Consider the following 57,671-nt stretch of genomic DNA (forward strand, 5'->3'; position numbering starts at 1 on the left):
GCATCATCCTTTTGCCCGGAGCGACCTCGCTCTTCTCGAGGACATCGCCCGGCGCATCGGCATCGCGCTGGAGAACGCACGCCACTACCAGCGCCAACGCCAAGTCGCCGAGACCATGCAGCGCTACCTGTTGCCCCAACTTCCGCAGCTGTCGGGATTGGAGATGACAGCTCGATATCTGCCTGCTCCGGACGTCTCACACGTCGGCGGTGACTGGTACGACGCGTTCCCTCTGCCCTGCGGCGACACGGCCCTGGTCATCGGTGATGTCGTCGGTCACGACTTGGAAGCAGCGGCCGGCATGGCTCAGCTTCGCAATATGCTCCGAGCCTATACCTGGGCCCAGGAGCAAGCCCCTCATCACACGATCGAGCGCCTGGACCAAGCCCTTGATCACATCAGTGATGTCTCCATGGCCACCCTCATTCTGGCCCATCTGCATGTCAACGAGGTCGGACAGTGGGAACTGCTGTGGGCGAGCGCCGGCCATCCCCCGCCCCTGCTCATTCATCATGACGGCATAACCCACTACCTCGAAGAGGGAAGCGGGGTCCTTCTCGGTACGGGCGTGAGGCGGCCGCGTGCCGATGCGCGCATTGTCCTGCCGCCCGGATCGACGCTCTTGTTCTACACGGACGGCCTGATCGAAGCCCGAGGACAGTCACTGGAAACAGGCTTGAGGCGCATGAGCCGGCACGCGGCGTCCCTTGCGCACCGCTCCCTGGATTCCTTCGTTGATCACCTGCTGGAGCGCGCACGGCCGGGTACCAATGACGACGATGCCGCATTGCTCGCCGTCCGCATCCCAGCGGAAGCGAGCGACAGGTGAAGCCGGTGGCCTTCAGCGGGTTGGCCGGGAACGTTCGCCGGGTCCGTGACGCCTGACAAGCATGAATGAGACATAGTGTCATATGCGAAAGCTCGCTCGCCTTGTGAAGTCAGTTTCCTCGCTGTCGGTTTGTGAAATGAACTTGGTGCGCTTTCGTTAATCCGATGCCGGGTGCGAGGGTTTCGCGCGAAATGATCAAGAAGATCCCCGGTTTCCTTGCTGTCCTGATGGCGTTCTCGCTCCTTATCCGCGACTACCTCCAGCAGCCGCACTGGCTCTACCTCGACGTCTTCGCCAACGGGATGACCAAGGTCGGCGCCGCCGCCGAATCCCGCCGAGGCAGCCGCCCGGCCGAACAGGGCCCCGTCGCCGCCGAGGCCACCGCCTACCTGGCCACGATCACCGCGGACCAGCCGGGCACCGAGGTGTTCACCGATCCGGAACCGTGGGCCCGCCCCGCGTGCGCCACGACCGTCTTCGACGCCGCCCCGGTCCTGGCCCACCCCGCAGACCTCACCGAGGGAACCCACCACCTGCGCGTCACCGGAGCCGGCGGACCCGTCGCCCTGGGCACACCCGGACAGGACTGGATCGGCACCGCCACCGGAGCGCCCTCACAGTTCTTCCGCCGCTGCCTGGCCTCCTGGATGGGAGCTGAGGAAGGCGAATGGGACTGGCTCACCTTCCCCCAGACCGACCGGGTCCAACGCATGAGCAGCCTCCTTGCCGCGGGCTGATATCCAACCCCCGCTCACGAAGGCGGAACCGGTGCCCCGGCGTAGGCTGGGGCGCGTGGTCCACACCGAGGACTTCGTGCGGCGCGCGACCCGTGCCGTCCACACCGCCGCCGACTCCATGGGCCTCACCCCATCCCAGGAACCCGAGCTGATCCGGGCGGGGGAGCGGGCCGTGTTCCGCCTCGACGGCGGCAGGGTGATCGCCCGCGTCGAGCGCTCCGCCGGCCGGACCCCGGAGGCCGCCCGCGAGGTGCGCGCCGCACGCTGGCTCGCCGACCAGGGGATACCGGTGAGCCGCCCCCTCCCGGGTGAGCAGCCCGTCCCGGCCGAGGACACCGTCGTCACCCTCTGGGAAGCGGTGGACGGGGAGTGGACCGTCCCTCGGGAACTGGCCGTGCTCCTGCGCTCCCTGCACCGGCTCGCCCCGCCACCCGGCCTGGAACTGCCCGACCTCGACCCCTTCGACCGGATCCGCGAGCGCATCGACACCGCGCCCCGGCTCACCGCTCCCCAGCGCGACCAACTGCACCGGGTCCACCGCGACCTGGCCCAGCGCCTTCCCACGGTGAGCCCGGTCCTGGGACGACACGTCATCCACGGCGACGCCAACATCGGCAACGTGCTGGCCACCGACCACGGGGTCGTGCTCTTCGACCTGGACGGCATCTGCTGGGGCCCGCCCGAATGGGACCTGGTTCTGACCGCCCTGTACCGGGACCTGGGCTGGCACACCGACGCAGAGTACGCCGACTTCTGCGACGCCTACGGCTTCGACGTCACGGCATGGGAGGGCTACCCGCTCCACAAGGCGGTCCGTGAATTGCGCATGACCACCTGGCTCGCGCAGAAGGGCGGCGAGAGTCCCGGGATCGACGCCGAGATCGACCGGCGCGTCGCCGACCTGGATGATCCCGGGCGCCCCCGGTCCTGGCACCCCTACTGACCGGTGACCACCACGGTGCGCGCATGTCGCAGGAACCGCGCCGCCCCGGGCTGGTCCCGATGGGGGAGTACCTGCTTCGCGAAGTCGTCCAGGTACCCGGCGCACCGCGCCGACGAGGTCGCCCGGACCAGGGGGACCGCCGGCTCACCGATGTGGCTGGCCTCCTCCACCTCGCCCTGGCCGAGGACGGCCGCGGCCAGCACCAGGCGGGTGAACACCCGGCTGCGCGCGTACTCGTCGCCGATAGAGGCGGCCAGACTCTGCTCGGCCAGGCGGCATGTGCGGGCTGGCGGCGGCGCGGGCACGTGGGGCGCCCGGCGACTGAGTGTGGCCGCCTGGCGGGTCTGTCATTTCGGTCAGGCTCGGGCCGTCAAGTTCTTGGCCGCCCCTGGTCAGTTCCCAGAAGGTCCGTGAACGAAAAATTATCCTGGTTTCTCCGATTGAGCCACGAAGGGGAGACCTTGACTTCCAGGATGCGAAATCTCGTTCGCCATGTAGCAATGGTGTTTGCGTTGATGGTGAGCACTGTGGTTATTTCTGTGGCCCCCGCTTCCGCGCACACGCTCGACCAAGCAGTCCGAGCGGGCGATGGTTGCGGCTGGTCCAGTGGCTCGTACACCCTTCAGCACTCGAATGGCATCATGCTCAGAAACAGCACGACCCGCTTGGGAACCGCCTATCTCCTGTGGAGCTCTACTTACCAGCAGAACTGTGCGATTGCGCTGAAAACACACTCTTCGGTGCATGGCGTGGAGACGTGGACAGAGATCTATCTGTACACCGGACCAGAGGGCCATGGGGGGTACTACCGAGACGGGGGAGGATATGCGCACTATGCCGCCGCCAGTGGTGACACTCGCGGGGAATGTGTCACCTACCAGGGCTTCATTCGGTCAACCAGTGGCCAAGATGCGCTCAGTGGGATTGTTGACGCAGGGTGGTGTGGCTGATTCCGCCCTGAACGGCGAGGGGCTCGATACCACCAGGCGCTGGAATGGCGGGCATGCCTGAGCTGGGAAGGTGCCTGGCCTCAGCGTCATGGCCTGGGAGTTTTGACTGTGGCCGAAGGCCGTTGCCGACCTTCTCCTGCTGACTGGAAACTGGTGGCCTTACGCCGGAGGGTGAGGCGACAGGAAGTCCTCCATGTGGCCCGGTTCGGCGGACCGACAGAGGACACCGAGCCGAAGTCAGCTTTATAAAGACCCTTCCAACGCGCCACTTGGCGCAAAGGTTCTCTTCAAGGAGACTCATGAGCGCGATCAAGAAGACACTGGCGAATCTCGCAGCGGCGGGAATGTTGCTGGGTGGGGGACTGGCACTAGCCTCTCCAGCCGGGGCTGCATCGGTAAGTAGTGCACCGTCAAATTCACCGGGGCAGGTCGAAGCCCAGGAACTTGCCGGAGAGTATCCAAGCAGGTTCTGGTGCGAAGCCGCCGGTGAACTGGGAATGGGGATCTGGTGGCGCTGGTACCAGTGCTATAACCCTTTTCCTGGTCATTGGGAGTTGCACGTGGAGCGCTACTGACGCGCTTTCCCTGAGGATGAAGGCCCCGACCGGCTGTCGCTGGTCGGGGCCCTCTGGCGTTTTGTGGGCACAGCTCCGCTACTGCTGCGAACCCGTCAGATAGAAGAGTACCACCCGTAAGGGGTCTGGTGCATTCACTCCTTACGGTGCTTGTAGTGGACGCGGCGGGCGGCTTCGGCGGTGTACACCTCGGACAGCCAGAACTTCCGGGGTCGCCCGGTGCCGGGGATCGGGTGGAGCTGTCCGCGGCGCACCCACGTGTCGATCGTGTCCGGGGAGACGGCAAGCTTCTCGGCGGCCTCCTTCGCGGTGACCTTGATGTCGCCGGTCATGGCGTCCACTCCTGCCGGTAGTCGGGGTGGTCGGCGTAGGCGGCGGCCAGGTGGTGAAGTGCGTGCAGGCGTGCTGCGTGCCAGCCTTCTGCGCACTCGTTGAGGACCCCCGCCGAATCGCTCGATCGACTCGTCTTCGGTGAGCGCCATGGAGAGAAGGGCCCGCTTCGCCGCGATCTCCCACAGGACCCGGGCGGGGTCATGGCGGGCAGCGTGGTCGGCGCACGCGCGGCCTTCCGGGACGGGGCCCATCACGGCGAAGATGAAGTTGCCCTGGATTAGTGCGCGGCGGCCGTACAGCTCCGCGACGGGGAAGGATTCCCAGTCGCCACGACTGCCGGTGTCAATGACTGCCTGCGGCGCGGCTTCGTCTTCGTTGAGGCGTGCCGTCAGGAACTCGGTGATGGTCATGCGCTGGCTCCTTCGGTGATGGTGTGCCACTGGGCGGCGTGCCACTGGTGGCGGGTGGGGGCGGTCGCGTCGTCGCACGGGCAGGTGGGGGCATCGCACCGGCACGCGATGTTGGAGCACGTGACGACGCCTCGGTCGGTGAGTTCCCGCATCGGCTTCGCCCCGCAGTGTGGGCACCGGGCGGTGAGGCGGCGCGCCTCGCCGGAGTCGCCGAGCGCCCACCGTGCACGGGCGCGGAGCCGCTAGGCCTCGGCGAGGACGTGGGTCATCAGGTCGTCGACGGTGCCGATCTTCGGGAGGAGCTTGATGATCGTGCCGATCAGCCCGTTCGTGGTGGCCGCCCCGCGCATCTGCGGGGCGACCCGTTCCCGGACGGCGTCCTCCAGGTCGGCGATGTCGAGGTCGATGTCGCGGCGGGTCTGCATGACGGTGATGTCGCCCGGCGCCGGACTGGCGCCGAGGGGCTTGAGGCCGCGGGCGAGCTGGGTGAGGGGGTCGTGGCGCTCGGCGGCGTGGAGGCGGCCGGCGTCGGCGACCTGCTCGACAGTGGGACTCCACCCAGTGGGCTGGTGGATCGGGTGGGTGGTGTCGGCCATGTCGGCGAGGAGCGACCGGAGGTCGGAGAGGGCGGCGTATGCCTGGTTGGTGCGGTCGTTCATCGTTCCCCCGAGGTGGTGCGGAGCCGGGCAACCGTGGGTGTCTCGCCCACGGTTGCCCGGCGGTCTACGGTCGTCTCCGGCGATTTGGCGGGCGGCCCGGGACGGCCACGTCGCGGCGGTGGCCTGAGCCTTGAGCTTCCGGGCCTTGCGGGTGCCGTGTATGTAGCCGGTGTCGAACGCCTGGCTGTTCAGGTCCTCGATCACGGGCATGAGCTGGGTGATGATCTGGGCCGGGTCGATGGGGCTGTCCTGCTGGACGGCGTCGTGCACAGCTGCGGCGATGTGGTCGCGGACCTGACCGGGACCGGTGTACTCGCGGCCCAGGCCGAAGCGCAGGTGCGTACCTGCGAAGTACTCACCCGTACCTTCACCGACCGCGCGGACCAGCAGGTGGGCGGGGTGTCCTGGGCCGACCTGTCCGTGGTGACCACGCCTGCTGCCCCCGGTCGCTCCCACCAGGTGCGGGAGCGGCGGCTGCGGGCACGGGTGCTGTTCGCTGCGACCCTGACCCGTCCCGGCGGCATCGTCGCGGTCGTCACCGGCCTCGACCGCACACCGCAAGGGGCGTTGGTGGACCCCGCGCCCGGGGTGGTGCTCGCCGCGACCTGCGCGGGGCTGGTCTACCTGCAGCATGTGGTCGCGCTGACCGTGCCCATCTGCGAGGACGGACTCGGCGGGACGCCCCCCGTCCGGGATCACGGCGTCGACCTCGCAGGGGGCGTGGAGGAGGTGGATGTGGCGCTGCCGGCCTCGGCGGCCCAGGCGGCGGCCACGATCACCTCGCCCGCCCACCTGAACGTGTCGGTGTTCCGGCTGCCCCGACGGTGCCGCACAGCCACCGCGGAAGCGCGCGGGGAGGTGGACGCATGAACCACAACCGTGACGACGCCTCCGCCCGGGACCGCCTCCGAGAGGCAAGCGGGGTGGTCGACGGGCAAGACCCGCACGAGATGCCCGCCCTGGGGGACGGTGGTCGGGGTACGGGCTGGTCGGTGTGGGCCACCGGCCAGCAGCAGGCCCGCCAACAGCGGGGCCAGAGGTACTCGCGCCTGTCGGTGGAACACCCCGGCAAGATACTTCCGGCCATCGCCCGCCACGCCATCACCGCCTACACCCGCCCCGGCCAGGTCGTGCTGGACCCGATGTGCGGGATCGGCACCACCCTGGTCGAAGCCGCCCACCTGGGCAGGGACGCGGTCGGTATCGAGCTGGAGCCCAAGTGGGCCTCCATCGCTCGGCTGAACCTGGAGACCGCCACCATCCAGGGGGCCTGCGGGGAAGGTCAGGTACACACCGGCGAGGGGGCCGAGGTCGCTACCCGTCTGGCCTCCACACCGCTGGCGGGCCGCGTCTCGCTGGTGGTGACCTCGCCCCCGTACGGGTCCATGACCCACGGACAGGTCCGCTCACGCCGCGACGGCGCCCAGGCGGTGGAAAAGCACGCACACCGCTACTCGCGCGACCGGGACCGGCGTGCGGCCAACCTCGCCTACCAGCGCCCCGAGAAGCTGATGGACTCCTTCACCAGGATGATGGCCGCCTGCCGCCTTCTGCTTGCCCCGGGCGGGGTGGTCGTGGTGACCACGCGCCCCTACCGCACCCGGGGCAGGCTCGTGGACTTTCCCGGGCAGGTGGCCGAGGCGGGCCGGCGGGCGGGGCTGGTGCAGGTGGACCGGTGCGCGGCTTTGTTGTGCGCGGTCCGCGACGGCGAGGTGGTCTCGCGGACCTCGTTCTTCCAGCTCATCGAGACCCGCCGGCTGCGCAAGGGCGGCTGGCCGGTGCACGTGATCCAGCACGAGGACGCCCTGGTGTTCACCAACCCCGCCCCAGGCCACCAGGTGACCGCGATCGAGGAAGGCCGTGCCGCATGAGGTGGATGGATGAAGACCACGAGCACGACCACGGTAGCGAGTCCACCGACCTGCCGGACCAATCGGTGCGGGAGTACTTCTCCGACGCGGCGAGCCCGGACCTGCGGGCCCAGATCATCGCTGACATGAGGGCGCTGGCCACCTTCCTCGAACAGCACCCCGAGTTGCCGATCAGCCCGCACACGAGTGTGGACGTGTCCTACTTCCCACGTACCGGCCAGGACGAGGCCGCGTTCGGTGAGGTGGCCGAGGCCGGCGCCAGGTTGGATCGGATGCCCGTGTGGGAGGGCGAGCACTATGTGGTCGAACACGCGCACGGTGCGGGCCGGTACCGGGTCGTGGCCATCCCCGGGCGCATCAGGGCCCGGTACCGGACGTGGCTGACCTATACGGGGCACGTGCGCGCCGATTAGGGCAGATGCCCGCTGGGGGTGGGGGCGGGTTCTGGCCGGTGTGGGGCGCTGTGGTGCCCCACACCGGCCCCAACCGGCGGGGCAGGCCCTCGGGCCCCAGGGCGGGGTTCACGGGCGGACAGGGGCTGTTGGCGGCCCTGAACAGGGAAAACGGCATTACGCCTAAAACGGGTGACGGGAAGCGGGAGCGTGAATCCGATGGTGAACATGTCGAATCCGCTTGACCACCTCTACGAGGTCGAGCGTGGATGTGTGGTGTCCCGCCAAACGCGGGGCCGCGCACCGCATTCGCGCAGGTCAGAGGTGGTGGGGAGGTGGGTTTGGTGGGGGTGAAACCCTCGGTCCGTCTGGACGAGGTGGGCTCGTTGCCGGTGGTGCTGGACGTGCTCACGGCCGGGCGGATGCTCGGTATGGGTCGCACCAGCGCTTACCGGCTGCTGCGCCAGGGCTCCTTCCCGGTGCCCGCTCATCGGGTGGGAACGGCGTGGGTGGTGCCCACCGCCGGAGTCCTGGCCCACCTCGGTCTGCCGGTGTCTTCCACCTCGGGCGGGTGCTCGGGGTGTGGTGCGCGTGGTGATCACAGGAAACAGGAGGGGGAGTCGTAGATGGCTTCTCATCAGGGACGGGTGTTCAAACGCTGCGGGTGCCGGGACGAGAACTCGGGTCGGGCTTTGGGGGCGTGTTGTCCGAAGTTGCGGCGTCCGGGAGGGGCGTTCAACCCCCGCCACGGCGACTGGGGGTACCAGCTCGAACTCCCACGTACCAGCGAGGGCAAACGCCGCCAGGCCCGCCGCACCGGCCTGGAAACTCAGGAACAGGCATGGGAGGCGCTGGACCACCTCAAGGCCCTTCTCGATCTGGCTGGGGGTGAAGGGGATGTGGAGGTGCAGATCGCGGATCTGATCCAGGATGCGTTGCGCGCACGCCGTTCGTTGCCGCCGGTGGAAGAGGTGCGCAAGCGTGTGGGAACCGGGGCAGACGTGCGCTCTGAGCCACCCACCACGGCCGTGTGGCTGAACGAGTGGCTGGCCGGGAAACCGGACCTGGCCCAGGGCACCCGGGCCTCCTACTCCGGGCACATCCGCAAATACCTCATCCCGCACCTGGGCAAGATCCGTCTGGACCGGCTCAAGTCCAGCCAGGTCGAGGCGATGTTCGACTCCGTCGAAATCACCAACGAGCACATTATGGAGTGCAAGGAGTCCGAGGACCCGAAGGTGCGAGCGTCAGTGCGGGGTCAGCGGGTGGTGAGTCTGTCGACCAAGCACCGCATCCGGGCCACGCTTCGCAGTGCGCTCTCGGAGGCGGTGCGCAGCCCGGAGGTGGCGGTGTCGGTGAACGTCGCCTCGCACGCACGGTTGCCCTCGTGTCCGAGGAAAAAGCCTTTGGTGTGGACTCCGGGGCGGGTGGCCCAGTGGGGCAAGGACGGGACGATCCCGGGGGAGGTGATGGTGTGGACTCCGGAACAGACCCGTACCTTCCTGGAGCACGCGCGCAGGTATGTGTGGTTGCACCCGTTGTTCCACTTGATCGCTCTCAAGGGCCTACGGCGGGGCGAAGCCGTCGGGCTGCCCTGGGCGAACACGCGCCTGACCGACGCTGAGGCTGATATCCGTACCCAGGTGGTGCAGTTGTCCTGGGAAACGTTCACTTCCACTCCGAAGAGTGAGGCGGGTCAGCGCACCATCACCCTGGACGCCGACACCGTGAAGGTGTTGCGGGGGTGGAAGAAGTTTCAGAACCAGGCCCGCCTGAAAGCCGGGGCCGAGTGGGCGGATTCGGGGTTGGTGTTCACCCGACAAGACGGCTCAGGGTGGCACCCCTCGCATGTGAGTGACTGGTTTGCCCGCATCGCACGGGCAGCCGGACTCCCACCGATCACGTTGCACGGGCTCCGCCACGGGGCCGCCTCGATGGCGCTCGCCGCCGGCACGGACGTGAAGGTGGTCTCGGCCGAGCTGGGCCACTCCACCACCCACTTCACCCAGGACACCTACCAGAGCGTGTTCCCGGACGTGGCCAAAGCCGCGGCCGAGGCGACCGCCGCTCTGCTGCGCGGAGCGGCAGCGCCGGCTGGGTCGGGTGGTGTGGTGCCGGTGCGGTAGCCGGTACCGGGGAGCACACCAGGAGCACCACGAGGCGCTCTGCCCCAGGTGAGGATACGGGTTCAACCGTTCTGGCCTGGGGTTTCCTCGTGGCTGGGGCGGGGTGACCATCGGATCAAAGGTCCCCTGGGTAAGGCTTCCTTCGTGTGGTCGGTTTCATGGATCTGAGTCTCAGAAGTGACACGCTTGTCGTTGTTCCTGCGGGAGATCGGCCATGGCCACTTCGCAACGGACGTCCCACAGGCGTGCAGTGCCGTCGTTGCTGCCGGTGGCGAGGGTGGTGCCGTCGTGGTTGAAGGCCACCGAGAGCACCCAGCCGTAGTGGTTAAGGGTTTCGGTGAAAGTGGGTTGGTCGGTGGTGATGTCCCACAGGCGTGCGGTGCTGTTGTAGCCGCCGTTGTATTTGCCGATGCCGGTGGCGAGGGTGGTGCCGTCGTGGTTGAAGGCCACCGATGCCACCCAGCCGTCGTGGGGGAGGGTTTCGGTGAGGGTGGGTTGGTCGGTGGTGATGTCCCACAGGCGTGCGGTGCTGTCGTTGCTGCCGGTGGCGAGGGTGGTGCCGTCGTGGTTGAAGGCCACCGATGCCACCCGGCCGTCGTGGGGGAGGGTTTCGGTGAGGGTGGGTTGGTCGGTGGTGATGTCCCACAGGCGTGCGGTGCCGTCGTCGCTGCCGGTGGCGAGGGTGGTGCCGTCGTGGTTGAAGGCCACCGATGCCACCCGGCCGTCGTGGAAGAGGGTTTCGGTGAGGGTGGGTTGGTCGGTGGTGATGTCCCACAGGCGTGCGGTGCCGGTGCCGGTGGCGAGGGTGGTGCCGTCGTGGTTGAAGGCCACCGATGCCACCCGGCCGTCGTGGGGGAGGGTTTCGGTGAGGGTGGGTCGGCCGGCGGTGATGTCCCACAGCCGTACGGTGCCGTCCTCGCTGCTGGCGGCGAGCGCGGTGCCGTCGGGGCTCAACGCCACAGCGTGCACAGGCACACCGATCGGTAGCACGACGTGACCATCGAGATGGAGCACCGGGGTCGTTCCCATGAGTAGCACCACCGCTGCGAGGATGCCCGCACTATGCCACCATCGGCGAACGCGAGAACGAGTTCGCCGGTGAACGTTGATCCAGTGGGGGACGACCCGTTGGACCGGGGGCGGGCGGCGCTTTGACGGCCATTGTTCGGCAAGGTGCGTGCGCAGCAGTTCATGGCGAAGCTGGTAAGCAGGGCCTACTTGGCGAAGGACTCCTTTTCCGTGTGCTGTGCGCAGGAAGCGCATCAGGCGCCAGGGAAGCCTTCCCCGACAGGCGAGCCACAGCCGAGCGGATGTGTACGACAGCCATGCTGAGCCAGAGCACAAAACGATCACCGCCGTGATCGCGAGCCCGACCACACCACTCCTCGCCCAATCTTCAAGCGTAAGATCGACGATCCTCCGCTCGTCAAGGGTAAGAGCGATGAACCCTAACGCGATGAGTGCCCCGCTCGACAACGCCGCGATGAGGAGTGCCGCTCGATCACTTCGGAGCACAAATGCCGGTGAAATCGCCTTGTGCTCCTCGACGGGCGCTGCCAACCATCGAACGAGGCCAATGGGTATGCCGATCATGATAGCTAAGAACGCATAAGGACTCATATTCCAGTTCGTGTAATTGAGATCTCCGATTATTACCCCAGGCACGAACCACAATGTCGATAACACCAGGCCTAGCATCATTCCAGATGCCAGGCTAGGTAGGAGGCGGCGGATGCTTGGTGTGATGCTTTTCGGGGTGCCCGCACGAAAACCCAGCAAGTTAATGACCAATATCGCCTGAAAAATCAGGAGAGCAGCAAGAATATTATCCATCCATGTATCACTGTCGAAATATCTCACCGCAGCGATTTGCGTGGCGATCCAGACGGCGTTATCTTCCACGGAACTTTGGCCAGTTGCCCATGCCCTGAGGATCACGAAGGTGCCGAGAATGCAGAGAAGTTCGATCAGGAATCGGATAACCGAAATCGTTTCGCTGAGCACACCGAACCGGCTGCGGTGTCGGCTCGGCCGCTCGGATGCTTCGAGGGAACTTATGGTACGCAAGCCCCCCAAGGTCCCTGCAGCGGCCCCAAGGATGGCCCCGACGGCAGTAAACACCGCAAGGACTTCAATTTCGATTGGATAAGGAGTATAAGGATCCAACAGAAAATAGAAAGCGGCTAGAATCGAGCCACACATCGTTGACACAAGAATGATGGTCAAGACGAGTACCCAACGCGGCACAGAACGAGCCAGGCGCCACCATTCGAAGTTGGGTCCGCGGTCTTGCTCCTGTAAGTGGTACGAAAGGAAGGAAAGCCAATGTTGCGCCTTATTATGCTCGCCGGCTGTGAGTACCGTGGGAAGGTATTTCTGGAGGAGATGGCTTGTTATCTTCGGCTTCGTTGTGAAGTTGGTGAGTTCTCCAGGGGTGCTGCTTGGTGACCGGTAGATTGAACGAGCCAAGTTGATCATCAACGGGGTCGACAAGGCGTGGGCGAGTGGCCCGGAGGGCTCTCTGCGCATCTGCTCGATGACTGCACTCCAACGGCGCGTGTTTGCTACCTCCGGCTCGGTCAGGTAGGCAACGGTGTCTTCGACGCGGATGGGTTCGATGTCGATGACGGCCGCGTGCGCCAGGGCGCCACGGTCATGGACGGCCTGTTCGAATTCGGCGCTGCGGCAGGTCAACACCATCCGCAGCCCGAGGTCCGCGGCACGATCGAGATCGGCAAGCGCCTTGCCCAATACAGAACGGGGCATCTCATCCAAACCATCCAGCACCGGGACAATGCGACGCTTCAGGAGTAGAGCGGTTACCTGGTCTGGGTTGAAGGTGCCGTTCGGTCCGAAGTCGGGGTAGTCCTCGGATACTCGACGGGCGCACCAGTCCTCGATTCGCTGGGCTGGATCCCACCCTGCCACCGACAACAGGACTGGTACTAAATCCTCATCCGTGTCCTGGTCGAGTACGGCCAAGGTGAACAAGATCGCCAGAGTGCTCTTGCCCGCGCCTGGCGGCCCTAGCACGACCAGTTGCCGACGCGATATGTCCTGGAACGCCGAGGCAAGAGCGTCCGCCGGGCTGAGGTCATTGCCTGCCTGGACCAGTTCCCCTCGCATGAGGTCGGTATCTGGCTGTTCAGTATTCGAATACGCCCTCTCGACTGCGCTCAAGGTCGGTCGCCATCGCAGTCGAAGGGGTCGTGGTCGGTGCAAGCCACGATGGGACGCCTCGTTCAACCACTGCGCTCGGACCTGGGTGCGCAAGCGGTTCAGTGCCGATTGCGAAGGGGCTGCCCCGCGTACCCTTTTCCACAGGAGCCACGCGGTAATGAGTAGGACGGCGGCCCCGATCGCTATCACCCCCACGGTGACCGCTAGGCGCTTCCCGGGAACGGTGTTCCACACGACTAATGCCAGGATGCTGGTGGTCGCAAAGGTGATCAGAGCACTTGTGGCAGGCCAAAAGAGACCGGGGCGATGGGGAGCGTAGAGGTGGATATCACCGTGAATGCTCCCGGTCTGTATGACCGGCCCCGAGATACTTCCTGATGCCTCGTTTCGCACGTTTGGATGAGAAGAGGCTCGTTTGCTTGGCTCAGGCATCTACTGTTCCTCTATATCGGCTGTGCTCAAAAGCTGCGATCGCGCCGAAGTGACTATGAGCGAAATAGGGCCGGTGTAACCACGGCGAAAACGAAAAGTACAGCCCATTTCGGCGGAGGCCGCCGCTGCGGTGGAGCTGATGATCGTTGCCGTTTTGGAGGTGTTCGGGCTTTCGCTGGTGGTGGGTCCTTCGCCGAACCAGAGCGCGCCGCCCAGTACGGCCAGAGCCATGTAGGTTGCCGCCCAGACTCGCTCGGCCTTGTTCATGTGACCGATTGTGGCGGTCAAACTTCGGTTCGGTAAGCGGTTTCGGAGGGATCGGCCACATCCGGCCTGTGGTGTCGTGCGGCAGGGCTCGGGCGGCCGCGCGTCGACGCGGCTGTGATGTGTTGGTAGGCGGACACGGGGCACCGCCCCCAGGGTCACGGGACGGCAAAGTGCTCCGGGAGGTGGATCCCCACCTGCACTCACCTTGTACTGGGGAGTACACCAGGAGCACACAGCACCCCCAAACACGACGAGGACCCCTCGCGGAGTCCTCGAACACCCCGTATGACCTGGGGTTTTGTGGCGCACCCGGCAGGATTCGAACCTGCGGCCATCGGATTAGAAGTCCGGTGCTCTATCCACTGAGCTACGGGTGCTCGATTCAATTGTCGCCCGCCAGGGCAGGTCGAGACCACGTTGTGACCCGTGGTTCCGGTGGGATGCTGCGCGCCGGGGCGGGGGTTGGGACGGCCGGTGGACCTACGGTCGGGCTGGGCCCGTGTCGTGGTGCCGCCAGCGTCCTGGGCAGACATTCTAGGGTATACGTGCGATGTCGCCCACACCTGGTCAAAGTCTGACCAACTACGGTGATTCGTAGTTGCTTCTCGTTACCACGCGGGTTCCACCAAATCGGTTGCTATGGGCCTCGTGCACCACGTTACCGGTGATTAACTCCGGGTGCGGTGCTGCGCTGCTGGCGTTTCGCGAAGTCCTGCGGGGTGTGCGCCACCCGTGCGGGGGCTGTGGCGGTTCAGAAGATCCACCACTGTCCCAGCAGGATCGACAGAGCTGCCCAGCCGACGAGCACCGGAGTCTCCCTCGCCGTCGACTGTAAGGTGCCCTGGGTGTATGGGCGAATACATTGCGTGGCAAACACATGTTTGCCTCGGTTTGGTCTCCCTTGGGGTTGCCGCTGACGCGGCTAACGTGGTCGGGTGCGATCTCTTGGACTGACGGCGGGGTTCCTGCTCGACACGGTGGTGCCCGACCCGCGGCGCGGGCATCCGGTCGCCCTGTACGGGCGTGCGGCGGGACGGTGGGAGAGGGCGGTCTACCGGGACTCGGTCGCCTCCGGCGCGCTGTTCGCGGCCGGAGCGGTGGCCCCTGTCGTGGGCGCGGGGCTCCTCCTGGAGGGAGCGCCGGCGACGGCGGCCGCGACCTGGGCCTCCCTGGGCGGGAGCATGCTGGGGCGCGAGGCCGGGCGGATCGCCGACGCCCTGGAGGACGGAGACCTGGAGCGCGCGCGTGCGCTGCTCCCGAACCTGTGCGGACGGGACCCCTCGGGTCTCGACGCGGCCGGGATCGCGCGGGCGGTCGTGGAGTCGGTCGCGGAGAACACCTCCGACGCCGTCGTGGGGCCCCTGGTGTGGGGCGCGCTGGGAGGGGTGGCCGGGGTCGCCGGCTTCCGCGCCGTGAACACCCTCGACGCCATGGTCGGCCACCGGAGCCCGCGCTACGAGCGGTTCGGCGCGGCCTCGGCCCGCCTGGACGACGTCGCCGGCTGGGGGCCCGCCAGGCTGACCGCGGTGCTGGCCGCGCTGGCGGCGCCCGTGGTCGGGGGCAGCGTGCGGGAGGCGTGGCGCGTGTGGCGGCGGGACGGCGACCGGCACCCGAGCCCCAACGCGGGGCAGTGCGAGGCCGCGTTCGCCGGGGCGCTGGGGAGGACGCTGGGCGGGGCCAACGTCTACGCCGGACGCGAGGACCGGCGGCCCACGATGGGGGACGGTCCCCCGCCGGGGGTCGGCGACATCCGGAGGGCGGTCCGGCTGGCGAGGGCGGTCGGCCTGGGCGCGCTCGCCGTGGCGGCCGCGACGGCGGCCGCCACGGACCGCGCCGGTCGGGGCGGCGGCGCTCAGGCGAGGTTGCGGGCGTAGTTCACCTGCTGGTGGATCTGGCCCACCACCGCAGGATGGGTCACCAGGATCGACGTCGTGTAGTGCTTGTCGTGCCCCTGCACGCTCACCTGGACGTGGCCGGTGGTCTTCTGCTCCTTGACGAGCAGGAAGAGGAGGCCCAGCAGGCAGGTCCACCAGAACACGAGGATCGCCACGATGACCGCCCAGGTGGGGGTGCTCCTCTCGGTGCGGCTCATGTCGTTCACCGTCCACACCGTCCCCCGGATGGGGAAGCGCCCGATCGGTGTGATCACGGTGTTCTGGGAGAACGCGATCTCGCCGACGGTGCCGAGCGGGACCTCGGCCCCGGGCGGGGGCTGCTGCCCCATGGGCTGGTAGCCGCCGGTGGGGGCGCCGTACGGCTCGATCGCCCCGCCGTGGTGCTGTTCGGGGGGAAGGCCCCAGCCTGGGGTCTGGCCGTCGGGCTGGTGCCAGGGCTCGCCCGGGCCGGGGTCGGGGTACTGGTTCATGCCGCGATTGTGTCAAAGCCTCCGGGGGGCGGGAACAGGGTCGGCGGATCCGGCGCGCCCCCGTTCCCCGCCCCGTGCGCCGGGGCCGGGCGGGAGCGGGGACTCCCGGCGGCCGGTGGCCGGTTGTGGCCACACCTCGGCGCCCGTTCCGCCCGGCGGGGCGGATCCCCCTCGGGGTTTGCCCTGCGTGTGTCGCCGGTCACTCCAAACCCCGGGCGGGCGCTCCCCGCCGCCCCGCCCGGACCCCAAACATGAAACTCTTTCGCGATTTCCTTACCCGTGCGTAGCATGCGCTGATCCATCGCCCGCACCCCCAGGTGGTGACAGCTCTTGTTCCCCTCACTCCGCCGACGGCTACGCACCGGCGCCTCGGGCCTCGCGCTGGCGGTGACGGCCGCCACCGCGGCCGCCCTCCCCGCGTCCCCCGCCCTGGCCGAACCCGAACCCCCCGCCGACTACTGCGCTCCGCAGGGATGCCGCGACATCCTTCCCCCCGGCCAGAACGGCAGCGCCACGCTGGTCGAGATCCTCGGCCACCAGGTCTTCGGGACGCGGCCCGAGCACTCCTCCAGCCAGCTCGACATGTACGACAACCTCGTCCACCACTACGACGGGCTCACGGAGGAGGGGCTGGACGACTTCTTCGTCGACGCCTCCTTCGGGGTCGACCCCGGCGACGTGGACCGGCGGTACCGGCCGCGCGAGGACGTCACCATCACCCGGGACAAGAGCCACGGGATCCCCCACATCGAGGGCGCCACCCGCGAGGGCACCATGTACGGCGCGGGGTACGCCGCGGCCGAGGACCGACTTTTCCTCATGGACGTGCTGCGCAGGGTCGGCCGGGGCGAGCTGACCTCCTTCGCCGGCGGGGCCGAGGGCAACCGCGGCCTCGAACAGGACCTGTGGCGCACCGCCCCCTACACCGAGGAGGACAAGCAGGCCCAGATCGACCGGGTCGCCGCCGAGGGCGAGCGGGGGGCGCAGGCGCTCGCCGACGTCGACGCCTACCTCGAAGGGGTCAACTCCTACATCGAGGAGGCCGACAGCGGCCGCTACTTCCCCGGCGAGTACGTCCTGACCGGGCACAAGGACGCGATCACCAACCGCGGGGAGATCGAGCCCTTCACCCCCACCGACGTGGTCGGCATCGCCGCCATGGTCGGCGGGATCTTCGGCGGCGGTGGCGGCGGCGAGGTCCAGGCGGCCGTCGTCCTCGCCAACTTCCAGGACCGTTACGGGGCGGAGGAGGGCGCCGAGCTCTGGCGGGCCTGGCGGATGGAGAACGACCCCGAGGCCGTGGTCAGCGTGGAGGGGGAGTTCCCGTACACCGGCACCCCCGACTCCCCGGTCGGCGAGGTCGCGCCCGACCCGGGCTCCGTCGAGCCCTACGACATCGTCCACGACGAGCACGGCTCGGCGGCGAGCGGCGAGACCGCGGAGGCGCCCGCGCCGCTCGCGGACGCGGTCGGCGGGCCCGAGGACGGGGCCGACGCCCCCACCGTCGAGGACCTGCCCCGGGAACAGCGGGACGAGCTGGAGCAGATGGTCGAGGACGGCGACCTGTCGGCCGCGGAGGGCGTGTTCGACGAGGGGGTGCTCCCCGGGGGCTTCATGGACCCGCGCGGCATGTCCAACGCGCTGCTCGTCTCGGGCGAGCACACCGAGAGCGGCAACCCGGTGGCCGTGATGGGCCCCCAGACCGGCTACTTCTCACCGCAGCTGCTCATGCTCCAGGAGCTCCAGGGGCCGGGCATCAGCGCGCGCGGAGCGTCGTTCGCGGGCGTGAGCTTCTACGTCCAGATGGGCCGAGGCGTCGACTACGCCTGGAGCGCCACCTCGGCGGGCCAGGACATCACCGACACGTTCGCGGTCGAGCTCTGCGAGACGGACGGCTCCGCGCCGAGCACCGCCTCGCGCGCCTACGTGGACACCTCGGGGGAGTGCACCGCGTTCGAGGAGCTGAGCGTCACCAACGAGTGGTCGCCGACCGTCGCCGACGGCACCCCGGCGGGCGGGTACACGCTGACGTCGCTGCGCTCCGAGTACGGGCTCGTGCAGTCGTTCGCGACCGTGGACGGAGCCCCGGTGGCGTTCACGTCCCTGCGCTCCACGTACATGCGCGAGGTCGACTCCATCATCGGGTTCCAGCGGTTCAACGACCCGGGGGAGGTCACCTCGGCCGAGACCTTCACGGAGGCCGCGGGCGACATCGGCTACGCCTTCAACTGGCACTACGTCGACGACGAGGACATCGCGTTCATCAACTCGGGCGCGAACCCGGTGCGCGTCGAGGGCACCAACCCCAACCTGCCCATCGACGCCTACTCGGCCGCCGGCTGGTCGGGCTGGGACCCGGCCACGAACAGCGCCGACTACCACCCCCAGGAGGACCACCCGCAGGCCGTCGACCCGGACTACATCGTCAACTGGAACAACAAGCCCGCGCAGGGCTACACCTCCGGCTGGTCGACCGGGTCGGTCCACCGCGGTGACCTGCTCGACGGCAGGGTGGCGGCGCTGGTCGGCGGCGGGCACGAGTTCACCACCGCCTCCCTCACCGGCGTCATGATGGAGGCCGGGGTGGCCGACCTGCGCGCGCAGGAGGTCCTCCCGCTGATGCTGGAGGTCATCGACTCGGCCCCGGTGGAGGACCCGGAGCTGGCCGCCGCCGTGGAGGAGCTGCGGCTGTGGAACGAGGCGGGCTCGCTGCGCCGCGAGCCCCACCGCGACGCGGGCTACTACTCGTACGCCGACTCCATCCGCACGCTCGACGCGTGGTGGCCCCTGCTGGTCCGGGCGCAGTTCGAGCCGGAGCTGGGCGAGGACCTGTACACGCAGCTGACCGTGGCCGCCCAGACCGACGAGTCCCCCTCGGGCGCCACCGGCGGAGGAACCCCGGGAAGCGTCAACCAGGGGCAGCCGCACAAGGGCTCCTCGTTCCAGTACGGCTGGTGGTCGTACGTCGACAAGGACCTGCGGTCCGTCCTCGGACAGGAGGTCGAGGGGTCGCTGGGCGGCGCCTACTGCGGCGGCGGCGACCTGGAGGCCTGCCGGACGGTCCTGCTGGACACCCTCGCCGAGGCGGCGGCCACCCCGGCGGGAGAGGTCTATCCGGGCGACGACCACTGCCCGGCGGGCGACCAGCTCTGCGCCGACACGGTGATCCACCAGGCGGTGGGCGGTATCGGCATGTGGCCGATCGCCTGGCAGAACCGGCCGACGTACCAGCTCGTCTACCAGTTCTCCGGCGGACGGTAGGACGGGCGGGGCGGACGCGGCCCGCGGTGACCCTGAGCGGGTGTCACCGGGGGCCGCGTTCGCGTGTCCGGGACGGGACCGCTGCCACGGATACCCGGGCTGGATCGCGTGCTTCGCCGGGCTTGTGTGGGTAGCGTAAGGAATACCCGGAACGAAGGGGGAGGGTCTCAGGAATGGATGCCTGGTTGATCTGGCTCGTCCTCGCCGTCGGCCTGGGAATCGTCGAGATCCTCACCCTGACCTTCGCCCTGGGGCTGCTGGCGGTCGCGGCTCTGGTCGCGGCCCTGCTCGGCGCAGTCGGACTCCCGGTGGCCGCGCAGATCATCGGGTTCACGGCGACCGCGGCGGCGGGCCTCTACCTCGTGCGCCCGATCATGCGGCGCCAGCTGAACAGGGGCCCCGACGCCCGGTCGGGCGCGGAGGCCCTCGTCGGGCGCTCCGGCGTCGTCCTCCAGGAGGTCGACGGCGACAGCGGCAGGATCAAGCTCTCCGGAGAGGAGTGGTCGGCACGGTGCATTGACGAGGACCTGGTGATCCCGGTCGGCGCACGCGTCGACGTCGTGGAGATCGACGGAGCCACAGCCGTGGTCTATCCGCGCGAGGCCCTGCCAGGGGGCGCACCCGAGCACACGTCCTGAACCACAGCCACGACCCCGAGGTCAGGTGCTGACATGATCGATCCGGCCATCCCCCTCATCATCCTCGCGGTCCTGTTCGTCGCGATCGCCCTGACCGCGATCCGCATCGTCCCTCAGGCGAGGGCGTACAACATCGAACGCTTCGGCCGCTACATCCGCACGCTCGGCCCCGGCCTGAACTTCATCATCCCGGGCGTCGACCGCGTCAACTCCAAGTTCGACCTGCGCGAGCACGTGTTCAGCTCGCGCCCCCAACCGGTGATCACGCAGGACAACCTGGTGGTCAACATCGACACCGTCCTGTACTACCAGATCACCGCGCCCAAGGCGGCGGCGTACGAGGTCGCCAACTACATCCAGGCCATCGACCAGCTCACGGTCACCACCCTGCGCAACGTCATCGGCTCCATGGACCTCGAGCAGACGCTCACCTCCCGCGAGGAGATCAACACCCGCCTGCGCGGGGTCCTGGACGACACCACCGGCAAGTGGGGCATCCGCGTCAACAGGGTCGAGATCAAGGCGATCGACCCGCCTCCCACCATCAAGGAGGCGATGGAGAAGCAGATGCGCGCCGACCGCGACAAGCGGGCGGCCATCCTGCACGCCGAGGGCGAGCGGCAGTCCCGCATCCTCAAGGCGGAGGGGGCGCGGCAGCAGGCCATCCTGGAGGCGCAGGGCGAACAGCAGGCCGCCATACTGCGGGCCGACGGCGAGGCCAAGGCGATCGAGCGCGTGTTCCAGGCGGTGCACGCCAACGACGCCGACGCCAAGCTGCTCGCCTACAAGTACCTGGAGACCCTGCCGAGCCTGGCGCAGGGCGAGGGGAACACGTTCTGGGTCATACCCGGCGAGTTCACCGAGGCGGTCAAGAACGTCAGCCACGCCTTCGCCGGCGACGCGGCCGACCGCAGGCCGTCCACGGAGAAGGGCGACGGCGGCGAGGACGCCGGGCCCGCCCGGATCGGGGCTCCCGACCCGGCCCGGTCCTCGTCCGCCCAGGCCGCCATGGACGCGGCGGAGGCCGCCGAACGGGCCGTGGCGGACGCCCGCGACGACGTGCGCCGGGCCGGTGCGGGCCTGGCGGGGTCGCCGCCGGAGCCGCGCGGGGAGGACTGACCCCGGGTCCGCCCGGCCCCGGCCGAGGACCCGTACGGGGCGCGCCGCCCGGCGGCGCGCCCCCGCCCCCTGCGGCGGGCGCGTCACCCCCCCGGGGCGCCCCGGGCACGGGGACCGCGCCCCGCCCCTACTCCTCGGTGACCTCGCCGAGGTAGAAGTCGGTGAAGAGCACGCCGAGGGGCTCGTTGCCGGGCCCGGGGCGGGTGACGACGCCGACCTGGCGGCGGTCCGCCGCCTCCTCCCCGTCGTCGGGCAGAGGGGTGTCGTCGACGGTGGTCAGCACGTTCTCGTCGTTGACCCACATGGACAGCTCCATGCGCTCCCCCTCCCCGTCCTCCGCGTCCTCGCCGTAGTACTGGCAGGAGAGCGTCACCGTGTTGGTCGGCACCGTGTCGGCCTCGAAGGCGTAGGGATCGCCCGGGTCGTAGTCGGCGTCCCGCACCTCCTCGTCGAAGAGGGGGTAGGGCTCGAACCCGGAGACCTCGGTGGTCTCGGCGAGGGTGCGGTCGCCGTCCTCCTCGTTCATGCGGCGGATCTCCGCGCGCCTGCCGTCGTAGCGCAGCAGGGCCTCGTAGTGGGTGCGGTACTCCTCGCCGTCGTTGTCCCAGCACCGCACCCCGAACACGGCCTGCTCGGGGCCCTCGACGACGTAGGCGGTGGAGCTGACCACGACCCTGTCGGGGAGCACGCTCTCGGTGGTGATCGCCGCCTTCGTGCCGCGGCTGACGTAGGTGCTGGTCCCGGGGTCGTGCTGGAGGAGGTAGCCGCGCTCCTCCTGCCAGTAGCCGTCCTCCGTACCGGGGTCGTAGACCGAGCCCCAGCCCGGGTCGGTGGTGAAGTCGATCTCGTAGAGGGAGACGGTGGGCGGGACCTCCTCCGAGCCGTTCAGCAGGACGGCCCCGCCGACGGCGGCGACGAGGACGACCCCGGCCGCGGCGGCGCCGATCGCGACCGCCCTGCGGCGCCTGCCCGGGTTCGGGCCGGCGCCGGACACCGCCGGGCCCCCGGGGCCTCCCGGGCCGCTGAAGTACGCGTGCTGCGCGCCGGGGCCCCGTTCATGCGAAGCGGGGGAAGGACTTCCCGGGCCCGGCGGCGGGTAGCGGCCGGGAAGGTTCTGCCCCCGGCCCGGGGGCTGGTTCGGGTACACGGCCCGGTGTCCCGGGGCCGGCTGGGGGCCGGACGGCGGGTACCCGTGCCCGTCGGGAGTCTGCCGGGCCGGCGGGGTCCGGTCCTGGGGCGCCTGCTGGGCGGGCGGCGCCGGCCGAACCGGCGGCTGCTGCGCGTGGGGGTCCCGGAAGGGGCGGGCGCCGGCGGTCCCCGGCTGCAGGGGGTCCCCGGCCCCGGAGGGCTGCCCGCCCGGGGGTGTGGCGGGGACCTGGGGGACGGTCCGGCCCTCGGACGGTCCGCCGTGCGCGCGCCCGGCGCCGGTCTCCTGCGGCGGCGCTCCGACCACGGGCACACCGCTGGGCGGGGCCCAGGAGTCCGTGATGGTGCGGCTGACCTCCGCCTCCTCCGGTTCCGCCTGCCCGGTCAGGCGCGCCAGGATCTGCTGGGACGACGGCCGGTGGGCGGGGTTCTTGTCCAGGGTCGCCCGGACCAGGTTCAGCAGGGCCGGGTCGAGGCCGTCGAGGCGGGGCGGCGCGGAGGAGATGTTGTGGAGGACGGCGGGCACGGTGGCCGCGTCGAAGGGGGCCCTCCCCGTGCCGGAGAAGGCGACGAGGCAGCCCCAGGCGAAGACGTCGGCCGCCGCGGTGGCCTGTTCCCCCAGGAGGAGCTCGGGGGCCGTGTAGGAGGGGGTGCCCATGAGCTGGCTGGAGCGGGTGACCCCGCCGCCCGCGTCGTCCAGGGCGCGGGCGATGCCGAAGTCGATGACCTTGGGTCCCACGGGGGAGAGCAGGACGTTGGCGGGTTTGAGGTCGCGGTGGACGACCCCCGACCCGTGGATGGCGGTGAGGGCCGCGGCCACGCCCAGGGCGAGCCCCTCGAGGGTGCCGCCGCTCATGGGGCCGCCCGAGCGGATCGCCTCGTCCAGGTTCGGCCCCGGCACGTACTCGGTGACGATGTAGAGGGGGTCGCCCTCCAGCCGGGCGCCGAGGACACCGGCGGTGGAGAAGCGGGCGACGCGGCGGGCGGACTCGACCTCGCGGGCGAAGCGGAGGCGGAAGGACTCGTCGTCGGCCAGGTCGGGATGGATGAGCTTGACGGCCACGGACCGGCCGGAGGGGTCCTCGGCGAGGTACACGGTGCCCATGCCGCCGCGCCCCAGGCGGCTCACGACGCGGTGGCCGTCCAGTTCGCGCGGGTCCCCCGCACGCAGGGGTTTGCCGCTCTCGTGTCCGTTCGACGTCACAGTAGGGGGTCCCTCGTGGTGGCTCGTGTGCTGCGCGCCTGACAGCGTACCGATGCCGACACGCCGACGCGTTCTGGACTGGTTCGGCGCTCGGCCGGGCCGGACGCCGAACGCGGTGGTGGGGAGGGCCGGGGGCCGGCCGGGGCGGGTCTGGTGCGGGTGGCGGCGGTCCTCGGACAGTACGCCGACGGCCCGGGGCGTGCCGGGGTTCCGTGCGGGGCCGGACCGGCGGACGGTGTCCTCGGGTGCGGGGACGCGGCGCCGTCGCCACATGGGGGGATGCGGAACTTCCCGAAACAGTTCCACGGGGCCGCTGATTTCGCTAGGATTAGAACACATGTTCGACACTCGTCCGCGACTTCCCCACGGGTGGGTGTCCCGGCGGCATGCGTTGGGGCTCAGGAGGCGGATGATGCTGAGGGGAAGTGTCGTGGGACGGTACTACGGGGCGGAGGTCACCGTCGTCGAGGACGACGGGCGCCCGGCCCGGTTCACGTGGAACGGCAGGGTGTACGGCGTGCGCAGGATCCTCGACCACTGGGTCACGCTGCGCATGGACTGGACGCCGGTGAGCGGGTCCCAGGTGCCCGAGCGCAGGCACTGGAGGGTGGAGGCGGGGACGTCCCGGTCCCAGGGCGTGTACGAACTGCGCCACGACACGGCCAGCGGGACCTGGCTGCTCTCCCGCGTGTGGGGCTAGGGCCCCTCGCGCGGACGCTCCCGGCCGGCCCGGCGCCCGCGCCGACCCGGCCGGGCGGCCCCGCGGCCGTCCGCCCGGGCGCGGTCCGCGCGGCGGGAGGCGGCCCCGCGCCCGCGTGCCCCGGACTACAGGTCGCCGGAGCGGACCAGGTCGGAGGGCAGGAGGCTGTACACGGCCAGATCCGTCCGGCCCTCGTGCAGCGGCATCGCGCTCCGCTCGACGCCCTCGAAGGTGAATCCGGCCTCCTCCGCGACCCGACGGGAACCGGTGTTCCCGGTGCCCGCCTTGATCTCCACGCGGAGGAAGCCCTGGTCGACCGCCCAGCGGGAGACGGCCACGGCCGCCTCGGTCGCGTACCCCCGGCCGCGGCCCCAGGGGGACACCCAGTATCCGACCTCGGTGTTCATGGCGGGCCACAGGGTGCGGACCAGGCCGATCGCGCCCACCAGGCGGCCCGACCCCTTCTCCACGACGGCCCACTGCTGGCCCTCGCCGCCGGTGCGCATCCCCGGGGCGACCTCGCGGCACCACAGCTCGGCGTCCTCGCGGGTGTAGGGCCGCCCGGGGCCGGGGATCGGGATCCACCGCTGGAGCTCGGGGTCGGTGCAGCTCATGTGCACGTCGTCGATGTCGGCCTCGACGAACGCGCGCAGGCGCAGGCGTTCGGTCTCCAGGATCACGGACGGCAGGATCGGGTGCTGCTGGACGGTGGACATGCCGCTGTTCCCCTTCGACATCGGTGTGGAGTGCGCTCACGATACGCGCCCGCGAGGAGCACCCGGGACCGGTGCGTGCCGGTCACGCACGCGCGCCGGGTGCGGGCTCCCCCGCCCGGGCCGGTGGTGCGCGGAACAGTCCTCGGCCCCGCCCGCCCGGGCGGGGCGCCCCTCGAGAAAGGCGTTGCCGAATGACCGCGACAGACCCCTGCCCCGAGCTCCTGCGCTACCTCCGGGAAGCGCGGGAGGCCGTCCTGTGGAAGCTGGACGGACTCTCGGAGTACGACGTCCGACGACCGGTGACACCGACCGGGACCAACCTGTTGGGCCTGGTCAAGCATCTGGTCGCCGTCGAGTCGGACTACCTGGGGGCGGTGTTCGGCCGCCCCTTCGGGGAGCCGGTGCCCTGGGCCGACCCCGACGCGGAGCCCAACACGGACATGTGGGCCACCCCCGACGAGTCGCGCGAGTACATCGTGGGCCTGTACAGGAGGGTGTGGGCCCACGGGGACGCCACGGTCGCCGAGCTGGGGGCGGACGCGGTCGGCCACGTGCCCTGGTGGCCGCGGCACCGGGCCGAGGTGACGGTGCGGCTGGTCCTGGTGCACCTGATCGCGGAGACCGACCGGCACGCGGGGCACGCCGACATCCTCCGCGAGCTCATCGACGGCGCCGCCGGGCTGGCGGCCGGGGGCGACAACCTGCCCGCCGTGGACCGCGCCTGGTGGGAGGGGTACCGGGACCGCCTGGAGCGCGCCGCGCACGAGGCGGTCGCCGCGGACGGCCCGCCCCGGCGGTGAGGCCGCGGCGCGGTCCACCGGAACGCTTCGGAAGGACCGCGCCGCCCGGCCGGCGCCCGCCCACGGCCGAGGACCCGCCGCCGGGCCCTCCTCCGCCGCGCCCGGCGGGTGCGAGGGTGGCGTTGGCGTTGGCGTTGGCGTTGGCGTTGGCGTCGGCGTGGGTGGGGCGGGGCGTCGAGGGCCTTCCGGCCCGGTGGCGGATGTCGCGACCCGCCCCGTCGCCGGAGGCCCTCTCCGCCCGTGTCGGCCGGGGCGGGCGCCACCGGTCCCCGTCGTCGGTGCGCCTAGGCGGGGCCGCCGATAACGCGGTCGCGGATCGCGGTGTCGAAGACCTCGGCGAACGCGTTGCCCGGGCACTCGGTGTCCAGCCAGTCCCGGTGCCGCGAGATCGCGTCGCCCGGCGTGACGGCGCCCGTGCCGGGGTTCACGTACGCGATCTCCTCCGACGGGTCGACGCCGGTCACGGCGCACAGCACGCGCAGCACGGCGACGAGGGAGTCCTGCGCCGCCTCCGTGGGCAGCTCCTCGGTGAAGTCGCCGAGCAGGCACACCCCCACGTTGCCGTGGTTGAAGCCGAACGCGTGCCCGGCGGTCACCGAGCGCGCCCGGCCGGGGGACGGGACCCCGGAGAAGACGGGCACGCCGTCCCCGCCGGAGTGCCGACCCTCGTAGACCGTTCCCTCCGGGTCGATGAGCACGTGGTAGCCGATGTCGCCCCACGCCTGCTCGACCGCGTGCAGGTAGTAGACCGCCCGCACGTCCGCCGCGGGGTCGTCGCCCGCGGGCATGGCGGTGTGGTGCACGGTCAGCGCCTGCACGGGGTGGAACTCGGGGGCCCACAGGTCGTCGCCCCCCTCGCCGAAGCGCCACGACTCGTCGGCGCCCCAGCCGGCCCGGGTGCGGAAGGGGACCCCGGCGCGGGCGGCGGCAGGTACGGCTGAGGACCCCGAGGACAGCGTCACCCGCCCGGGCCCGCCGAGGCGCAGCTCCTCGCCGTCGGTGAGGTTCACGGCGGCGGTGCGCCCGCCGGGCCCTGCCTCGTAGCCGGTGGCCCCCTCCGGCGCGCGCACCAGCGCGGCGGCGGACGGCCCGCGGTCGTCGCGCCCGCCGGTGTGCAGGTGGACAGGGCGCCACGGGCCGAGGCCGTCGGCGGTCTCGAAGCGGATCGCCGTGTCCGTGCCGCCGGGGGCGCCGGTGACCGCCACCAAGTCGAAGCGCCTCTCCGGCCTGACCAGCCCGGCGGAGGAGGAGCGCTCGGCCAGGACCCGCGGGGCCGTGTCGCCGGACGCTGTCGCGGCGAGGGCGGGGCGGGGCGAGGGCAGAGCGGTCCCCAGAGCGGCCAGGCCGGCGGTGGCGGTGGCCCCGGTGAGGAAGGTACGCCTGTGCATCGTGTGTCCATTCCGTTCGGATCGGTCGGTTCCGGATCGCGCTCGCCGGGGGCAGGGGGAGTGCGCACACCCTGGCACAGACGGCTTCCCGCGGCACGCGTGACAGGACGGAGGGCGGGGCCGACGGGCGTCGTCGGCGGGCAGGGCGTCCGGCATGTCGTCCTACGCGGCGGTTCTCGGACGCGGCGGGACGCAGACACGCGCATGGACGTGAAGAGGGCGGGCGGCCCGGGGCCCCGCCCCACGAGGACCCGCGCCGCCACGGCGGCGACGGGATCGGCGGCGGGCCCCCGGCTCCGCCGTGAGCGTCCCCGGCGCCGCTCCACCGCACCGGCCCGGGCGGTCCGGGATCCGGCCCCGCCCGGACGCGGGCGGGGCGGCGGGCGGCCCGCGCCGAGGACGGGGCCCGGGCCCCGCTCCCTGTTCCCCGGGGCCCGGCGGTCGCCGGGCGGCCGCGCACGCCCCGACCCGGTCCGGGGCGGAGAGGGACCCCGGTCCCCCCGCGTGCCCGCGCGGTCTCTGGCACAGTTGGTCGTGACGTGGGGACCCCGGCGGCGGAGCCGGGGCCGGCCGCCCGGGTCCGGGGAACCCGTGCGCGGGGGACGAACACCGCGGGCTACGCTTACCGGTCTGCGCCGGAGCAAGCGGAACGGGCAGTCGACACACCTCTCTCGGGGAGCGATCATGACCAACGATGACCGCGGGGACGCCCGGAGCGGCGGGGACGGCGAACACGAGCCGCCCCGTTGGAGGAGCGGAAAACCCGCTCCAGGGCTCGGTTCCCGCATCGGCGGCCTGCTGGACGGGCTCCCGGAGAGCGGGCGCGGCGCCCAGGCGCGGGCGCCGCACGTGGCGGGAGGACCGGCCAACCCGTTCCGGCCCAGGGAGCCCGCGCCCCCGCAGCCCCCGCCGCGACCGGAGGCGGGTGGGCCGGCGCCGCAGGACCCGCCCCCGGCGGAACCCGTGACCGGGGACGCGGCGGACCCGCAGCCGGGAGACCCGGCCGGGGACGCGGCGGACCGGCACACCACCGCGCCGCGGGAGGCCCGCGTCGCGAGCGAGCCCTCCCCGGACATGCCCCCGCCCTCGGGCCCCCCGCTCCGGCCCAACGTGATCCCCTTCCGGGGCGAGCGGGCCGAGGAGCCGGACGCCGCCGGGCCGCACGGCCCCGCCGGGCCGACCACGAACCACGCACACGCGGACCAGCACCCCGCGACCGCCGAGCCGGAACAGGGCATGGACGCACACGAGACAGCCGCGCCCCCTCCCGGGCCGCAGCACACCGGGCCCTCACGGCCGGCCCCCGTACCGGCGTCCGCCGGGACCGAGGAGCCCCGGGACCCGCAGGCGCACCCGGAACCCGAGGGGGCCGGGGCCGACCGCCGGCCTGCCCCCGCCTTCGACGACGCCGAGCGCGCCGCGGTCTACCGCGCCCTCCGCGGGCGGCACGACGCCCGGACGCGCTTCCGCCCCGACCCCGTCCCCCACGGTGTGCTCACCCGGGTCCTCGAAGCGGCCCACCGGGCGCCGAGCGTGGGCCACTCGCAGCCCTGGGACTTCGTCGTCGTCCAGGACCCCGCCCTGCGCTCACGCGTGCGCGACCTCGCCCTCGCCGAGCTCGGGGCCCTCGCGGACGCACCGCACGGAACCCGCGCCCTCGACGGGGCCGAGGTCGAGGCCGTCCTCGATGCGCCGGTCAACATCGCCGTCACCGTCGACCCCGCCCGCGGCGCCCACCACGCCCAGGGCCGCCACGCCAGGCCCGAGAGCGCGTCCCACGCCGCCGCGCTCGCGGTGGAGAACCTCCGGATCGCCGCCCGGGCGGAGGGCCTCGGCGTCGGCTGGGTGGGCCACGTCGACGCGCTCGACATCGCCCGCGCCCTCGAACTCCCCTCGTACCTCGGCGTGGCCGCCTACCTGTGCGTCGGGCTCGTCGAGGAGCCCCCCGCCGAGCCCGGGGCCGACCCCGCCGACCGGGCGGACGAACGCCCCCTGTCCTGGGCGGTGCACCACGACCGCTACGGCCGCCGAGGTCTGCCCGGCCAGGAGCCGACGAGCCTGCTGGAGGAGACCATCACCGCCATCGGAGCGCCGGACACCCGGGTGCTGGAGGAGGCCCGGGACCGGCAGGACCGGATGACCAAGCCGCCGGGCTCCCTCGGGGTCCTGGAGGACGTCTCGGTGCAGCTCGCCGGGCTGGCCGGGGAGTGCCCCCCGCCGATCCCCGAGCCCGCAGCCGTCGCCGTCTTCGCGGGCGACCACGGGGTGCACGCCCAGGGGGTCACCCCCTGGCCCCAGGAGGTCACCTCCCAGATGGTGCACAACTTCCTGGAGGGGGGCGCGGTCGTCAACGCCCTCGCCCGGCAGGTGGGCGCCACGGTCACGGTGGTGGACGTCGGCGTCGTCGGCGACCTGCCCGGAGCCGCAGGACTGCTGCCCCGCAAGGTCGCGCGCGGCACCGCGGACTTCACCCGGGGACCCGCCATGACCCGCGAACAGGCCCTCCAGGCACTGGAGGGCGGCATCGAGGTCGCCCGCGACCTGGTGTCGGCCGGCAACAGGTGCCTCGTCACCGGGGACATGGGGATCGCCAACACGACCCCGGCGGCGGCCCTGGTCTGCGCCTTCACCGGGGCCGACCCGTCGCTGGCCACCGGCCGGGGCACCGGCGTGGACGACGCCACGTTCGAGCACAAGGTCGACGTGGTGCGCCGGGCCCTGGCCGCCAACCCGGTCGACCCCGCCGACCCCATCGGCACCCTCGCCGCGCTGGGGGGACTGGAGCACGCGGCCCTGGCCGGGTTCGTGCTGGGCGGCGCCGCGCTGGGCGTTCCGGTCCTGTTGGACGGGGTCATCGCCGGGTCGGCCGCCCTGGCCGCCGCGGCCATCTCGCCCGAGTCGCTCGGCGCCTGCTTCGCCGGGCACCGCTCGAGCGAGCCCGGCCACTCGCTGGCCCTGGACCACCTGGGGCTGCGCCCCCTGGTCGACCTGGAGCTGCGCCTGGGCGAGGGGTCCGGCGCGCTGCTGGCGCTCCCCCTGCTCCAGGGCGCCGCGCGGGTCCTGCGCGACGTCGCCACCTTCGACGACGCGGGCGTCTCCACCGCGCACGCGTAGGGCCCGGCCGCCCCGTCCCGCCGAGGCCCCGGTCCTCCGGCGGGCGGCCGCGGCCCCGGGGGGCGCCCGCGCGGGCGCCCCCGGAGCGCGCCGCGGCTCCGCGCCGCCCGCCGGGCCCTCCTCCGGGCGGCGGGGGCGGCCCGGGGCGCCGGTACGGCGCGCGGCTTCAAAGTCTCCGCGGATTTCTTGTGCCGGTCCACAGGCGACGCGCGGCCCCGCCGCCGATACGTTTCCACTGGCAGCGAGTACATCCAGCCAGGGAGACGTCGTGAACTTGCTCATCACCGGAATCACCACCCAGTCCTCCATCGCGTACGCGATCACGGAGGAGGCCATGCGCCAGGGGCACTCGGTGATCCTCACCAACCCGCCGGGGCGGCCCCTGTCGATCCTGGAACGGGTCGCCAAGCGGCTGCCCTCCGAGCCCGTCGACGTCCTTCCCATGGACGTCACCGACCCCGAGCAGATCAGCGCCACCGCGAAGGCCGTGGCCGAGCACTGGGACCACGTGGACGGCGTCCTGCACGCCATCGCCTACGCCCCCGAGTCCGCGCTGGGCGGCAACTTCCTCAACACCGCCTGGGAGGACGTCGCCACCGCGGTCCACGTCTCCGGGTTCTCGCTCAAGGCCCTCGCCGTCGGGTTCCGCGAGCTGATGGCGGCCGCCCCCGACGGCTCCGGAGTGGTCTCCCTGACCTTCGACGCGAGCGTCGCCTGGCCCGTCTACGACTGGATGGGCTCCGCCAAGGCCGTCCTGGAGAACAGCACGAAGTACCTGGCCCGCGACCTCGGCGGCGACGGCATCCGGGTCAACGCCATCTCGGCGGGTCCGATCAAGTCCCTGGCCGGGGGCTCCATCCCCGGGTTCTCCCAGATCGCCGACTCCTGGGGCGACAACGCCCCGCTGGGCTGGGACACCAAGGACGCCTCCGTGGTCGCCGGTCCCGCCCTGTTCCTCATGTCCCCGGCCGCGCGGGCCATCACGGGGACGGTCATGCACGTCGACGGCGGGTACCACGCCATGGGCGCGCCCCTCGCCTGAGCGCCGGACGGCGCGGGGCGCACCGGGCGGTGCGTGGCGGCTCACATCCCCGGAGCGCGAGGGTTTACCAATGCGTAACACCGCTTTGACAAGGTGAGCCGGAGCAATCGCCGCACATCGCCGGCGGCTGGCGCACCTTCCCGCCAGCACCCCGCCGTCGTCGCCGGGGGCCGGTACGGACGACCGAAGGGGCGCTTTCCGTGACCTATCTCCTTGGTTTGCGCATGCGAGGCCGGGACGTGCTCGTCGTCGGGGGCGGCAGAGTCGCCCAGCGCCGGATCCCCGTGCTGGTCGAGGCGGGCGCCCGGGTGACCCTGCTGGCCCCCGAGGCGTCCGCGGCGCTGGAGGACCTGGCCGCCGCCGGACACCTCACCTGGCTCCGCAGGCCCTACGCCCCGGGCGACGTCGCCGGCCCGGAGGCGCCCGCGTACTGGCTCGTCCACGCCGCCACGGACGATCCGGCGGTCAACGCCGCCGTCGCGGAGGAGGCGGAGGACGCCCGGGTGTGGTGCGTGCGCGCCGACGACCGCCACGCGTCCTCGGCCTGGACCCCCGCCAGCGGCACGGCGAACGGCATCACCGTCGGCGTCGTCGCCTCGGGGGACCCCCGCAGGTCGGCCGGGCTGCGCGACGCGATCACGGAGGGCCTCGCCGACGGCACCCTCGACGCCCGGCGCGGACGCGAGCCCCTGCGCGGCGTCGCGCTGGTCGGAGGGGGGCCCGGCGACCCCGGCCTGATCACGGTCCGGGGCCGGCAACTGCTCTCCCAGGCCGACGTCGTGGTCGTCGACCGGCTCGCCCCGACCTCCCTCCTGGACCGGCTGCCGGCCGACGTGGAGATCGTCGACGCCGCCAAGATCCCCTACGGCCGGTCCATGAGCCAGGAGGACATCAACGAGGTCCTGGTCACCCGGGCCGCTCAGGGGAAGTTCGTGGTCCGGCTCAAGGGCGGCGACTCCTTCCTGTTCGGGCGGGGGGGCGAGGAGGCCGCCGCCTGCGCGGCGGCCGGGATCCCCGTCATCGCCGTGCCCGGGGTCACCAGCGCCCTGGCCGCCCCCGCGAGCGCCGGGATCCCCGCCACCCACCGCGGTGTCGCGCAGGACGTGCACATCGTCTCCGCGCACGTCCCCCCGGGCGACAGCCGGTCGACGGTCGACTGGAAGGGCCTGGCCGCGGCGGGCGGCACCGTCATCGTCCTCATGGGGGTCGAGCGCATCCGGGAGATCGCCGAGGCCCTCGTCGCCCACGGCCGCCCCGCCGACACGCCCGTCGCCGTCGTACAGGAGGCCACTCTGCCGGGGCAGCGAACGGTGACGGGTACGCTGGCCACCATCGCCGCCGCGGTCCGTTCGGCCGAAGTGCGGCCGCCCGCGGTGGTGATCATCGGAGAAGTGGTCAAAACAGCGCGGGATCTTGACATACTGCACACGGGAACCCAGCTCGAGTCCCATCGGCTGGCGACCGGGCGCGATCCCCAGTGAGGCCCTCGCCGACGGCGTTCGTCGCCCGCCCGGTGGGGGACCGCCAGTACCGATGAGGAGGGCATACCGATCATGACCCGGCCGTCGGCCGCACCGGACACCACGGGTGACGGTGCCTCGGACCGGTTCGGAACCGGACCGGCCGCCACCTCAGACCAGACCGCCGAGGGTTCCGCGGCCGTGCCCGGGGCAGACCCCCAGGGCATCGCCGAGGCACGCAGGGGCCCCACGGTCCCCGTTCCCGCGGGACCGGCCAAGCACCGCGCCCCCGCACCCGACGACAACCGTTTCGACCAGGTCCTGGAAGAGCTGCGCAAGCAGATCCGCGACCTGGAGTTCGCCGAGGGGCTGCCCAACGCCGAGGAGGGCCGCACCCTCCAGGCCGACGTCCTGGCCCAGCTGTCCGACTACGTCCTGCCCCGGGTCCGCCGCCCCGACATCCCCCTGCTGATCGCGGTCGCGGGGTCCACCGGTGCGGGCAAGTCGACCCTGGTCAACAGCCTCGTCGGCGAACAGGTCACCACCACCGGGGTGCGCCGCCCGACCACCAACAGCCCGGTCCTGGCCTGCAACCCCGCCGACGTCGACTGGTTCAGCGAGGCCTCGTTCATCCCGTCCCTGCCGCGTGTGCGCCAGCAGGGCCTGGCGATGCCGGGCAAGGACGGCATGCTGGTGCTCGCCGCCACCGAGGCCATGCCCCCGGGCGTGGCCCTGCTGGACACCCCCGACGTCGACTCCGCCGTCGCCGCCCACCACGAGTTCGCCGCCAAGTTCCTGGACGCCGCGGACCTGTGGGTGTTCGTCACCACGAGCACCCGCTACGCGGACGCCCGTGTGTGGGAGTTCCTCCAGGTGGCGCGCGACCGCGACACCTCGCTGGCCGTCGTGCTCTCCCGGGTGCCGCGCCGCGGCCGCCGTCGGCTCCTCGACCACTTCGGGGCGATGCTGGAGGCCAACGGGCTGGGCGGCGCCGCCAGGTTCGCGATCCCCGAGACCGACCAGGTGAGGGGGGAGCGCTTCACCGCCAACGTCGCCGACCACATCCGCGACTACCTCGCCGAGGTGGCGGGGGAGGCCGAGCAGCGGGACCGGGTCTCCCGGCGCACGTTCATCGGCGTCATCGACAGCTTCCGCACCCGCGTGCCCGAACTCGCGCGCCAGGTGGAGGCCCAGATCGAGACCGGGCGCACGCTCTCCACGGTGGTGGACGACGCCTACGCGGGCGCCCGCCGCCGGGTGGACACGGGCCTGGTCGACGGGTCCCTCCTGCGCGGGTCGCTGCTCGCGCGCTGGCAGGAGGTCGCCGCGAGCGGCGAGCTGGCCAAGAGCCTGCGCATGCGCGGCAGGCGCACCCGCCGGAGCGGTCGAGCCGAGCAGGCCGAGCGCGGCCAGCGGGTGAGCGCCCTGGAGCGCGCGCTCCGCGACGCGCTGGAGGCCATGGTGGTCTCCGCCTGCGAGCACGCCTCCGACGAGATCGAACAGAAGTGGCGCGAGGTGCCCGGCGGCGGGGACCTCGCGGGCAAGGCCCTGGACCAGCCCGGCACCGGCCTGCTGTCACAGCAGATCCGCCAGGAGATCGCCGAGTGGCAGGACGACGTGGCCGGGATGACCACGGTCAGCGGGGCCACCAAGCGCTCCGTGGCCCGGTTCGTCACCTTCGACCGCGACATCGTCGCCCTGGTCCTGATCATCGACCTGCTCGGCTACGAGCGGTCCCGATCCGGAGGCGGCGCACACGCGGCCGACGCCTCCGGCCCCTCTCCGCAGCGCCTGCTCAAGGGGCTGTTCGGCGCCCAGTCACTGCGAAGCATTGGCGAAACCGCACGGGACAACCTGCGCCGGCGCGTCCTCGGGCTGCTCGATCGCGAGCGAGTGCCCTTCGACAGCGCGCTCGCGTCGGCCGGGATCCCCTCCGAGGACAGCGCCGTCCAGCTCTATCAGGCCACGTACAACCTTGAGATAGCACGATGACGACTCAGTGGAACCCCGCGCAGGCGCAAGGGGACTACGGCGCGGCCGACGGCCGCGCCGAGGCCGAGGACCGCGAGAGCGGACGCCCCGGCGCCCGCGGGCACGCCCCGCAGGACGAACCGGTGCGGTCCGCAGGAGGGCCGTGGCGCGGGTACACCATGCCCGTTCCCGAGCACCCCGATCACGCCGACCCCTCGGAGGACGGTACGGAGGAACCCTCCTACGACGGCATCGCCGGCTACCCGGACCCGTCCGGCGCCGCCGCGCCGAGGGAGGCCCCCGAGCGCGCCGGAAACGCGCAGGACGAGGAAGGCGGGGCCCCTGGCGGGCCCGGGCCCCAGGAGGCGCCTCCGCGGCGCTCGGGGCGGCACGCCAGGAACTCCGCGGCGCCCGGGGGGGACGGTCCTCCCCGGCCCGACAGGAGCGCCCGACCGGAGGGGGAGGCGCTCGACGCCGACCCGGACGACATCACCCCGGAGGACCCCGACGGGCTCGCCGGGTGGGTGGGGAGCCTCGCCGAGGCCGCCGACGACACCCGTATCGCCGGGCGCACCACCGGCGCCTTCCCGATCGTGGGACAGCGCGCGGCCTCCGGAGGCGGGACCGGCGAACCCGCCCGCGCCCGCCGCGGCGCGGCGCAGGAGGAGCCCCCCGGCGCCGGGACGCCCGCCGACCGGGAGGACGACACCGCGGGGGACGGCGGCCCGCCCTCCCCGGACGCGTCCGTCGCCCCGGAGCCGGAGGAGCCCGAACCGCTGCCGCGCCGCGTCCCCGGGCCCTCGGCGGTCTCCGGAGCCTTCCGCGCGATCGGCCCCGACACCGCGCCCGAGCCGGCGGGCGGCGCCGGGGAGGAGGACGAGGAGGAGTACCGCCCCACCACCCACGACGACTGGGAGGCCACCCCGTCGACGAGCAGGGCCGAGCTCATCGAGCGCCTGGACGCACTGTCCACGCTGACCGAGCTGGGCCAGGGCGACCTGCCCCAGGAGATCACCGCCCGGGCGGCCCAGCTGCTCGACCACGCCGGAGCCCGGCTGAGGCTGTCCGCCGAGCACACCGTCGTCGCGCTCGCCGGCGGCACCGGCAGCGGCAAGTCCTCCCTGTTCAACGCCCTGTGCGGACTCGAACTCTCGCAGATCGGCGTCACCCGGCCCACCACCTCCAAGGCGCACGCCTGCGTGTGGGGGCACGAGGGGGCCGACGCCCTCCTGAGCTGGCTGGGCGTCCCCAACCGCTACCGGCACTCGCGTTCCAGCGTCCTGGACGCCGGCAACTCGGAGCTGACCGGACTGGTCCTGCTCGACCTGCCCGACCACGACTCCGTGCGCAGCGTGCACACCGCCGAGGCCGACCGGCTGATCGGCTCGGTCGACCTGCTGGTGTGGGTCCTGGACCCGCAGAAGTACGCCGACGCCGCCGTCCACCACCGCTACCTGGCCAGGATGGCCGGCCACGGGGCGGTCACCGTCGCCGTCCTCAACCAGGTGGACAAGGTGGAACCCGACGAGCTGGAGGAGCTGCTCACCGACCTGCGCCGCCTGCTGGAGTCGGAGTCCGGCGTGCACCCGCGCGTCATCACCACGTCCACGGTCACCGGCCAGGGCGTCCGCGACGTGCGCGAGTTCCTCGCGGAGACGGTGCGCGAGCGCCGCGCGCTGGTGGACCGCCTGGTCGCCGACCTGGACCAGGTCGTCGAGCCCTTCGCCGACTTCCACGGCGAGGGGGACGTCCCCGGGACGGTCCCCGCCGACGTGCGGACCCGGATCCAGGAGGGGCTGGCGGGCGCGGCGGGGGTGACCGCCGTCGCCGACGTCACCGAGACCAACGACGTCAGGCGCGGCAAGCGCAAGGTCGGCTGGCCCGTGGCGCGCCGCGCGGCCAGGCTCCGCAAGGACCCCCTGGCCGCCGTGCAGCTCGACTTCCTGCGCCGCGACAGCGAGAACGGCGTCCGGGGCCCCGTCGACGCGCACGTGGCCGAGTTGGAGACCGTCCTCGGGGAGGCGGCCGACACCGTCTCCGAGGGCATGCCCGCGCCCTGGCGGCGCCGGATGCGCACCGCCGCGCGCAGCGCGGTGCCCGAACTCCCGGCCGAGCTGGGAGAGGCCGTCTCGGCGGCCGTCGGCGACCCGGATCTGAGCCCCGGGTGGTGGAAGCTCGCCCGCACCGCGCAGTTCGTCCTGCTCACCGCGGTCGGCATCGGTCTGGCCTGGACGGTCGTCTCCGTGCTCAGCTGGCTCGGCGGCGGTATCACCGGCCTGGCGATGTTCGACGACCCGGTCTTCGCCGCCTACTCGGGCGCGCTGGTGGTCGCGGCGCTGCTGGTCGGCTGGCTGACCGGCGTGGGCTGCGGCAACCTCGTCGAGGTGGCGGCGGTCCAGCGCCGCGAGGACGTGGAGCGCAAGGCCCTGGGCCGGGTCCGCGAGATCACCGCGCTGCGGGTGGTGGAGCCGATGGAGGCCGAGCTGGCGAGGTACAGGGCGTTCCGCTCCGCCTACGAGGTGGCCGCGGCCGGGACCTGAGCGGACGACCGGTGACGGCACGGTCGGCGCGACCGCGTCCGCCCGCCGGACCACGGGCCCGGGGGCGGGCGGCATCATGCCGCCCGCCCCCGGGTGTGTTGCGTAGGCGTGGGTATCAGACCCAGCTCGCGCCGTCGATCGCCATGGTGAGTGCTCCTTCGTGTCGAGTGCTGCCGAGGCGGAATCGGCCGGGCCCCCGGGAGGTCGGCGGTCCGTGCCGGAGCGGCTGACGCCGCGCCCCACAGAAGAATGCCCCAGAACCGGTGCACGACCAACCCCCCTGGGTCTCCGCACACCCCGGAACAGGGGCCTCGCGACTCTCAATACAATAAGCGATTAAGTTATTACCCAAAGTGATGTAAAGTGTTGGGGTGTCGAGTGGGCCCGCCCGGCGAGCGGTCTTCGGGCGTTCGGCTACCCGGCCGTCGTCACCGAGTGGCATGGTAGGGGAACGCGGGGCGAATCCACCCCGTCGAACGGAGAACCGCAGGAGGCGGCGGACCCATCAGAGTCGGGTGTGGGGGATGAATGGCAGAGCGTGACACAGAAGGGAGGCGGGAGCCGTGAGCATCTCGGAGAAACCGGCGGCGCCGGTCGGCCGTGCCCCCGGGGGCCGGTCCTCGTGGCCGGTCCTCCAGGAGCCCCAGGGCCTGATCGTCTACATGTGCCTGCTCCTGGTCGCCGCGCTGTTCCTGTTCGGCGTGGCGTTCGCCCTGACCGTGTTCTCACTGAAGGACCTGGTCACCTTCACCGCGCTGGTCGCCGGCGCGGCGATCTCGGTCGAGGGGAGCCGCCGGCTGGGCACGCCCACGCCCGCCGGGTTCAACCGCGACCTGCTGGGGGCCTGGTGGTTCCCGGTCGTGCTCCTCCTCCCGCCGGTGTACTCCCTGCTCATCCCCATCCCCGTGTACCTGATGGTCCAGCAGCGCACGAGGCGCACCCTGGTGCACCGCCGGGTGTTCAACGCGACCTCGGTGGGGCTCTCGGGGTTCCTGGTGTCGGTGGTCTGGCACGGCGTGTGGGGGGACGACCTCGTCGGCGGCCTGGGCGGCGTCGTCGAGTCCGGCGAGCCCCTCACCACGGGGCCCGGCGTGCTCGTGGCGGTGCTGTGCTGCGCGGGGTTCACCGTCCTCAACACCCTCCTCGTCGCCCTGGCCGCGAGGATCAGCAGCGGCCCGGGCAACAGCCTGCGCCCCATGTGGGACCGCGAGGCGCTCATCGTGGACGCCGTCGAATTATGTGTCGGCGTCACGGTCGCCATCCTCGCCCAGCTGTCCCTCTTCCTCCTGGTCATCGCGGTCCCCCCGGTTCTCCTCCTCCAGCGCAGCCTCCTCTACCAGCAGTTGCAGATGGCCGCGCGGACCGACCCCAAGACGGGGCTGCTCAACGCGCCCACCTGGGAGCAGGAGGCGTCGATCGAGATCGCCAGGGCCCGCTCCTCCCGGGGGCGCGCCGCCGTGCTCATCGTCGACATCGACCACTTCAAGCGGGTCAACGACAGCCACGGCCACCTGTTCGGGGACCAGGTCCTCCTGGGGGTGGCCACCACCATCGCCCAGCAGCTGCGCCAGTCCGACCTGCTCGGGAGGTTCGGGGGCGAGGAGTTCGTGGTGCTGCTGCCCGGGTCCGACACCACCGAGGCCTGGCGCGCGGCCGAACGCCTGCGCACGCAGGTGGGGGGCATGGAGATCGCGGTCGACGGCGTCCCGGTGCGCATCACCATCTCGATCGGGGTGGCGGTCATCGGAGACCACGGCAACGACCTGGTCGAACTGCTCACCGCGGCCGATCTCGCGCTCTACCGGGCCAAGGAGACCGGCCGCAACCGCGTGTGCCTGCCCGCGGGGCGCCCCGGCGTCGGCGGCACGATCCCCGGCCCGCGCGAGGCGGAGCTGACCGACCGCGGCGGGCCCGCGGAACCCACCGATCCCAGAGAGGTCACCTGAGCCGCGGTCCCACGGAGAACGCGCGGTCGTCCACAGGTTCCGGAAGCCCCTTGTCCGCGACCGGGTGATCACGCACCGTGAAGACATGCACCTCGACCAGCCGCACCACCCGCGCGACCCCCACGACCCCCAGGACCCCGCCCGTCCGCCCGAGCGGCCGGACCGGCCGGGGCACCCCGGCGCCCCGGCCGCGGCCCGCTCCCCGCGCGGGGGCCCGGACCCGGCGCCCGGGCCGCGACCGCCCGGTGGCGCCCCCACGTCCGGCGCCTCCCCCGGCGCCCTCACGCTGACCAACCCGACCGACATCATCGCCACGCTCCCGTACCTGGTGGGGGAGCCGCCCGACCCCGGGATCGTGGTCCTCGCCATCAGGGACCGCTGCGTGCACTCCGTGTACTGCGGCGATCTGGACAGGATGGACGGCGCCCCCGACCCGGCGGGGCGGGCCGCGGCCCCCGCCGCCGCGGCGGCCTCCGAGGGCTGCACGGCCCTGGCCGTCGTCGCGTACGGGCCGCCCGGGCGGGTGACCCCCTACGTCGACGCCCTCCTCGCCTCCGCCCGGACACACGGCCTCGCCGTCGTCGACGCCATCCGGGTCACCGGCGGCCGGTACTGGTCCTACACCTGCGGATCGGCCGGGTGCTGCCCGGCCGAGGGCACGGTCGTCGACGTCGACGGATCCACCGTCCCGGCGAGCGCGGTCCTGCACGGGATCGTGCCCGCGCCGCCGTTCCACGCGACCATGGCCGACATCGCCCGCATACGCGCGCTCCTCGCCCCCGTCCACGGGGAGGAGCGGGCCGCGATGGAGGCCGCCGCCGACCGTGCGCGGACCCGCGCGGCGCGGTCGGGGGGCGGCGCGCCCCCCGACCGGGGGCTCACCGAGGTCCTGGCGGCGGTCCGGGCCGAGCACGAGGGGCGGGCGGTCACCGATCCGGACGGGCTGGCCCGGCTGGGCGTGCACCTGACCGGGACCGGCGTGCGGGACGAGGTGTGGGCGAGGATCACCGCCGAGGCGGCCCCCGTCCACCAGGCGCTGTGGAGCCGGGCCACCCGCTGCCTGCCCGCGGAGCTCAGGGCCGCCCCCGCCTCCCTGCTCGCCGTCGCCGCGTGGCAGCGCGGCGACGAGGCGCTCGCGGCGGCGGCCTTGGACGTCGCCCTCACCGCGGACCCCGGCTACTCCATGGCCGCGCTCATGAGCCGCGCCCTGGCCTGGGGGCTGCCGGTGGAGCGCTGGCGGGAGTTCACGCCCCGCTGGTTGAGCAGGGGGAGGAACCCGGCGCAGGACTGACCTCGGGGACGGGGGCGTGCCCGGGGGAGACCCGGGGCGGCGCGCCCCCGTCGCCGTGCGGGCCCCGGTCGCCGTGCGGGTCCCGGAGGGGGCGGGCCCGGTCGGCCCCGGGCTCCGTCCCCGCCGGGGATCCCGGGCGCGCTCCGATGGCGGGGGCATGGGCTGCGACGCCCTAGGCTTGGAGGCATGCCGGAGTACATTTTCACCATGAACAACGTGCGCAAAGCGCACGGCGACAAGGTCGTCCTTGACAATGTTTCGGGGTCGTTCCTGCCCGGAGCCAAGATCGGCGTCGTGGGCCCCAACGGCTCGGGTAAGTCGACGCTTCTGAAGATCATGGCCGGCATCGAACAGCCGTCCAACGGCGAGGCGCGGCTCATGCCCGGGTTCAGCGTCGGGCTGCTCGCGCAGGAGCCCCGGCTCGACGCGGACAAGACGGTCCTGGAGAACGTCGAGGACGGCGTCGCCGAGACCAAGGCGATGCTGACCCGCTTCAACGAGATCGCCGAGCAGATGGCGACGGACTACTCCGACGACCTGCTCGAGGAGATGGGCAAGCTCCAGGAGCAGCTCGACCACCGCAACGCCTGGGACCTGGACAGCCAGCTGGAGCAGGCGATGGACGCCCTGCGCTGCCCGCCCGGGGACGCCTCCGTCACCCAGCTCTCGGGTGGCGAGAAGCGCCGGGTCGCCCTGTGCAAGCTCCTCCTCGAGCAGCCCGACCTCCTCCTGCTCGACGAGCCCACCAACCACCTCGACGCCGAGAGCGTGAACTGGTTGGAGCAGCACCTGGCCAAGTACCCCGGCACCATCATCGCGATCACACACGACAGGTACTTCCTCGACCACGTCGCCACGTGGATCCTGGAGCTGGACCGCGGCCAGTTCTACCCCTACGAGGGCAACTACTCCACCTACCTGGAGACCAAGCAGGCCCGCCTGAAGGTCGAGGGGCAGAAGGACGCCAAGAAGGCCAAGCGCCTCAAGGACGAGCTGGAGTGGGTCCGCTCCAACGCCAAGGCCCGCCAGACCAAGAGCAAGTCCCGTCTGGCCCGCTACGAGGAGATGGCGGCGGAGGCCGACAAGACCCGCAAGCTGGACTTCGAGGAGATCCAGATCCCGCCGGGCCCCCGTCTGGGCAACACCGTGGTCGAGGTCAAGAACCTCACCAAGGGCTTCGACGACCGCGTCCTCATCGAGAACCTCAGCTTCTCCCTGCCGCCCAACGGCATCGTCGGCGTCATCGGTCCCAACGGTGTCGGCAAGACGACCCTGTTCAAGATGATCGTCGGCGAGGAGACCCCCGACCAGGGCAAGATCACCGTCGGCGACACGGTGGAGATCTCCTACGTCGACCAGTACCGGGGCCGCATCGACGACAGCAAGAACGTCTGGGAGACGATCTCCGACGGCGAAACGTTCATCACGGTCGGCAAGGTCGAGATCCCGAGCCGCGCCTACGTCGCCGCCTTCGGCTTCAAGGGCTCCGACCAGCAGAAGCAGTCCGGGGTGCTCTCGGGCGGCGAGCGCAACCGGGTCAACCTGGCGCTCACCCTCAAGCAGGGCGGCAACCTGCTGCTCCTGGACGAGCCCACGAACGACCTGGACGTGGAGACCCTCGGCTCCCTGGAGAACGCGCTGCTGGACTTCCCCGGCTGCGCCGTGATCACGTCCCACGACCGCTGGTTCCTCGACCGCGTCGCCACGCACATCCTCGCGTGGGAGGGCGACGCCAACTGGTTCTGGTTCGAGGGCAACTTCGAGTCCTACGAGAAGAACAAGATCGAGCGCCTGGGCCCGGACGCCGCACGTCCGCACGCCGTGACCCACCGCAAGCTCACCCGCGACTAGCGTCGCGGGGCCGGGCACGCGCCCGCGGGGGCACCGGAGGACCGGTGCCCCCGCGGGCGTTTCCGCAGCGGTGCACGCGCGGATATTCCCCGGCGCCGGGACCCACGGGGGGTCCGGAGAACGTCGCGTACCCTGGACCCGATGACTTCCGCGCGTGATGACCAGCAGAGCGTGGGCGAGCAGCCCGTGCGAATGACGTTCTACGAGGCCGTGGGCGGTGAGGAGACCTTCACCCGCCTGGTTCGCCGTTTCTACGAGGGCGTGGCCGACGACCCTGTGCTCCGCCCCATGTATCCGGAGGAGGACCTCGGCCCGGCCGAGGAGCGCCTGCGCCTGTTCCTCATCCAGTACTGGGGCGGCCCGCGCACCTACAACGAGCAGCGCGGCCACCCCCGCCTGCGGATGCGGCACGTGCCGTTCCGCATCGGCGCCGCCGAGCGCGACCTGTGGCTCAAGCACATGCGCGCCGCCGTGGACTCCCTCGACCTGCACGAGGCGCTGGAGCGCCAGCTGTGGGAGTACATGGTCATGGCCGCGCACAGCATGGTCAACGTCCAGGAGGACGCCGTCCCCCCGGAGGTCCCCCGTCCGACACGCGTGTCGGTGGCCTCCGATGACGAGGGCGACGACGGCGATGCCGTTACCATCTCCCTGAAGTGAGGGGGAGCCCCGGACGCGCCGTCCGGGAGCCCGTCGGACGGAGCCGCGGCCGCACGGGCCCGGCGCCGGCGCGTCCGGCCCGTGCGGGCTCCCCGCTCGGCGGAGCCGGACCGGGGAAGAGGGTGCTGTCTTGAGGCCAGGGACCGCGTGGGTCAGCAGGACCGAACTGCGTACCGACCGCCTGCTCCTCCGGCGCTGGCAGGAGCGCGACCTCGAACCCTGGGCGGCCGTGAACGCCGATCCCGAGGTCCGGGAGCACCTGGGCGAGCCGCTGACCCGCGATCAGAGCGATGCCTCCGTCGCCCGGTTCCGGGCCGGGTTCGACCTGCGGGGCTACGGCTGGTGGGCGGTCGAGGAGCGGGACACGGGCGACTTCGTCGGGTCCGCGGGCCTGGACCGGGTGGAGGAGGGCCTGCCCTTCGGCGGGACGGAGATCGGCTGGAGGCTCGCCCGGCCGGCCTGGGGGCGGGGCTATGCCACCGAGGCCGCGCAGGCGGTCCTGGCCTACGGCTTCGGCACCCTCGCCCTCCCCGAGATCCTCGCCGTGGCCACGGTCACGAACATCCGCTCACAGGCGGTGATGCGCAGGATCGGCATGAGCCGGGACCCGGAGGGCGACTTCGACGACCCGCGGGCGCCCGAGGGGCCCCTGCGCCCGAACGTGCTGTACCGCATCGCCGACGGCGCCGCGGACCGGGGCTAGGGCGTGGTCCGCGGGTGCTTGCGGCGGGCTCGGCGGACGCGGGCCCGGAACGACCCGCGGAACACGTCCTAGGCGTAGGCGGCGAGGAAGGCGCGCTCGGTGGCGTCGAGCCGGCGGGCGCTCTGCGTGGCCACGTCGAAGCCCACCAGCACGGTCTTCGCGCGCAGGTACACGCGGTCGTCGTCCAGGATCTCGTAGGCGAGGGTGAAACTGGCGTTGCGCACCTCGGTCACCCACAGTTCCACGCGCACCGGGTCGGTCCGGGGGAGCAGGGGGGCCACGTAGTCCGCCTCCTGACGGGCCACGACCATGGCCCCGAACACCTCGTCGCCCTCGACCGCGCCGCCGTAGCGCAGGAACGAGACCCGGGCGTCCTCCAGGTAGGTGAGCATCCGGACGTTGTTCACGTGGTGCTGAGGGTCGAGGTCGGCGTAGCGGACCTGTGCGAGGTGCACGTGCCGCGCGGGGGCCGACCCGGTGCCGACGGCTCCGGCGTCGATCTGTGTCACGTCTGGGTCCTCTCGTGCTGCTCTCCCCGGGGGGCGTACGACTCCTCCGATTGTCTCAACGCCCCCCGGGGCGGGCCCCCTTCCCGGGTCCTCGATTCCTGTGTCGTTGCTCTCCCGGACCCGCCGGAGGAGGGCGTCAGTCCACGGAGAGGCCCAGGTGGTGGGCGAGGAAGGCCAGCTGTTCGGAGTTCAGTGACACACTGCGGCTCACCGAACGCGAGCTGTGGCCGACCTCGGCCTCCCTGCGCAGCAGGACGGGCCGTTCCCCCGCCGGGGCGGACGTGGCCTCCTGCATCGCCGCGCACAGTTTGCGGGCGTGCAGGGGGTCCACGCGCGTGTCGTTGTCGAACACGGTGAACAGGGTGGCCGGATAGCGGGTGCCTTCGCGGACGTTGTGGTAGGGCGAGTAGTCCAGGAGCCATCCGAGCTGCTCGGGGTCGTCCGCGGTGCCGTACTCGACGTTCCACAGCTGTCCGAGGCCGAACCTCTCGTAGCGGACCATGTCCAGGAGGGGCGCCGAGCAGACCGCGGCCGCGAACAGGTCCGGCCGCTGGGTGACCATGGCGCCGACCAGCAGCCCGCCGTTGCTGCCGCCCATCACGGCCAGCCGGTCCGGGGCGGTGACCCCGGTGGCGATCAGGTGCTCGGCCGCGGCCGCGCAGTCGTCGAAGACGTTCTGCTTGTGGGCCAGCATCCCCGAGCGGTGCCACTCCTCGCCCTCCTCCAGGCCGCCGCGCAGGTTGGCGACGACGTACACGCCGCCCGCGCGGGCCCAGGCCAGGGCCACCGCGGAGTAGGCGGGGGTGAGGGAGATCCGGAAGCCCCCGTACCCGTAGAGGATGGTGGGCCGCGGGCCCCCGGCGGGGGCGGAGGGCGACACGACGAGCATGCGCACGGGGGTGCCGTCGCCGGACGTGTAGGTGACCTGTTCGACCTTCACGTCCGGCAGGTCGATGTCCCCCGGGGCGTCGGCCCACACGGACACCCGTCCGGCGAGCGCGTCGTAGCGGTACACCGAGGACGGGTGGGTGTTGTCGGTGTAGCCGAACCAGGCCTCGTGGCCGCCCTCGGGGCGTTCCGAGAGGCCGCCGACCGTGCCCAGCCCGGGCATGTCCACGACGCCGAGGAGCTCCCCGGTGAGCAGGTCGCGCTGGGTGACCTCGCTGATCGAGTGGCGGCTGTGGGAGACCAGGAGCTCGGGGCGTTCGAGGGCGGGGCCGTCCAGGACGGCGTAGTCCTCCAGCACCGCCTCGGGCTCCTCGGGGACCAGGGTGGTCCAGTTCTCGTAACGGGGGTCGGCCGGATCGGTCACGCACACGCGCCCGCGCGGGGCGTCCCGGTCCGTCCGCAGGTACAGGCGTCCGTCCCGGCCCACGTGCCCCTCCAGGTCGGCGTCGACGCCCTCCTGGACGGGCACCAGGCGGGGGCGCTCCAGGTCCCCGTCGGACAGGTCGGCGATCCACATGTCGGTGGCCGAGGATGTCCCCCGGACCGCCTGGAGGATCAGCCAGCGGCCGTCGCGGCTCACGGAGGGGCTGAAGTACTCCGTCTTGTCCCTGCCGGAGCCGAAGACGAGGACGTCCTCCTCGGCCGGGCGCCCCAGCCGGTGCAGGTAGACGCGCCGGTGGTAGGCCTCCTCCCCGTCGGGGACCTCCTCCGGGGGCAGCCGCCGCACGTAGTAGAAGGCGGAGGAGTCCGGCAGCCACGCGATCGGGCTGTAGCGGGCCCGGTCGACGGGGCCGTCCACCAGGTCGCCGCTGTCGACGTCCACGACCCGCAGGACGGACTCCTCGTCCCCGCCCTCGGAGAGCTGGTAGGCGAGCAGGCGCCCGTCGGGGCCGGGCTTCCACGCGTCCAGGGTGGTCAGGCCCCCGGGGTCGAGTGCGCCGGGGTCGACCAGGACGCGCTCGGGCCCGTCGCCGTCGCGGACGTAGAGCACCGCGTGCTCCTGCTCGGCGGTCCGGCGGACGAAGAAGCTGCGGTCGCCGCGCCAGACGGGGGCTCCGACGGCTCCCGCGCCGAGGAGGGACCGGACCCCTTCGGCGAACCGGTCGCGCGCGGTGTAGTGCTCGGAGGCCTCGGCGTACAGGGCGTCCTGGGCCGCCGCCCACGCCTTCGTGGCGGTGGATCCGCCGTCCTCCAACCATCGGTAGGGGTCGCCGACCTCGTGGCCGTGCAGGTTTTCCAGGACGTCGAGCCGTTCGGCCGGGGGGTAGCGGAGTTCACGCATACTTCGCACTCTATCCATCGCTATCAACCCCCGGGTGTTCGGCGCGGCGTCAGGATGAAACGGGGTTTGTCGGGCGCACAATAGGACCACGAAAAGCGTCATCACGCGGTTTCTGGGCGGCCCGGCGTAAATTGGGGTGGCGCCGGGGCGGTCCCAACACGCAAACTGAATGCGGGACGCAACTCGGCGGGACCACCGGGAGGTCCGTGTGGCAAGGCGTACGGAAACACCGATCCTCGGATCGGTGCACAGGGAGGTCTCCTGGCTGGCCGAACGGCTGGCCGGGGAAGAGACACGGTCGTTCACCGCGACCGGGGCGACGCGATGAGCGCCCGAAGCGGCCGGGAGGGTGGCACAGGGACCGCCCGCCGCCACGTGCTGCTGCTCAACGCCAGCTTCGAACCACTGACGACACTGCCCCTGCGCAGGGCGATCCTCCTCGTCCTGCGGGAGAAGGCGGAAGTCGTCCATCAGGACGACACGGGGACGGTGCTGCACTCGGCGACGCGCTCCTACGACGTGCCGTCGGTCATCCGGCTCAGGCGCTACATCAGCGTTCCGTACAGTCGCAGGGTGCCCCTCACCCGGGTGGCGCTGATGAGACGGGACAGGCACGTGTGCGGCTACTGCGGGAAGAAGGCCGAGACCATCGACCACGTCATCCCGCGCAGCCGCGGCGGCGCGCACGTGTGGGAGAACGTGGTCGCGGCCTGCAAGCCGTGCAACCACCGCAAGGCGGACAAGTTCCTGGACGAGCTCGGCTGGGAGCTGCACATCACCCCCAAGGTGCCCAAGGGCCCCCACTGGCGGCTGATCAACGGCGACCTGCACGGCGACCCCCAGTGGGAGCCGTACATGGCCCACCTCGCGGCGTAGGCGTCCGGCCGGACGCACGGGCCGGCGAACGGGCTCCAGCGGTTCGGCGGGGCCGGAACCGGGCGTCCCACCCGGCCCCCGCCGCCCTTCCGCCCTCCGGCGCCGCCCCCACGGGCGGCCGGGGGGCGGCCGCGCGTCCCCGGGGGCGCCTCCGGGCACGGCCCGTCCCCGCCGGTCCCGCCCGGCGGGGACGGGCCGCGGCGGTCGCCGAAGGCGCCCGTCCGGCGAAGGGGCGGGCGGTGACGCGAGGGCGCGGCAGCCGTATTCTGGCGGCATGCCGAGATACGACTTCCGCTGCCGCGAGTGCGGTGACACCTTCGAGCTCTCCCGTCCGATGGCCGAGGCGGGCGACCCGGCCTCCTGCCCCCTGGGGCACGGCGACACCGTGCGGCTGCTGTCCACCGTGGCGGTGGGCGGACGGGCGTCCGCCCCCGCGCCCTCCGGGGGCGGGGGCTGTTGCGGGGGCGGCTGCTGCTCCTGAGCCCGCACGCCCCGGCCCCGTGCCCGCGGGGCCGGGGCGGCCGACCCGCCCGCCGCGGCGTCACGGACGGGGATGCGCGAGCAGGGGCGGCCCCGGCGGGGCCGCCCCTGCGCACTGCTCCCGGACCGGGTCCGGTCCCTACCCCTCGATCTGGGACACGTCGCGCGCGGCGCCGGTCGAGGCCGAGGTGGCCATCGCCGCGTAGGCGCGCAGCGCGGCCGTCACCGGCCGCTGACGGTCCCGGGGCCGGAACCGGCCCAGCTCCTTGAGCAGGCGCTCGCGCCGGGTGGCGAGCTCCTCGTCGGAGACCTCCAGGGAGATGCCCCGGTTGGGGATGTCGATCGTCACGGTGTCGCCGTCCTCGACCAGGGCGATGTCCCCGCCCGCAGCGGCCTCGGGGGAGGCGTGGCCGATGGACAGGCCCGACGTGCCGCCGGAGAAGCGTCCGTCCGTGATCAGGGCGCAGGCCTTGCCCAGGCCGCGGCCCTTGAGGAAGCTCGTCGGGTACAGCATCTCCTGCATGCCCGGACCGCCCTTGGGGCCCTCGTAGCGGATGACCACCACGTCACCGGGCACGATCCGCTTGTTGAGGATGCCGTCGACGGCGTCCTCCTGGGACTCGAACACCTTGGCGGGGCCGGAGAAGGTCCACAGCTCCTCCTCCACGCCCGCCGTCTTGACGATGGCGCCGTCCGGGGCCAGGTTGCCGAACAGCACGGCCAGGCCGCCGTCCTTGGTGTAGGCGTGCTCGACGGAGCGGATGCAGCCGTTCTCCCGGTCGGTGTCCAGGGTGTCCCACCGGGTGTCCTGGGAGTACGCCTTGGTGGTGCGCCGGCCCCCGGGGGCGGCGTGGAACAGCTCCACGGCCTCCGGCAGGACGGTGTCGGAGGTGATGTCCCACTCGGCGATGAACTCGCCGACGGTCTTGCCGTGCACCGTGGGCAGGGAGGTGTCGAGCAGCCCGCCGCGGGCGAGTTCGCCCAGGATGGAGGGGATGCCGCCCGCCCGGTGGACGTCCTCGATGTGGTACTTCTCGGTGTTGGGCGCGACCTTGCACAGGCACGGGACCCGCCGGGAGACCGCGTCGATCTCGTTCAGGCCGAACCCGACGCCGGCCTCGGTGGCGGCGGCCAGCAGGTGAAGGATCGTGTTGGTGGAGCCGCCCATGGCCACGTCCAGGGCCATCGCGTTGCCGAACGCCGCGGGGGTCGCGATGGACAGGGGCAGGACGGACTCGTCGTCGTCCTCGTAGTAGCGCTTGGCGGCCTCCACGACCAGCCGTCCGGCGTCCTCGTACAGGGCGCGGCGCGCGGTGTGGGTGGCGAGCACGGTGCCGTTGCCGGGCAGGGCCAGGCCCATCGCCTCGGTGAGGCAGTTCATCGAGTTCGCGGTGAACATGCCGGAGCAGGAGCCGCAGGTGGGGCAGGCGGCCTCCTCCAGCTCGTCCAGCTCCGCCTGGGAGACGCTCTCGTCGGCGGCGGCGATCATGGGGTTGATCAGGTCGAGCTTGCGGACGGTCGTGGCGGTGCCGTCGACGACCGTGACCTTGCCGGCCTCCATGGGCCCGCCGGAGACGAACACCGTCGGGATGTTGAGGCGCAGCGCGGCCAGCAGCATGCCGGGGGTGATCTTGTCGCAGTTGGACACGCACACCAGGGCGTCGGCGCAGTGGGCGTTGACCATGTACTCCAGGGAGTCGGCGATCAGCTCGCGGCTGGGCAGCGAGTACAGCATGCCGCCGTGGCCCATGGCGATGCCGTCGTCCACGGCGATGGAGTTGAACTCGCGGGGCACGCCGCCCGCCTCGCGGATCGCCTTGGCGACCACGTCCGCGACCTCGCGCAGGTGGACGTGGCCGGGCACGAACTCGGTGAAGCTGTTGGCCACGGCCACGATGGGCTTGCCGAAGTCCTCGCGCTCTACACCGGTCGCGCGCATGAGCGCACGCGCGCCTGCCATGTTCCTGCCGTGAGTGACCGTGCGTGAGCGTAGGGCTGGCATGGGGTGGGCTCCCATCGTTACGGGTGTTTCCCTTCGATGGTAGTCCCTCGTGAGAGCGGCTTCGGTCTCGGAGTGGAAGACTCGTGTTCCGGATCGTGAGACGAGCCTGGTCCCGCGCGCGGGAGGGCGGGCCGGAGGGGGAGGCCCGGGGCCGGGGGGCGGCTCCGCGGGGGCCGGTCCGGGCACGCGGGGGCCCGGGCGCCACGGCGTCGTGGTCCGTCCCGGGCCCGCACGGCGTCAGGGGGTGTCGGGGCGCCGAGGGGAGGCGCCCCCGTTCAGTACCGGGGGGGCAGGGCCTTCTCCGCGGCCCTGTAGATCTCCTCGATCTCGGTCTCGGTCAGTCGGTCCCGGCCGCTGCGCAGCCACTTGCGGACCTTCGTGCCGGTGATGATGTCCACGCCCCGCAGCCGGTGGCTGTCCCAGGGCATGCCGGGGCCGTAGATGGCCAGCGAGGCGCGCACCTTGATCTCGCGCCCGAGCTCGGTGCTGATCAGCTCCTCCGCCCGCTTGGCCTCCTCCAGCGCCTCGTCGATGCGCTCGTTCTTGCTGAACCTGCCGTGGTAGAGCTTCTCCAGCTTGTTGCGCAGCGGGAGGCGCTTGTCCCACGACTCGGAGTCGATCGCGAAGGCTCCGCGCCGGCCCACGATGAAGTGGTCGATCTGCCCGTTGCCGCCCGGCACGGCGCGGGCGTGGAGCACCCGGTAGCCGAGCTGCTTCATGACCTTGAGCTGGACCTCGGTGCGCCGCTGCGCGGCCGAGGGCTTGCGCCAATGGGGGATCTCCGACTCGCGCCGGGAGTAGTACACCATCGTGCCGACCAGGGTCAGGAGCCCGAGCGTGGCGCCGAGGCGCCAGTCGGAGGTGAGGAGCCCGAAGACCACGGTGACCGCGGCCGCGGCGCCCCCGCGCACGATCCACTTGCGCGCGGACTGGTTCTCCTTGAGGGCGCCGTACACGGCTCTGGTGCCGGAGGCTTCCTTGTTCTTGCGCTGATTGGGGAAGAAGAGGGTCTCGGGCCCCTCCTTCGCCGCTTCCCGGGGGGCTTGGCCCTGGTCGTTCGCTCTGGTTGCCGATTCCACGTCGGACAGGTTAGTTGGATCCATATCCGAGTCCTAGTGCATTACTTCTCACACTTTTGTTCCCTTACGGTTCGGTGTCGACAGGTGTCGAATACACCGGGCCAGGGAATGGTCAGGGGTTCGTCGATCTCTCTGGAGAACTGTTGTCCTCCTTCGTGGTGCCCGGTGTAGTGCCCACTAACCTGGGTCGGCATGACCCAGATCCACGACCTTCCGGCGCACCGGCTCGCGGCGATGGTCCGCAGTCGCGAACTGTCCCCTCCTGAGATAACTGAGCACTATCTGCACCGGATCGAACGGTACGAACCGCACTATGGTGCGTACATTACGGTCACGTCAGAAAAGGCGCTGGAACAAGCCCGGTACGCGGAGAAACGTCAGATGGGCGACACGCCGGACGCGCTTCCGCCGCTCCTCGGCGTCCCCCTCCCCGTCAAGGACCTCGACCCCGTCGCCGGGGTCCGCTTCACGCAGGGCTCCGCCCTCCACCGCGACACCGTGGCGCCCGCCGACTCGGACCTGGTGGCGAGGCTCCGCGCGGCCGGCACCGTCATGGTGGGGAAGACCAACACCCCCGAGTTCGGCTCCAGCTGCTACACGGAGAACGACGTCGCGCCGCCCACCCGCAACCCGTGGAACACCGACCTCTCGCCCGGAGGCTCCAGCGGCGGCGCCGCCGCGGCCGTCGCCGCGGGGCTGGCCCCGGCCGCGCACGGCAGCGACGGCGGCGGCTCGATCCGCATCCCGGCCTCGGCCTGCGGACTCTTCGGGCTCAAGCCCACCCGGGGCCGGGTCTCGGGGGCGCCGTTCAAGCCCGACCTCCTCGGCCTGTCCACCGCGGGCCCCCTCACCCGCGACGTCCGGGACGCCGCGCTCCTCCTGGACGCCATGGCGTTCTCCCGGCCCGGGGACCTCTACCCCGCTCCGCCGGCGGACGGGCCGTTCACCGACCACGTGGACCGCGAACCGGGCCGCCTGCGCATCGGCGCCCACGCCTCCACGGGGTCCTCGGGCATCCCCGTCCACCCGGAGGTGCTGGCCGCCCACGCGGAGGCGGTCCGCCTGCTGGAGGACCTCGGCCACGACGTCGAGGAGGTCCCGGAGCCCGGCGACGCCCACTTCGGGGGCGCCTTCGCCGAGGACTTCCAGGTGGTGTGGGCCGCCATGGCCTCGGCCTCCCCGGTTCCCCCCGGGCGCGAGGGAGAACTCGGTCCCCTCAACCGCCGGCTGCGCGAGCGGGCCCGGTCCACGCCGGTCCCCGACTACATCGCGGCCTGCGCCCGGCTCCAGCGCGGGGTCCGCTCCCTGGCCGCGGCGACCGCTCCCTACGACGCGGTGCTGACGCCCACCCTGGCGCAGCCCCCGGTCCCGCTGGGCCACTTTTCCGCGGGCGGGCCGGAGGAGGAGTTCGGGAGGATGACCGCCTTCACGCCGTTCACGTCGGTGTACAACGTCTCGGGCCAGCCCTCGGTGAGCGTCCCCCTGCACTGGACGGCCGGCGGCCTGCCGATCGGTTCCATGCTCACCGGCCGGATGGGCGGCGAGGGCGTCCTGCTGGCGCTGTCGGCCCAGATCGAGCGGGCCAGGCCCTGGGCCCACCGGGTCCCGCCGGGCTGGAACGGCTGAGCGCGCGCCGCGGCGTCAGCGGCGCCCGTCGTGCGGGGCGACCGCTGCCCCGGCGCCCGGGGCCGCCCCGTGGACCGGGGGCGCGTCCAGGACGGGGGCGACCTCGGCCGCCGACGGGCCGTCGTCCGACCCGGTGGCGGGCCGGGGCAGGAACAGGCTCAGCACCGCGGCGACCAGGACCAGGCCGGCGGCGCCGACCACGCCGCCGACGATGCCGTTGCCGTCGATCAGGGCACCGGTGAGCGGGCCGGCGACCGCGCCGCCGGTCCCCATCGCCGTGGCCGTCCAGCCGAAGGCCTCCGCCCTGCGGTGGGACGGCGCCGTGTCGCCGACGCGTCCCATCACCGCAGCCAGGGTCGGGGCGAGGGCCAGCCCGGACACGAACAGCAGCGGCGTGATGAACAGCGGGCTGGGCAGGTGCGTGATCGGCGGTACGAAGGGGATCAGGATCGCCAGCCCGAAGGCCGCCGCGAAGCTGCGCAGCGCCAGGCGGGGGCGCCCGCGCAGGGCCCCCGCGACCACGCCGCCCACGAGCGACCCCGCCGCCCAGACGGAGGCCATCACCATCACGTACTGGGGCGCGTCGAGCTCGTTGGCCCAGGCCACGATGACCAGGTCCATGCCGATGACGCCGGAGACCATGAGCAGGCACATCGCGAAGACCGCGCACAGGGCGGGGTGGAACAGCAGGCTCCTGCGGGAGCGCGGGTCCTGCGCCGCCCCGCCCCCGCCCGCCTCGGCGGGGGCGGGGCCGGTCACCCCGGCCCTGCGCAGCGACCACGCGAAGCCCACGGAGCCGAGGAGGCCCAGCGCGGCGAGGAGGAACAGCGCCCAGCGCGGACCGGCCGCCGCCACCACGCCGGCGATGAGCACGGGGGAGAAGATGAAGAGCAGCTCCTGGGTGGTCGCCTCGGCCGCGTAGACGGCCTGCCTCTCGGGCCCGCGTGTGAGGCGCGGCCACAGGGCCCGCACGATCTGGTTGGCGGGCGTGCCGAACAACCCCGTCACCAGGGCCAGCGGGAGCGACAGCCACCACAGCGGCGCCGGGAGCAGGGCCAGGGCCACGAGCCCCACGCTGAACACCAGGCCGCACACCAGTACCAGCCGGTCGGTCCCTCCCCGGTCCGCCATGCGCCCGCGCAGCGGTCCCACGAGGGCCATGCCGAGGGTGAAGGCGCCCGCCACCAGCCCCGCGAGGGTGTAGGAGCCCGTCCAGCCCTCGACCAGGAACGTGACCGCGATCATCAGGCCCGGGGTGTAGAAGCGGGCGGCCAGGGACCAGGAGAGGAGGGACAGGACGTGGGGCACGGCGAAGAGCCGCCGGTAGTTAGCGAGCACACCATGATTATGCAGACGTATCGTCCTCCGGGCCATTCGATAAGCGCCCTGTTCAGGGCCGACGCCGTCACGTTCCGCGGAGTCTTCTCGCACCGTGTCCGCCGACCCCGGCCGCGGACACGTTCTGGCCCCACGCCGGGACGGCCTCCGGTGTACGGGGCACCGGGTAGGGCATGATCGGGTTCTGTGAGGGACGTTCAGCTGGCCCGGGTGGCCGAGCGGTACGGGGTCGCGACGAGCTACGAGGACTGGCGGGGACGGCGGGTCCCGGTCGGCCCCGACACCATCCGCCATGTACTGCGGGCGCTGGGGGTGGACCCGGAGGCGCCCGGCGCCGCCGCGCCCCGCGGCCTGCTGCCCCCGGCGGTCGTCGTCCGCGAGGGCAAGGCGCCCGACCTGGTGCTCCCGGGCGGCGCGCGCAGCGTCGTCGAGACCGCCGACGGCTCCCTGCTGCCCTTCGACCCCGGCCTCCCGCTCGGCTCCCACGTGCTCCGGGTCACGGACGGAGGCGTCGAACACCACGCGCCCCTGCTCGTCGTCCCCGACCGGCTCGACCCCGGCGCGCTGAGGGACCGACCGCGCCTGTGGGGGGTCATGGCCCAGGTCTACAGCGTCAGGTCCCGCGCCTCCTGGGGCACCGGGGACCTGCGCGACCTGGCCGAGCTCGCCGACTGGAGCGCCCGCGACCTGGGCGCCGACTTCACCCTGGTCAACCCGGTGCACGCCACCGAGCCGCTGCCGCCGGTCGAGCCCTCGCCCTACCTGCCGGTCAGCCGCCGCTACGCCAGCCCCCTGTACATCCGGGTGGAGGACGTCCCCGAGTACGCCCGGCTCGACCCCGCCCGCAGGGAGGGGGTCCAGCGGCTGGCCCGCCCCCTGCGCGAGCGGGGCCGCACCGCGGACCTGCTCGACCGGGACGAGGTCTGGAAGGCCAAGCGCACCGCCCTGGAGGTGCTCTTCGAGGTCCCCCGCGCCCCCGGGCGGGAGGCGGCCCTGCGCGCCTACCTCGAACGCGAGGGACGTCCGCTCGTCGAGTTCGCGACCTGGTCGGCGCTGGCGGAGGAGTACGGGGACGACTACCGGGCCTGGCCCGCGGACCTGCGCGACGCGGGCTCCCGCGCCGTGGGCGCGGAGGCCCTGCGCCGCTGGCCCGCCGTGGAGTTCCACCGCTGGCTCCAGTGGGTCCTCGACGAGCAGCTCGCCCAGGCCCAGGCCACGGCCAGGACCGGCGGGATGGGCGTCGGCATCGTGCACGACCTCGCCGTCGGCGTGCAGGCCGGCGGGGCGGACGCGTGGATGTACGGCGACGCCCTGGTCCCGGGGCTGCGCGTCGGCGCGCCACCGGACGAGTCCAACCGGCTGGGCCAGGACTGGGGCCAGCCTCCCTGGAACCCGGTGCGGCTCGCCGAACGCGGCTACGCGCCGTTCCGGCAGATCCTCGACCAGGCCCTGCGCCACGCGGGCGGGGTCCGGATGGACCACGCCATGGGCATGTTCCGGCTGTGGTGCGTGCCCGAGGGCGCCTCCGCCGACCAGGGCACCTACCTCAGATTCGACCACGAGGGCATGGTGGGGACGCTCGTCCTGGCCGCGCACCTGGCGGACGCCGTCGTCGTCGGGGAGGACCTGGGCGCCGTCGAACCGTGGGCGCGCGACCACCTCGCCGACCGGGGCGTGCTGGGCACGTCCGTCCTGTGGTTCGAGCAGGACGGCGACGGGGAGCCGCGCAGGCCCGGGGCCTGGCGCGCCGACTGCCTCGCCACGGTGGCCACGCACGACCTGCCCCCGGTGGCGTCGTTCCTCTCCGCCGAGCACGTGGAGCTGCGCGACCGGCTGGGCCTCCTCGGGCGGCCGGTGGAGGAGGAGCGGGCCGAGGCGGAGACTCGGGTCGAGCGCTGGCGGCGGCTGCTGGTGGACCTGGGCCTGCTCGACGAGGACGTGGACCCCGTCGCCGACCCGGCCGCTGTGGTGGCGGCCATGCACGCCTATCTGGTGGCGACCCCGGCCCGCATGATCGGGGTGGCGCTGACCGACGTGGTGGGGGAGCGGCGGATGCAGAGCCAGCCCGGCACCACCACCGAGTACCCGAACTGGCGCATCCCGCTCACCAGCGCTGAGGGGGAGCCGGTGCTCGTGGACGAGCTGCTGGCCGACCCCCGCATGGTGGCGCGCATCCGGCGCACCCTCGGACCGGTCGGGGGAGGGCACGGCCGCGCGCTGTAGGAGGCCCTGACACAACGGCGGCCCCGGGGGACGCCCCCGGGGCCGCCGCGTCCGCCTCTAGGCGCGGGCCTGGCCCGCGGCGATGTCGACGGCGCGGGCGCGCAGCGCGCGCTCCACGCCCGCGCGGCCCTCGATCAGCAGGCGGCGGAGCGCCGGAGCGGGGGAGGCCTCCGCGATGTAGGCGTCCGTGCGCTCCAGGGTCGCCTCCTCCACCAGCCCGCTCGGGTACACCACCTCGGCGAAGGTCTGGGCGAACTCGCCCGTCCACTTCTCCCACGCCGGGGCCAGCTGCGCGAAGTACTTCTCCATGTAGGGCCGGTACAGCTCGGCCTGGCCGGGCTCGGTGAAGCCCATCAGGACCGCGCGGAACTCGGCGTTGGCCAGCTCCTCGCCCACGATCCGCTCCCACGCGGCGGCCTTGGCCGCGGCGGTGGGGATCGCGGCGCGGGCGCCGGCGGCGTGCCGCTGGCCCGCCGCGGTCGGGTCGGACTCCAGCTCGGCGGCGATCTCCGCCTCGCCGGCCTCCCCGGCGGCGACCAGGCGGCGCAGCAGCGTCCACCGCAGGTCGGTGTCCACGGTCAGCCCGTCCACGGTGATCGCGCCGTCCAGCAGGCCCCGGACCAGGGACAGGTGGGCGTCGCTCGCGGCCGTGCCCGCCAGCGCGTTGGCGTAGGCGAGCTGGAGGTCCCCTCCGGGCTCGGCCGAGGTCAGCAGCTCGCGCAGCCGGTCGGAGAGCTGCTCGAAGCCGAACGGGCGCCACGCGGGGTCGGCGTACATGTGCAGGGCGGAGGACGCCTGGCGCAGCAGGGTCTGCGCCACCATCACGTCGTCGACGCCGCTGATCCCGGAGATCACCAGGGCCACGTAGTCGCGGGCGGCCATCTCGCCGTCACGGGTCATGTCCCAGGCCGCGCCGAAGGCCAGGGCCCGCGGCAGCGACTCGCGGATCTCACCGGCGCCCTCCACCACCGTGCGCAGGGAGCGCTCGTCGAGGCGGAGCTTGGTGAAGGTGAGGTCGTCGTCGTTGATCAGCACCAGGTCCGGCTGGACCTTGCCGACCAGCTCGGGGACGTCGGTGCGCGCGCCGCTGACGTCCAGCTCCACGCGCTCGCGCCGCGCGATGCCCTCAGGGGTGCGGTCGTACAGCCCGATCGCGAGGCGGTGCGAGCGCAGCGTCGGGTGCCCGGGGTCGGCCTCCTGGAGCACGGCGAACGACGTGAAGGCCCCGTCGGCGTCCACCTCGAACTCCGGGCGCATCGTGTTGACGCCCGTGGTCTCCAGCCACTCGCGCGACCAGCCGGACAGGTCCCGCCCGGAGGCGGCCTCCAGGTGCTTGAGGAGGTCCTTCAGCTCGGTGTTGCCGAACGCGTTCTCCTTGAAGTAGGCGCGCACGCCGGCGAAGAACGCGTCCACGCCCACGTACGCGGCGAGCTGCTTGAGCACCGAGGCGCCCTTGGCGTACGTGATGCCGTCGAAGTTGACCTCGACCGCCTGGATGTCGACCATGTCGGCGGCGATCGGGTGCGTGGAGGGCAGCTGGTCCTGGCGCAGCGCCCAGGACTTCTCCACGTTCGCGAACGTCGTCCAGGCGTCGGTCCACTTGGTGGCGTTGGCCTGGCAGTACACGCTGGCGTAGGTCGCGAACGACTCGTTCAGCCACAGGTCGTCCCACCAGCGCATGGTGACCAG

45 protein-coding genes, 1 tRNA gene and 1 pseudogene (2 of these 47 only partly in view) are annotated in these 57,671 nt (G+C 72.3%); 29 read left to right on the plus strand and 18 right to left on the minus strand.

What is annotated here, in order from left to right; genetic code table 11:
* From ACIRPH_RS15885 to ACIRPH_RS15895, 3 genes are all read left to right on the plus strand, one after another.
* Window positions 1-829, plus strand: the 3' end of a protein-coding gene (locus ACIRPH_RS15885; protein WP_402914616.1) for a SpoIIE family protein phosphatase. Its footprint begins 899 nt before the window's first position; 829 of the gene's 1,728 nt are visible here — the last part of the coding sequence; its start codon lies beyond the left edge, outside the window; the stop codon is at window positions 827-829.
* 191 nt (window positions 830-1,020) lie between these two features.
* A complete protein-coding gene (locus ACIRPH_RS15890) occupies window positions 1,021-1,566 on the plus strand; it encodes a hypothetical protein (RefSeq protein ID WP_402914618.1) in 546 nt (181 codons plus the stop codon).
* Between the two features lie 55 nt (window positions 1,567-1,621).
* The gene (locus tag ACIRPH_RS15895; protein ID WP_402914621.1) at window positions 1,622-2,509 is read left to right on the plus strand and encodes a phosphotransferase enzyme family protein; all 888 of its coding nucleotides are present in this window, start codon (window positions 1,622-1,624) and stop codon (window positions 2,507-2,509) included.
* Here the strand turns inward: ACIRPH_RS15895 and ACIRPH_RS15900 are convergent.
* On the minus strand, window positions 2,503-2,814 hold the full coding sequence (locus ACIRPH_RS15900; protein WP_402914623.1) for a hypothetical protein: 312 nt from the start codon (window positions 2,812-2,814) through the stop codon (window positions 2,503-2,505). The genes ACIRPH_RS15895 and ACIRPH_RS15900 overlap by 7 nt on opposite strands.
* A gap of 944 nt (window positions 2,815-3,758) precedes the next feature.
* Here ACIRPH_RS15900 and ACIRPH_RS15905 point away from each other — a divergent pair.
* A complete protein-coding gene (locus ACIRPH_RS15905; protein WP_402914626.1) occupies window positions 3,759-4,034 on the plus strand; it encodes a hypothetical protein in 276 nt (91 codons plus the stop codon).
* Window positions 4,035-4,362: 328 nt separating this feature from the next.
* Here ACIRPH_RS15905 and ACIRPH_RS15910 read toward each other — a convergent pair whose 3' ends face one another.
* The 4 genes and pseudogenes from ACIRPH_RS15910 to ACIRPH_RS15925 form a co-directional block, all read right to left on the minus strand.
* Window positions 4,363-4,569 (minus strand): DUF6221 family protein, encoded by a 207-nt coding sequence (locus tag ACIRPH_RS15910; RefSeq protein ID WP_402914841.1) that lies wholly within the window; start codon window positions 4,567-4,569, stop codon window positions 4,363-4,365.
* A pseudogene (locus ACIRPH_RS15915) lies at window positions 4,475-4,777 on the minus strand (DUF6221 family protein); the annotation flags it as partial. The gene ACIRPH_RS15910 and the pseudogene ACIRPH_RS15915, both read right to left, overlap by 95 nt.
* Entirely contained in the window at window positions 4,774-4,929 is a 156-nt protein-coding gene (locus ACIRPH_RS15920; protein WP_402914629.1) for a hypothetical protein, read from the minus strand. The pseudogene ACIRPH_RS15915 and the gene ACIRPH_RS15920, both read right to left, overlap by 4 nt.
* 90 nt (window positions 4,930-5,019) lie before the next feature.
* Window positions 5,020-5,706, minus strand: coding sequence for a hypothetical protein (locus ACIRPH_RS15925; protein WP_402914632.1), 687 nt, complete (start codon window positions 5,704-5,706; stop codon window positions 5,020-5,022).
* On the opposite strand from ACIRPH_RS15925, the gene ACIRPH_RS15930 reads away from it, so the two are divergent.
* From ACIRPH_RS15930 to ACIRPH_RS15950, 5 genes are all read left to right on the plus strand, one after another.
* The gene (locus ACIRPH_RS15930) at window positions 5,701-6,306 is read left to right on the plus strand and encodes a hypothetical protein (RefSeq protein WP_402914634.1); all 606 of its coding nucleotides are present in this window, start codon (window positions 5,701-5,703) and stop codon (window positions 6,304-6,306) included. The genes ACIRPH_RS15925 and ACIRPH_RS15930 overlap by 6 nt on opposite strands.
* Window positions 6,303-7,307: a DNA methyltransferase gene (locus tag ACIRPH_RS15935; protein WP_402914637.1), complete on the plus strand. Its 1,005-nt coding sequence runs from the start codon at window positions 6,303-6,305 to the stop codon at window positions 7,305-7,307. Before ACIRPH_RS15930 ends, ACIRPH_RS15935 begins: the two co-directional genes overlap by 4 nt.
* Window positions 7,304-7,720 (plus strand): hypothetical protein, encoded by a 417-nt coding sequence (locus ACIRPH_RS15940; protein WP_402914640.1) that lies wholly within the window; start codon window positions 7,304-7,306, stop codon window positions 7,718-7,720. The genes ACIRPH_RS15935 and ACIRPH_RS15940 overlap by 4 nt, the downstream gene beginning before the upstream one ends.
* Window positions 7,721-8,043: 323 nt before the next feature.
* Complete coding sequence (locus ACIRPH_RS15945) at window positions 8,044-8,325, plus strand: helix-turn-helix domain-containing protein (protein ID WP_402914643.1); 282 nt, start codon at window positions 8,044-8,046, stop codon at window positions 8,323-8,325.
* Complete coding sequence (locus tag ACIRPH_RS15950) at window positions 8,326-9,825, plus strand: tyrosine-type recombinase/integrase (protein WP_402914646.1); 1,500 nt, start codon at window positions 8,326-8,328, stop codon at window positions 9,823-9,825.
* A 171-nt stretch (window positions 9,826-9,996) separates the two neighbouring features.
* Here ACIRPH_RS15950 and ACIRPH_RS15955 read toward each other — a convergent pair whose 3' ends face one another.
* From ACIRPH_RS15955 to ACIRPH_RS15965, 3 genes are all read right to left on the minus strand, one after another.
* Window positions 9,997-13,005, minus strand: coding sequence for an NACHT and WD40 repeat domain-containing protein (locus ACIRPH_RS15955; RefSeq protein WP_402914649.1), 3,009 nt, complete (start codon window positions 13,003-13,005; stop codon window positions 9,997-9,999).
* Window positions 13,006-13,437: 432 nt separating this feature from the next.
* Entirely contained in the window at window positions 13,438-13,704 is a 267-nt protein-coding gene (locus ACIRPH_RS15960) for a hypothetical protein (protein WP_402914651.1), read from the minus strand.
* A gap of 301 nt (window positions 13,705-14,005) precedes the next feature.
* Window positions 14,006-14,081 (minus strand) — tRNA-Arg (locus ACIRPH_RS15965).
* Window positions 14,082-14,639: 558 nt separating this feature from the next.
* Here ACIRPH_RS15965 and ACIRPH_RS15970 point away from each other — a divergent pair.
* Window positions 14,640-15,578 carry a cobalamin biosynthesis protein gene (locus ACIRPH_RS15970; RefSeq protein ID WP_402914654.1) on the plus strand — a complete coding sequence of 313 codons (939 nt, stop codon included), beginning with the start codon at window positions 14,640-14,642 and terminating at the stop codon, window positions 15,576-15,578.
* On the opposite strand, the gene ACIRPH_RS15975 is transcribed toward ACIRPH_RS15970, so the two are convergent.
* Window positions 15,557-16,069, minus strand: a complete 513-nt coding sequence (locus ACIRPH_RS15975; protein WP_402914657.1) for a hypothetical protein — start codon at window positions 16,067-16,069, stop codon at window positions 15,557-15,559. The two genes, ACIRPH_RS15970 and ACIRPH_RS15975, sit on opposite strands and share 22 nt — an antisense overlap.
* A gap of 330 nt (window positions 16,070-16,399) precedes the next feature.
* Here ACIRPH_RS15975 and ACIRPH_RS15980 point away from each other — a divergent pair, with 330 nt between their 5' ends.
* The 3 genes from ACIRPH_RS15980 (at window position 16,400) to ACIRPH_RS15990 (ending at window position 21,087) form a co-directional block, all read left to right on the plus strand.
* The gene (locus ACIRPH_RS15980; protein WP_402914660.1) at window positions 16,400-19,330 is read left to right on the plus strand and encodes a penicillin acylase family protein; all 2,931 of its coding nucleotides are present in this window, start codon (window positions 16,400-16,402) and stop codon (window positions 19,328-19,330) included.
* Window positions 19,331-19,503: 173 nt separating this feature from the next.
* Window positions 19,504-19,968, plus strand: coding sequence for an NfeD family protein (locus tag ACIRPH_RS15985; protein WP_402914663.1), 465 nt, complete (start codon window positions 19,504-19,506; stop codon window positions 19,966-19,968).
* Between the two features lie 36 nt (window positions 19,969-20,004).
* Complete coding sequence (locus ACIRPH_RS15990) at window positions 20,005-21,087, plus strand: SPFH domain-containing protein (protein ID WP_402914844.1); 1,083 nt, start codon at window positions 20,005-20,007, stop codon at window positions 21,085-21,087.
* 127 nt (window positions 21,088-21,214) lie between these two features.
* Here ACIRPH_RS15990 and ACIRPH_RS15995 read toward each other — a convergent pair whose 3' ends face one another.
* Complete coding sequence (locus ACIRPH_RS15995) at window positions 21,215-23,437, minus strand: protein kinase (protein WP_402914666.1); 2,223 nt, start codon at window positions 23,435-23,437, stop codon at window positions 21,215-21,217.
* A gap of 409 nt (window positions 23,438-23,846) precedes the next feature.
* Between ACIRPH_RS15995 and ACIRPH_RS16000 the strand changes: the two genes are divergently transcribed.
* Window positions 23,847-24,137 carry a DUF6504 family protein gene (locus ACIRPH_RS16000; RefSeq protein WP_378554889.1) on the plus strand — a complete coding sequence of 97 codons (291 nt, stop codon included), beginning with the start codon at window positions 23,847-23,849 and terminating at the stop codon, window positions 24,135-24,137.
* 125 nt (window positions 24,138-24,262) lie between these two features.
* On the opposite strand, the gene ACIRPH_RS16005 is transcribed toward ACIRPH_RS16000, so the two are convergent.
* The gene (locus tag ACIRPH_RS16005) at window positions 24,263-24,853 is read right to left on the minus strand and encodes a GNAT family N-acetyltransferase (RefSeq protein ID WP_402914846.1); all 591 of its coding nucleotides are present in this window, start codon (window positions 24,851-24,853) and stop codon (window positions 24,263-24,265) included.
* Between the two features lie 191 nt (window positions 24,854-25,044).
* Between ACIRPH_RS16005 and ACIRPH_RS16010 the strand changes: the two genes are divergently transcribed.
* A complete protein-coding gene (locus tag ACIRPH_RS16010) occupies window positions 25,045-25,653 on the plus strand; it encodes a DinB family protein (protein WP_402914669.1) in 609 nt (202 codons plus the stop codon).
* Window positions 25,654-25,937: 284 nt separating this feature from the next.
* On the opposite strand, the gene ACIRPH_RS16015 is transcribed toward ACIRPH_RS16010, so the two are convergent.
* Window positions 25,938-27,041 carry a peptidoglycan recognition family protein gene (locus ACIRPH_RS16015; RefSeq protein WP_402914671.1) on the minus strand — a complete coding sequence of 368 codons (1,104 nt, stop codon included), beginning with the start codon at window positions 27,039-27,041 and terminating at the stop codon, window positions 25,938-25,940.
* A gap of 684 nt (window positions 27,042-27,725) precedes the next feature.
* On the opposite strand from ACIRPH_RS16015, the gene cobT reads away from it, so the two are divergent.
* The 10 genes from cobT (at window position 27,726) to ACIRPH_RS16065 (ending at window position 43,619) form a co-directional block, all read left to right on the plus strand.
* Window positions 27,726-30,155, plus strand: a complete 2,430-nt coding sequence (gene cobT / locus ACIRPH_RS16020; RefSeq protein ID WP_402914674.1) for a nicotinate-nucleotide--dimethylbenzimidazole phosphoribosyltransferase — start codon at window positions 27,726-27,728, stop codon at window positions 30,153-30,155.
* A gap of 268 nt (window positions 30,156-30,423) precedes the next feature.
* Complete coding sequence (gene fabI / locus ACIRPH_RS16025; protein ID WP_402914676.1) at window positions 30,424-31,197, plus strand: enoyl-ACP reductase FabI; 774 nt, start codon at window positions 30,424-30,426, stop codon at window positions 31,195-31,197.
* 224 nt (window positions 31,198-31,421) lie between these two features.
* Window positions 31,422-32,678 carry a uroporphyrinogen-III C-methyltransferase gene (gene cobA / locus ACIRPH_RS16030; protein ID WP_402914679.1) on the plus strand — a complete coding sequence of 419 codons (1,257 nt, stop codon included), beginning with the start codon at window positions 31,422-31,424 and terminating at the stop codon, window positions 32,676-32,678.
* A gap of 72 nt (window positions 32,679-32,750) precedes the next feature.
* Window positions 32,751-34,649: a dynamin family protein gene (locus ACIRPH_RS16035; RefSeq protein WP_402914682.1), complete on the plus strand. Its 1,899-nt coding sequence runs from the start codon at window positions 32,751-32,753 to the stop codon at window positions 34,647-34,649.
* On the plus strand, window positions 34,646-37,168 hold the full coding sequence (locus tag ACIRPH_RS16040) for a GTPase (protein ID WP_402914685.1): 2,523 nt from the start codon (window positions 34,646-34,648) through the stop codon (window positions 37,166-37,168). The genes ACIRPH_RS16035 and ACIRPH_RS16040 overlap by 4 nt, the downstream gene beginning before the upstream one ends.
* A 563-nt stretch (window positions 37,169-37,731) precedes the next feature.
* Window positions 37,732-39,114, plus strand: a complete 1,383-nt coding sequence (locus ACIRPH_RS16045) for a GGDEF domain-containing protein (RefSeq protein WP_402914687.1) — start codon at window positions 37,732-37,734, stop codon at window positions 39,112-39,114.
* An 85-nt stretch (window positions 39,115-39,199) separates the two neighbouring features.
* Window positions 39,200-40,405: a DUF4192 family protein gene (locus ACIRPH_RS16050; protein WP_402914689.1), complete on the plus strand. Its 1,206-nt coding sequence runs from the start codon at window positions 39,200-39,202 to the stop codon at window positions 40,403-40,405.
* A gap of 186 nt (window positions 40,406-40,591) precedes the next feature.
* A complete protein-coding gene (gene ettA / locus ACIRPH_RS16055) occupies window positions 40,592-42,256 on the plus strand; it encodes an energy-dependent translational throttle protein EttA (protein ID WP_344184342.1) in 1,665 nt (554 codons plus the stop codon).
* A 141-nt stretch (window positions 42,257-42,397) separates the two neighbouring features.
* A complete protein-coding gene (locus ACIRPH_RS16060; RefSeq protein ID WP_267948567.1) occupies window positions 42,398-42,916 on the plus strand; it encodes a globin in 519 nt (172 codons plus the stop codon).
* A gap of 130 nt (window positions 42,917-43,046) precedes the next feature.
* Entirely contained in the window at window positions 43,047-43,619 is a 573-nt protein-coding gene (locus tag ACIRPH_RS16065) for a GNAT family N-acetyltransferase (RefSeq protein WP_402914693.1), read from the plus strand.
* 68 nt (window positions 43,620-43,687) lie between these two features.
* Here the strand turns inward: ACIRPH_RS16065 and ACIRPH_RS16070 are convergent, their stop codons facing one another.
* Both ACIRPH_RS16070 and ACIRPH_RS16075 read right to left on the minus strand, forming a co-directional pair.
* Complete coding sequence (locus tag ACIRPH_RS16070) at window positions 43,688-44,128, minus strand: thioesterase family protein (protein ID WP_267948569.1); 441 nt, start codon at window positions 44,126-44,128, stop codon at window positions 43,688-43,690.
* 136 nt (window positions 44,129-44,264) lie between these two features.
* Window positions 44,265-46,358 (minus strand): prolyl oligopeptidase family protein, encoded by a 2,094-nt coding sequence (locus ACIRPH_RS16075; RefSeq protein WP_402914697.1) that lies wholly within the window; start codon window positions 46,356-46,358, stop codon window positions 44,265-44,267.
* A gap of 375 nt (window positions 46,359-46,733) precedes the next feature.
* On the opposite strand from ACIRPH_RS16075, the gene ACIRPH_RS16080 reads away from it, so the two are divergent.
* Window positions 46,734-47,234, plus strand: a complete 501-nt coding sequence (locus tag ACIRPH_RS16080) for an HNH endonuclease (protein ID WP_267950275.1) — start codon at window positions 46,734-46,736, stop codon at window positions 47,232-47,234.
* 274 nt (window positions 47,235-47,508) lie between these two features.
* Window positions 47,509-47,715 carry a zinc ribbon domain-containing protein gene (locus ACIRPH_RS16085; protein ID WP_402914699.1) on the plus strand — a complete coding sequence of 69 codons (207 nt, stop codon included), beginning with the start codon at window positions 47,509-47,511 and terminating at the stop codon, window positions 47,713-47,715.
* 138 nt (window positions 47,716-47,853) lie between these two features.
* Here the strand turns inward: ACIRPH_RS16085 and ilvD are convergent, their stop codons facing one another.
* On the minus strand, window positions 47,854-49,716 hold the full coding sequence (gene ilvD, locus ACIRPH_RS16090; protein ID WP_402914701.1) for a dihydroxy-acid dehydratase: 1,863 nt from the start codon (window positions 49,714-49,716) through the stop codon (window positions 47,854-47,856).
* Window positions 49,717-49,991: 275 nt separating this feature from the next.
* Entirely contained in the window at window positions 49,992-50,795 is an 804-nt protein-coding gene (locus tag ACIRPH_RS16095; protein ID WP_402914704.1) for a nuclease-related domain-containing protein, read from the minus strand.
* A gap of 192 nt (window positions 50,796-50,987) precedes the next feature.
* On the opposite strand from ACIRPH_RS16095, the gene ACIRPH_RS16100 reads away from it, so the two are divergent.
* Window positions 50,988-52,421, plus strand: a complete 1,434-nt coding sequence (locus ACIRPH_RS16100) for an amidase (RefSeq protein WP_402914706.1) — start codon at window positions 50,988-50,990, stop codon at window positions 52,419-52,421.
* 15 nt (window positions 52,422-52,436) lie between these two features.
* Here ACIRPH_RS16100 and ACIRPH_RS16105 read toward each other — a convergent pair whose 3' ends face one another.
* Window positions 52,437-53,759, minus strand: coding sequence for an MFS transporter (locus ACIRPH_RS16105; protein WP_402914708.1), 1,323 nt, complete (start codon window positions 53,757-53,759; stop codon window positions 52,437-52,439).
* A gap of 186 nt (window positions 53,760-53,945) precedes the next feature.
* On the opposite strand from ACIRPH_RS16105, the gene malQ reads away from it, so the two are divergent.
* Window positions 53,946-55,982, plus strand: a complete 2,037-nt coding sequence (malQ, locus tag ACIRPH_RS16110; protein ID WP_402914711.1) for a 4-alpha-glucanotransferase — start codon at window positions 53,946-53,948, stop codon at window positions 55,980-55,982.
* Between the two features lie 57 nt (window positions 55,983-56,039).
* On the opposite strand, the gene pepN is transcribed toward malQ, so the two are convergent.
* Window positions 56,040-57,671, minus strand: the 3' portion of a protein-coding gene (pepN, locus tag ACIRPH_RS16115) for an aminopeptidase N (RefSeq protein WP_402914714.1). It continues 915 nt past the right edge of the window; the window shows 1,632 of its 2,547 coding nt (coding positions 916-2,547); the start codon falls outside the window, past its right edge; it ends in the stop codon at window positions 56,040-56,042.

This window comes from Nocardiopsis sp. NPDC101807 (assembly GCF_044766605.1).
GTDB lineage: Bacteria > Actinomycetota > Actinomycetes > Streptosporangiales > Streptosporangiaceae > Nocardiopsis > Nocardiopsis tropica.

Bases quoted from the DNA above. Each gene is read 5' to 3' on its own strand.
- ACIRPH_RS15890 (WP_402914618.1), top strand. From the start codon at position 1,021: ATGATCAAGAAGATCCCCGGTTTCCTTGCTGTCCTGATGGCGTTCTCG.
- ACIRPH_RS15905 (WP_402914626.1), top strand. From the start codon at position 3,759: ATGAGCGCGATCAAGAAGACACTGGCGAATCTCGCAGCGGCGGGAATG.
- ACIRPH_RS15910 (WP_402914841.1), bottom strand. From the start codon at position 4,569: ATGACCCCGCCCGGGTCCTGTGGGAGATCGCGGCGAAGCGGGCCCTTC.
- ACIRPH_RS15920 (WP_402914629.1), bottom strand. From the start codon at position 4,929: ATGCGGGAACTCACCGACCGAGGCGTCGTCACGTGCTCCAACATCGCG.
- ACIRPH_RS15935 (WP_402914637.1), top strand. From the start codon at position 6,303: ATGAACCACAACCGTGACGACGCCTCCGCCCGGGACCGCCTCCGAGAG.
- ACIRPH_RS15940 (WP_402914640.1), top strand. From the start codon at position 7,304: ATGAGGTGGATGGATGAAGACCACGAGCACGACCACGGTAGCGAGTCC.
- ACIRPH_RS15950 (WP_402914646.1), top strand. From the start codon at position 8,326: ATGGCTTCTCATCAGGGACGGGTGTTCAAACGCTGCGGGTGCCGGGAC.
- ACIRPH_RS15960 (WP_402914651.1), bottom strand. From the start codon at position 13,704: ATGAACAAGGCCGAGCGAGTCTGGGCGGCAACCTACATGGCTCTGGCC.
- ACIRPH_RS15975 (WP_402914657.1), bottom strand. From the start codon at position 16,069: ATGAACCAGTACCCCGACCCCGGCCCGGGCGAGCCCTGGCACCAGCCC.
- ACIRPH_RS15985 (WP_402914663.1), top strand. From the start codon at position 19,504: ATGGATGCCTGGTTGATCTGGCTCGTCCTCGCCGTCGGCCTGGGAATC.
- ACIRPH_RS16000 (WP_378554889.1), top strand. From the start codon at position 23,847: ATGATGCTGAGGGGAAGTGTCGTGGGACGGTACTACGGGGCGGAGGTC.
- ACIRPH_RS16005 (WP_402914846.1), bottom strand. From the start codon at position 24,853: ATGTCCACCGTCCAGCAGCACCCGATCCTGCCGTCCGTGATCCTGGAG.
- ACIRPH_RS16010 (WP_402914669.1), top strand. From the start codon at position 25,045: ATGACCGCGACAGACCCCTGCCCCGAGCTCCTGCGCTACCTCCGGGAA.
- ACIRPH_RS16015 (WP_402914671.1), bottom strand. From the start codon at position 27,041: ATGCACAGGCGTACCTTCCTCACCGGGGCCACCGCCACCGCCGGCCTG.
- cobT (WP_402914674.1), top strand. From the start codon at position 27,726: ATGACCAACGATGACCGCGGGGACGCCCGGAGCGGCGGGGACGGCGAA.
- cobA (WP_402914679.1), top strand. From the start codon at position 31,422: ATGCGAGGCCGGGACGTGCTCGTCGTCGGGGGCGGCAGAGTCGCCCAG.
- ACIRPH_RS16035 (WP_402914682.1), top strand. From the start codon at position 32,751: ATGACCCGGCCGTCGGCCGCACCGGACACCACGGGTGACGGTGCCTCG.
- ACIRPH_RS16040 (WP_402914685.1), top strand. From the start codon at position 34,646: ATGACGACTCAGTGGAACCCCGCGCAGGCGCAAGGGGACTACGGCGCG.
- ACIRPH_RS16050 (WP_402914689.1), top strand. From the start codon at position 39,200: ATGCACCTCGACCAGCCGCACCACCCGCGCGACCCCCACGACCCCCAG.
- ettA (WP_344184342.1), top strand. From the start codon at position 40,592: ATGCCGGAGTACATTTTCACCATGAACAACGTGCGCAAAGCGCACGGC.
- ACIRPH_RS16060 (WP_267948567.1), top strand. From the start codon at position 42,398: ATGACTTCCGCGCGTGATGACCAGCAGAGCGTGGGCGAGCAGCCCGTG.
- ACIRPH_RS16075 (WP_402914697.1), bottom strand. From the start codon at position 46,358: ATGCGTGAACTCCGCTACCCCCCGGCCGAACGGCTCGACGTCCTGGAA.
- ACIRPH_RS16085 (WP_402914699.1), top strand. From the start codon at position 47,509: ATGCCGAGATACGACTTCCGCTGCCGCGAGTGCGGTGACACCTTCGAG.
- ilvD (WP_402914701.1), bottom strand. From the start codon at position 49,716: ATGCCAGCCCTACGCTCACGCACGGTCACTCACGGCAGGAACATGGCA.
- ACIRPH_RS16100 (WP_402914706.1), top strand. From the start codon at position 50,988: ATGACCCAGATCCACGACCTTCCGGCGCACCGGCTCGCGGCGATGGTC.